The organism is Mesorhizobium kowhaii, from assembly GCF_003253745.1.
Classification (GTDB): Bacteria; Pseudomonadota; Alphaproteobacteria; order Rhizobiales; family Rhizobiaceae; genus Mesorhizobium; species Mesorhizobium kowhaii.
Window position 1 is genome coordinate 1 of sequence record NZ_MZXV01000027.1, and the last position, 55,216, is coordinate 55,216.

Here is a 55,216-nt window from a genome sequence, read left to right on the forward strand (position 1 = left end):
AGATCGGCAATGCCGGGCGCAGAAGTAAAGTCGACGCATCGCGCAGTACATTCAACCGCACACTACCGGCGGTCCCTTCGTGGTGCCCGTGCAGTTCTTCCAAGCCGGAATTGATAAGATCGAGGCCCGCACTCACTTTTTCGGCAAGCGCGCTTCCTGCCACTGTTGGAGCAACACTTCGGCTTGTACGGTTTAGCAACCTTACACCAAGTCGCTCTTCAAGCGCTTTCACCCGGTGGCTGAGTGCTGATGCGGTTACGCCTAGATTGTCCGCAGCCTTTCTAAAACTGCGATGCTGTACGATGAGCAGGAATATCGAAAGGTCGTACACTTCAGCGCGACTGAGTGACATAAAAACTCCCAATATAGGTCGCCACGGTGCAGAGATAAAAACTCACAGATATGGCATTAAGCAGTCGAGATCGAAATCCTCACGATTGCTCCACAATGTTTTGTGACGCACAGCTCGTCCGCCATCGATTTTGCCTTCCACAAAGGCAGGCAATCGCTGTCGTCGGATCGGCGGACTAGGCATTCGATGTGGCCGGAGCAGCCCTTGAAGGCCGGGGTGATGCGTAGCAGCATCGCCGGCGTGCCGATCGCATTCGCGGCTACGCCAACCTGCGACATGACTCGAAGGAATGTCCGTTCTTTCAAAACCGGCTGAAAAACCGGCTGAATTCTCAAAAATTAAGCCGGTGCCGCGGCCGGTTGATCGCGAAAAATGTTAGCGATTTCAATCGTTTGGAATGGCGCGCCCGAAGAGATTCGAACTCCTGCCCCCCAGATTCATAGTCTAAAGGTGAGTGGTGCGGGTGGCCGGGGTCGAACCGGCACTCCTCTCGGAACTGGATTTTGAATCCAGCGCGTCTACCAGTTTCACCACACCCGCAAAGCATCAAGTCATTGACCTCTCAACGCTCTCATGCTGCACCTAGGTCGAAGGTGACAGATTGAGAATTGAACGGCCCTTAGCTCCTAACCTATTGAACTCCACTCCTATTGCCCTGAGTACTGAAGGTAGACGCAACCTGATTTTGAGTCGAGCGCGTCTACCAATTCCGCCATAGGGGCTCAGGCCGGGAGGCCTGGATGGGCGCGGACTATACGGTTGGAGGCCTGTTCGTCAACTGGCCAATTGTCGACGGCCCGGATGCGACCATACTGCGCCTTTCGATTTCGTGACGGGACTGCCATTGTGCAGCGCGGAAAATCTTTCTAGACAGGCGGCGCATCAAAGTGCTGCGCGTCTGACGGGATAGATGGCGCGCTTTGGGTCTTTGTTTCTGCATGCCCCCCAACCGCTGCGCACTTTTGGACGACACGCATTAGGAGTGCCGATGCTTCGCGGACTTTACGACTGGACCTTGTCGCTGGCGGCAAGGAAATCCGCGGAATGGTGGCTTGCCATCATCGCCTTCATTGAAAGCTCGTTCTTCTTCGTGCCGGCCGATGTGCTCTATCTGCCGATGGCGTTGGCACGCCCCGACCGCGCCTACCGCTATGCGCTGACCGCCACGGCCGCCTCGGTGCTGGGCGGCATCGCCGGCTGGATGATCGGCTATTTCGCCTACGACGCCATCGCCCGTCCGATCCTGGAGCATTTCGGCGGCCTGTCGACCTTCGAGCGCTGGCAGAATTCTGGCACCGGCCTGATGCTGGTGCTGCTCGTTACCTCCGGTCTCGCGCACCTGCCGCCGATCAAGGTCGTCACCATCCTTGCCGGCGCCCTGCACGTCAATTTGCTGATCTTCATCATCTCGGCCATCGTGGCGCGCGGCGCCCGCTTCCTGCTGCTGGCATGGCTGCTGCGCCGCTATGGCGAGTCGATCCGCGTGTTCATCGAAAAGCGCCTCGGACTGATCGCGGGCGCCGGAGCGGCTGCCCTGATTTTGCTCTATATCCTCGTCAAATACGCGTTCTAGTCCATGTCGCCCAAAAGTGCCCAGCGGTGTTGGGACGACATGGATAAAGGGCCGGCGGCGAACTCAACGGACGAAAACCCATGACAGCGACCATGAATGTCGACACCGGACGCCAGCGGACGCGCACGGCCTTGTTTCTCGCCATCGCCATGGCCGCCACCGTCGGCTCGGCGCTCGGCTTCCAGTATCTCGGCGGCTACATCCCCTGCCATCTCTGCCTTGAACAGCGCACGCCCTACTACATCGGCGTGCCGCTGATGCTGCTGGCGGTGCTTGCATCCATGCTGCACGCGCCGGCATGGCTGACGCGCGGCCTGCTGGCCGTCGGCGGCCTGCTGATGCTCTACGGCCTCTATCTCGGCGTCTATCACTCAGGCGTCGAATGGCAGTGGTGGGCCGGCCCGACCGATTGCACCGCGGGCGCCGGACCGGTGGACACCGGCGGCAAGGGCGTGCTCGACGCGCTCGACAAATTCGTGCCGCCCTCCTGCGACAAGGCGGCGCTGCGCATCCTCGGCCTGTCGCTGGCCGGCTGGAACGCCATCGCCAGCCTTGTCCTGGCCGCCGTCGCCTTCCGCGGCGCTCTCACCCGCGACTGAGCCAGTTCGACTGAACCAGCGCGACGCGGAGTTCGCGCAAAAATTCGGCAGGCTGAGTCGGATGGCGCAGCTTTCGAGAACCGGAGCGGACCGTACATCCAGCATGTCCCGGAAAAGTGGTTCCGGTTTTCCGACCAGGACATGCGGAAAGGAAGTACGTGAGCACCGGAAGCGCAGAAAGCTGCGTCAGGCGGCCAGCATGGCGGATTTGTGCCGAACTCTAAGGCTCCAGTTCGACATCCCAGTACAGATAATCCATCCAGCTTTCATGCAGATGGTTGGGCGGGAACAGGCGGCCGTTGTTGTGCAGATCATGCACCGTCGGCTGGAACGGCTTCTGCAGCGGCCACATCTTCGCATGCGCCGGCATCATGCCGCCCTTCCTGAGATTGCAGGGCGAACAGGCGGCAACGACATTCTCCCACGTCGTCGCGCCACCGCGATGGCGGGGGATGACGTGATCGAAGGTCAGATCCTCCGGCGTGCCGCAATACTGGCACTGGAAGCGGTCGCGCAGGAAGACGTTGAAGCGGGTGAAGGCCGGATGCCTGGACGGCTTCACATAGGCCTTCAGGCTGACGACGCTCGGTAGCTTCATCGAGAAGGTCGGCGAGGAGACGGCGTGCTCGTATTCGGCGACGATGTTCACCCGGTCGAGGAACACCGCCTTGATGGCATCCTGCCAGGACCAGAGCGACAAGGGGTAATAGCTGAGCGGACGGTAATCCGCATTCAGCACCAGCGCTGGAAGCCCATCCGGAGATACGGCAACCGTCACCTCGTTTACCTCCTAGTTCTCGAACCGATCGGCGCGGATACTGTAAGCCCGACATGACAGGGATGTGAAGCGGATTGTCGCGTCGCTGAAACGCCAAAAAAGCATGATTTTTATGCTTTTTTGCGAATTCAGGCGGGTGGCACGGCATCCCGCCCTCTGGTTTCGCGATAATAGGACCAGAAAAGCCGCGATGCGACACCTCGCCACGGGCTCCATGATTCGGCCAATGCGATCAGTGTTTTCTCCGGCGGACGCGGCTCGATACCGAGCGCATGACCGACCGCGCTCTGCAAGGCGACGTCGCGCGCCGGAAAAATGTCGGGGTGGCCGGCGGCAAACAGAAGATACACTTCCGCCGTCCATGGGCCGATGCCAGACACCGCCGTCATCGCCGCGATCGCCTCCTGGGCATCGAGCGAACAAAGGTGATGAAGGTCGAGGCCGTCGGCCACCGCCTGGGCAATGGCAATGAGCCCACGCTGCTTCGGCCGCGACAGGCCGGCCTCGCGAAACATGTCTTCGCCGGCGGTGAGGATCGCCTGCGGCGTCAGCGGATCGACCAATTTCGTCAGCCGGCCGAAGATCGCATCGGCGCTGGCGCGGGACACCTGCTGCGAGACGATGATCGAGGCAAGGCTTCGAAACCCAGGCTCGGAAAGCCGCAACGGCACCTCGCCAGCCATGCCGCGCACCTTTTCCAGGCGCGGGTCGATCACGCAAAGCGCATCGAGCCCCCGGGCAAGGTCGTCTGATGTGGCGATGCGTTGCATGCTTTCTTGTTCCTTGACCCTCGACAAGGTAGCAATTGGCGAAGCGCCGCAAAACAGGATTGCCGCCGGAGAGATGACACTCCTGACATTCCGCTTCGCCCCCAGCCCCAACGGCGACCTGCATCTCGGCCACGCCTATTCGGCGCTGCTCAATCAGAACTTGGCGCGTGCCGCCGGCGGCCGCCTGCTGCTGCGAATCGAGGATATCGACACGACGCGCTGCACGCCGCAATTCGAGGTGGGCGTGCTTGCCGATCTGAAATGGCTGGGGCTTGGCTGGGAAGAGCCCGTGCGGCGCCAGTCCGAGCATTTCGCCGAGTACCGAGCGATGCTCGAGCGGCTGATCGAGGAAGAGCTCGTCTATCCCGCCTTCATGAGCCGTGGCGAAATCCGGGCCTTCATCACCGACAGCGAGGAGCGCGGGCGCGACTGGCCGCACGACCCCGACGGCGTGCCACTCTACCCCGCCGCCGACAAGGCGCTGCCGGTGAAGGAACGCAAGCGACGGATCGCCGAGAATGCGCCTTTCGCCTGGCGACTGGATGTCGGCGCCGCCACGGCGCGGGTCGGCAAGAACCTCGCATGGGCCGAATTCGCCGATGAGACGCTCGTCGCGTCTCGCTCCGTCGAAGCCCGGCCGCAGGACTGGGGCGACGTGATCGTGGCGCGCCGCGATATCCCGACCAGCTACCACGTCGCCGTCGTCATGGACGATGCGCTGCAAGGCGTCAGCCATGTCGTGCGCGGCCAGGATCTGTTTTCCGCCACCGGCGTCCAGCGCCTGCTGCAGGAACTCCTCGGATTGCCGCAACCGGCCTATTTCCACCATCGTCTCATCCTCGGGCCGGATGGACGAAAGCTGTCGAAGAGCCTCGGCGACACCGGCCTTGCCGCCTTGCGCGATGCCGGCGCATCAGCGGACGACGTCAGGCGGATGGTCGGGCTTTGATCCCGGTGAGGCCAGGAAACCGCCTGCCGAATTCGCCGGCCGTTGAATTCCAGTGATGCATGGATCAATCGTTTCATTTTGCGCGCCGGCTTGAACCGCATTAGAGCAGCGCCACGATCAATTTCTCCCCAGCGTGGCGGTCTCCGGAACATGCACAGCATCAAGCGGTTCATCCCCGCCACCTTCGTTGTCCTGTGGGCGACCGGATTCATCGGCGCGCGCTACGCCATGCCATGGGCCGAGCCGTTCACCTTCCTTGCCGCGCGTTTTGTCCTGGCTGCGATCCTGCTCGGCGTCCTGATGCTCGTGCTGGGTTCGAAAAGAGCCACCCGCACTGAAGCGCTGCACGCCACCGGCGCCGGCATCCTGATGCACGGCGTCTATCTCGGCGCCGTCTTCTGGGCCATCCACCGAGGCATGCCGGCCGGATTTTCGGCCCTCATCGTCGGCCTGCAGCCGCTGATCACGGCCGTGCTTGCCGGCAAGTTTCTCGGCGAGGCGATCCTGCCGCGTCACTGGGCCGGCCTTGGTATCGGTCTCATCGGCATCGTCATCGTGCTGTGGCCCAAGCTGGGCGCACTCGGCGGCGGCGTGACGGCAGCGACGCTGACCGCCTCGCTGGTGTCGGTGCTCGGCATGAGCGCCGGCACCATCTGGCAAAAGCGCTTCGCCTCCGGCGGCGACCTCGTCGCGGCGACCATGTGGCAATATGTCGGCGGCGCCTCGCTGATGATCCTCGCCGCGCTCGCCTTCGAGACCCGCACGGTCGTCATCAACGGCGAATTGATCTTCGCCATGGCCTGGCTGGTGCTGGTGCTGTCGCTCGGCGCCATCTTCCTGCTGATGGTGATGATCCGCGACGGCGAGATGTCGAAAGTGGCCTCGCTGTTCTACCTGGTGCCGGCGGTGACGGCCGTCATCGCCTGGGCCTTGTTCGACGAGCAGCTCAATGCGCTGCAGATTGCCGGCATGGCAATCACGACATTCGGCGTTGGCCTGGCAACGGCTCGGTCGACCAAATCTCAGCCGACCAATCTCAACCGACCCGTGCGCGTGCCTCCAGATAACGGCTGATCGCGGCATTGAGCTCGCCGCCGAGGATGAAGATCGCCGAGACCATGTAGAGGAAGACCACCGCGATCATGATCGACGCCAAGCCAGCATAGGTCGTCACATAAGACGAGAAGTGATCGAGATAGGTGGCGAAGACGGTCGAACCGATAAGCCATGCCGCCAGCGTGAAGATGATGCCCGGCACCAGCGAGACGAAGCGGCGCTTGCCCGCCGGCAGCCAGAAATGCACGGCAAACAATCCGCCGACAATGACCACCGAGGCGATGACATAACGCCATAGCGTGATCGTGCCCATATAGGGCTTGATCCCTTCGATATGGGCTTCGGCCAGCCGCGCCAGCAGCGGCGCGAACACCAGGAGCACGCTGATCGCCAGGAAACCGGCCGTCGCGATCAGCACGAAGATGATGCTCTGCACCCGGCGGTAGACGATGCCGCGCGTTTCCGAGACGCGATAGGCGCGGTTGAGCGAAGTGCGCAGCGCCTCGATGCCATTCGAGGCAAAGTAGGCGGCAAGCAGCACGCCGTAGGTCAACAGGTCGGTACGCCTGACGGTCAGCACATTGAGCACTTCGCGCGCGATAGGCTTGGCGATCTGTTCGGGCCAGGTGTCGAAGACCAGATGCACAGCCGTGTCGGCAAAGGCCTGGGCGCCGAGGAAGCTCGCCAGCGTCGTGGCGAAGATCAGGAATGGAAACAGCGCCATCAACGACGTGATCGCCAGATGGCTGGCCATCGCCCAACCGTCATCGGTGTTGAAATGGCCAAGTGCGTCGTAGAGCACGCGGCGCAGGGCGACAATATTCCGCAGCAAGAACCCGCGCTCCCTTCGATTGTCTCGACGCCGCGAATATGGGAAGTGAATGCGGCAAATGGCAACCCTTCGTCAAACCATGAATTCTCCAGCGGAAGAGTTGCGCTCGATCATTGTCACCGGCGCATCTTCGGGAATAGGCGCCTATTGCGCGCGAGCGTTGAAGGCCGAAGGCTGGCGGGTGTTCGCGACGGCGCGAAAACCCGACGACATCGCCGCACTCGAGGCTGACGGCATCGAGGCTTTCTACCTCGACTATAGCGAACCAGATTCCATCGCCGCCCTGGTGGCAGCCGTGCTCGATCGCTCCGGCGGCCGGCTCGACGCCCTGTTCAACAATGGCGCTTACGCTCAACCCGGCGCCGTCGAGGATCTGCCGGTGGCGGCGCTCAGGGAGCAGTTCGAGGCGAATTTCTTTGGCTGGCATGACCTGACCCACCGTCTGGTGCCGGTAATGCGCCGCCAGGGCCATGGCCGCATCGTCCATTGCTCATCGATCCTCGGTCTCGCGCCGGTGCGCTTTCGCGGCGCCTATTCGGCCTCGAAACACGCGCTGGAGGGTCTGATGCTGTGCCTGCATCAGGAACTTAGGGGCAGCGGCATCCATGTCTCGCTGATCGAGCCCGGGCCGGTAACGTCGAAAATCGCCAGCAATGCGCTTCCCTGGTTCCTGAAGAACATCGATCACGAGAACTCAGTCCACCGCCTCGACTATGAGGCGCAACTGGAAAGGCTGCGGGCCGGCGGCAGCCAATCGAAGCTGAAACCTGGCCCGGAAGTGGTTCATGCGGCGCTTCGCCATGCACTTCTGTCGCGGCGCCCGCGCCCGCACTATGTGGTAACAGTGCCGGCTAAGATCGGCGCGGTGCTCAAACGCATCCTGCCCGCATCGATGCTCTACCGCTTCCTTGCCAAACGCGCCTGAACCAACCGAACTGGGAATACACTATGGCAACCGTCTTCAACATCCTCGCCGTTCTGGTCATGGTCGCCGTGGTGATCGTGCTCGTTCGCGGTCTCATCAACATGATGCGTGGCGGTTCCGGCGTCACCTCGAACAAGCTGATGCAGGCGCGTGTTCTGCTGCAGGCCGTGGCGCTGGTGCTGATCCTGCTGGCGGTGTATTTCACCCGCAAGTGAGGGCCGTTCGGGAGGCGACGTGGTCAAGCTCAACAAGATCTACACCCGCACCGGCGATGATGGCACCACGGGTCTCGGCACCGGCGAACGGCGGCTGAAGTCCGATCTGCGGGTGGACGCCTATGGCACGGTCGACGAAGCCAATGCCTGCATCGGCATGGCCCGGGTCCACACCGCGACAACCCACCCGGCGATCGACGCCATGCTTTCCCGCATCCAGAACGATCTCTTCGACCTCGGCGCCGACCTCGCCGTACCCGATGACGGCAAGCCGCTCGGCTATGAGCCGCTACGCATCATCGCCACGCAGACCGACCGGATCGAAAAGGATATCGACCTGCTCAACAAGGACCTTCAGCCGCTCAGATCCTTCGTGCTGAACGGCGGCACGCCGGCGGCCGCCGCCCTGCATCTCGCCCGCACCGTGGCGCGGCGGGCCGAGCGGCTGATGGTGGCCCTGGCCCAGGACCCGAGCGAGCCCGTCAACCGCGACGGGCTGAAATACATCAACCGCGTCTCGGATTTCCTGTTTGTCGCCGCCCGGGCGGTCAATGACAATGGAAATGCCGACGTGCTATGGGTTCCCGGCAAGAACCGCTGAACTGTCCGAAAGCGCGAGGGGGCCAGGGACCGATGTTCATCCCGCTTTACGATACCAACAGGCTGCGGCACATCCGCCTGCAATATGTGACGATCGGGCTGATCGTGGTCAACGCCCTGGTCTATTGCGCCACCGCGCTCGGCGGCGAGAACTTCACCAATGCCGCCGTTCTTGGCCTGGGCTTCATCCCAGCCGTCGTCCATGACACCGCCGAGCTCGATCCTCGCTTTGTCGTCGTCCCCGAAAGCCTGAGCTACCTCACCTATTCCTTCCTGCACGCCGACATTTTCCACCTCGGCGGCAACATGCTGTTCCTGTGGGTGTTCGGCGACAATGTCGAGGACGCCCTCGGCCACGTCCGCTACCTCATCTTCTACCTCTTGTGCGCGGTCGCCGGAGCCGCCTTCCAGGGCCTCGTCGCCTGGGATTCGCAGGTGCCGCTGATCGGCGCGTCCGGTGCCATCGCCGGCGTGGTCGTCGCCTATCTGATCCTCTATCCCAGGGTAAAAGTTTGGGTGCTCGCCTTTGCCCGCATCCCGCTGCGCATTCCGGCCTTCATCCCGCTTGTCCTGTGGGTGCTGTTCCAGGTGGTGATGTTTGCTGCCGGCGGCGAGGACCAGATCTCCTGGGCCTGCCACATCGGCGGCATCATTGCCGGCGCCGTGCTGGTGCTTGTCTTGCGCAGCCGCGGCGTGCCGCTGTTTGCCGGCGCTGACGACGATGCTGCCGTTGCCGCTCCTCCTGAACAGCCGCCCGTTGCCGCCGACATGGTTACGCCCGACCCATCGGCCAACACGCCGCGCTGGGGGCGAGGAACCGCTTCCAGTTCGGACTGAACCGATTTGAGCGGCTTGCGGCGTATTGACGTGCAGGGTCGTCGCAACTACGGAAACGTCTCCGTCGCAGCCCAAGGCGGTCAAAGACCAGAATTTCCATCCGGAATGTCGGCTTTCGACAACTCAGAAAGGGCGCAGGCTGTTATAGCGCGCCTAATTATCTTGAAGAGGTGACAGGCAATGAAGATCCTTGTGCCCGTAAAGCGGGTTGTGGATGCGAACGTCAAGGTTCGCGTGAAGGCTGACGGTTCGGCGGTGGAACTCGCCAACGTCAAGATGGCGATGAACCCGTTCGACGAGATCGCGGTGGAAGAGGCGATCCGGCTGAAGGAGGCCGGCAAGGCCGAAGAGATCATCGTCGTTTCGATCGGCCCGCAGCAGGCGCAGGAGACCTTGCGCACCGCTCTCGCCATGGGCGCCGACCGCGCCATCCTGGTCAAGACCGACGAACAGACCGAGCCGCTGGGCGTCGCCAAGGTGCTGAAGGGCGTCGTCGACGCCGAACAGCCCGGCCTCGTCATTCTCGGCAAGCAGGCGATCGACGACGACAGCAACCAGACCGGCCAGATGCTGGCGGCACTTCTGGGCTGGGCGCAGGGCACCTTCGCCTCCAAGGTTGTGATCGACGGCGACAAGGCCAAGGTGACGCGCGAGGTCGACGGCGGCCTGCAGACGGTGGAACTGAAGATGCCGGCGATCGTCACCGCCGACCTTCGCCTCAACCAGCCGCGCTATGCCTCGCTGCCCAACATCATGAAGGCCAAGAAGAAGCCGCTCGACGAAAAGAGCCCGGCCGATTACGGCGCCGACGTCAAGCCGCGGCTGAAAGTGATCAAGACCGAGGAGCCGAGCGGCCGCAAGGCGGGCGTCAAGGTCAAGAGCGTCGCCGAACTGGTCGACAAGCTCAAGAACGAAGCCGGCGTTTTGTAAGCGATCGGGAAAGGAACAAGAAAATGGCTATTCTTCTGATTGCTGAACACGACAACGCCACCCTTTCCGACCAGACCGCCAAGGCGCTGTCGGCGGCCCTGCAGATCGGTTCGGACGTGCATGTGCTGGTTGCCGGCAAGGGCGCCAAGCCGGCAGCCGATGCTGCCGCCAAGCTCAAGGGCGTGACCAAGGTGTTGCTGGCCGAGGCCGACGAACTCACCGAGCGTCTCGCCGAACCGATGGCCGCGCTGATCGTTTCGCTCGCCGGTTCCTATGACACGATCATCGCGCCGGCGACCTCGTCGGGCAAGAATGTCGCGCCGCGCGTGGCAGCCCTGCTCGATGTCGCTCAGGTGTCCGAGATCATCGAAGTCGTCTCGCCCGATACGTTCAAGCGGCCGATCTATGCCGGCAACGCCATCCAGACGGTGCAGTCGAGCGACGCCAAGAAGGTGATCACTGTGCGCACAGCCTCCTTCCAGGCGGCGCCCGAGGGCGGCTCGGCTTCGGTCGAGACGATCAAGGCGGCGGCCAATCCCGGCCTGTCCACCTTCGTCGAGAACAGGCTCTCCGAGACCGACCGCCCGGAACTGACCTCGGCCAAGATCATCATCTCGGGTGGTCGTGCGCTGGGTTCGGCGGAAAAGTTCCAGGAAGTCATCCTGCCGGTCGCCGACAAGCTTGGTGCCGCCGTCGGTGCTTCGCGTGCCGCGGTCGACGCCGGTTATGCGCCGAACGACTGGCAGGTCGGCCAGACCGGCAAGGTCGTCGCTCCCGATCTCTACATCGCGGTCGGCATATCCGGCGCCATCCAGCACCTTGCCGGCATGAAGGATTCGAAGGTCATCGTCGCCATCAACAAGGACGAGGAGGCACCGATTTTCCAGGTCGCCGACTACGGTCTTGTCGGCGATCTCTTCGTCATTTTGCCGGAGCTGCAGAAGGCGCTTTGACGCCTTCTGCCAAAGCGTATTAAATAGTGAGGGGCGGGGTAGACGAAGTCGCCCCGCCCTTTTAGTTTGCACCGCACAAAAAGCAGGCCGCAAAGGCCTTTTGACGGGATCGGTGTAATGAGCAAGATCGAGACGATCGGCATCATCGGCGCGGGCCAGATGGGCGGCGGCATCGCCCATGTCTCCGCGCTTTCGGGCTACAAGGTGCTGATCTACGATATATCGCCCGACCGCATCGAGAAGGGCATCGCCACTATCAGCGGCAACATGGCCCGCCAGGTGGGGTCCGGCAAGCTCGACGAGAAGGTGCGCAACGAGGCGATGGCACGCATCGCCTCCGCCCCGACGATGGCCGATCTTGCCGGCGCCGATCTGGTGATCGAGGCGGCGACCGAGGACGAGACGGTCAAGCGCAAGATCTACGCCCAGCTCTGTCCGCAGCTCAATCCCGAAGCCATCCTGGCGACCAACACCTCCTCGATCTCGATCACGCGGCTCGCCGCGCAGACCGACCGTCCGGAGCGCTTCATCGGCATCCATTTCATGAACCCGGTGCCGCTGATGAAGCTGGTCGAGCTGGTGCGCGGCATCGCCACCGAGGACCAGACCTTCGAGGCGGCAAAGACCTATGTGAAGCAGCTCGACAAGACGATCACGGTTTCGGAGGATTTTCCGGCCTTCATCGTCAACCGCATCCTGTTGCCGATGATCAACGAGGCGATCTACACGCTCTATGAGGGTGTCGGCTCGGTCGACGCCATCGACACCGCCATGCGGCTCGGCGCCAACCATCCGATGGGGCCGCTCCAGCTTGCCGATTTCATCGGGCTGGATACCTGCCTGTCGATCATGCAGGTGCTGCATGAAGGCCTGTCGGATTCGAAATACCGCCCCTGCCCGCTGCTGGTCAAATATGTCGAGGCCGGCTGGCTCGGCCGCAAGACCGGGCGCGGTTTCTACGACTATCGCGGCGAGCACCCCGTTCCGACGCGCTAATCAGGTCTGGGGTTGATCGACCGGATCAGGATGCCGCCGCAAGCGGCGTCTCGGTCTTGCCGCTTGAACGGTTGTCGTCCGGCGCCACACAAACGCATCCGCGGCCGGCCGCCTTGGCCGCATAGCAAGCGGCGTCGGCCCTGGCGATGATCTCGTCGACTTCGCCGCAATTGGCGCTGATCGCAGCCAGCCCGATGCTGGCGCCGATGACGTGAGGACGGCCATCCCAGGTGAAGTCCAGGCCGCGTATCGCATCGATGATGGATCGCGCCGCGATCTTGGCGCCGGCTGCCGAACCCGATTTCAGAATGACCGCGAATTCGTCGCCGCCCAGGCGCGCGACGATGTCTTCGGGGCCAAGCACGCCGCGAACCGCCTCCGCAACTCGCTTGAGCAAGGCATCCCCGGCTGCGTGGCCGCCGGTGTCGTTGACCAGTTTGAAGTGGTCGAGGTCGATGAACATGAACTGATGGCCGCTGCCTTTGCCCGAGGTGTCGTCCTTGCGCGCCTGATCGACCAGTTCCTCCATGGCGCGGATGAAGCTCGAACGATTGGCGAGGCCGGTCAGTGCGTCATGCGCGGCCGCGTGGGCGAGCTGGCGCTGCAGTGCGCGCGCATCGGTAAAGTCCTGGAAGACGATGACCAGTCCGCAGAATTCGTTCCGCTCGTTGATGATTGGCGACACCACCTGACGGATGCTGCAGCGCGTGTCGTCGCGCCGGACGAGAACGGCGCGGCTGTTCTGGTCGGCGGGCGCCCGGCCACCGATCGCGGGTCGGGTGACGCCGATCCTGTGCCCCGTCTCCTCGTCGACAGCCCAGTAGACATGCCCAAGCATCTTGCCGAGGGCCTCGCCGCCGGCAACCCCGGTGAGCTTTTCGGCGACCGGGTTCATGAAGGTGACGCGGTTTGCGGCATCGGTGCAGATGACCGCATCGCCGATCGACTGCAACGTCACCCTCAGCCGCTCCTTTTCATCGGCCAGCATCGCCGCCGATACGGTGAGGCGTGCTTCGGCCTCCTTGCGGCGGGTGATGTCGGTCAGGCTGCCGATGGCCCTGATCAGCCGCCCCTCCTCGTCACGCTCGATGGCCTTGCCGCGGTCGAGGATCCACATCCAGTGGCCATCCTTGTGACGCATCCTGAATTCGGCTTCGAAGTAGGGCGTATTGCCGTCAAGATGGGCGCGGTCCGCCTCGGCGACGGTCTCGCGATCGTCGGGATGGATCATCGTCAGCCAGTGGTTGGGATCGCTGTCGAGTTCGCCATCCGCATAGCCCAGCATCTTGACCCAGGTCGAGGAATAGGTCGTGCCACCCTTGCGCATGTCGAGATCCCAGACGCCTTGACCGGCGCCGGCCAGCGCGAAATTCCAGCGCGTTTCCGCTTCGGCAATGCGCGCCTCGGCCTGCTTGCGCGCGTCGATGTTCTCGATCTGCGAGACGAGATAGAGCGGATGGCCGCTGTTTTCGTCGCGAATGACGGAACCGGCAAGATGGGCCCAGATCGGGGTGCCGTCCTTCCTGAGGTAGCGCTTCTCGAAGTGGAAGGAATTGACCGTGCCCGCTCTCAGAGCGTCCATCGTTTCCCGGCCGATCTGGACATCGTCGGGATGCGTGATCTGGAAGAAGGTCTGCGCCTCGATCTCCTCGCGGCTGTAGCCGAGCATGGCGGCGAAGGCCGGATTGGCCTCGAGAATGCGCCCGTCGAGGCCGACAACGACGATACCGATCGCCGAGTCCTCCATGGCGCGGCGGAAGCGCTGCTCGCTCTCCGCGATCTGCCGGCGATCCTCACTGACCCGGCGGTTGAACAGGACGGCGAGGAACAATGCACCCACCGCCACCCCCACCGAGATCTGCAGGCAGAGTTTCAGCGCCTCGGTGCCGAGATCCAGGCGCGACAGCAGGATCGAGGCCGTCACGACACAGAGGCCGGCCACGAGCACCGCGAACCCTGCGTGCCCAAGAGATTTTCGGCCGGTCAAGCCTCGCCACATCACGATACGTGCCACCCCCGTGCGCAAACGCATGTTGTCGCGACAACCCTGGCGGATCGATTTTAAGGAATGGTTGCGTCCGGCATGCCGGCGCGGTTGGTAACCGACAAACAATTGTCGGCATGATTAAGGATCGGTGTGCATGGGGTTGTGATTGCGGCGTGACGCTACCAGCGCACGAAAAACCGCCCGCCGAGCGCGCCAAGCAGCGCGAGGACCGCGATCGCTATCGTGTACCAGGTGGCGACGAAAAGCGGCGAATCGTCGAAGCAATGCGCGGCGTAGAACGTCGCCGCAAGCCCGCCGGCAAGCAGGCCCGCAACCGCACCGGCAAGCACCGGCCGCGTCGGCGCGCCGTAGCGCAGCATCCACAGGAAGATGGCAAGCGGACCAATTCCGATCAGCGGAATGAACCCCATGCAGATCATCATGTTTGAGCCGACCATCCTTGTGCCCCAGTCGGCCTGGGGCACGACCAACAGCTCAAGAACCACGGCCACGGCTACCAACAGCGGCGCGGCGATCATCCCAGCCATTGCCCGGCCTGTCGGGGCGCCGGGTGTCGACAGGGCGCGGATCAGGGCAAAGGCGCTGACGGCAAGCACGATGGTGAAGACGAATTTGGAGAGAAAGCGCATCGTGTGCGCGGCCGCCATGAAGTCCGGACGCGGGCCGATCGTCAGCAGGAAAACGATGGCCGCGGTGATGGCAGCCGCACCGGCGGCCATCCACCAGGCCGAGCGCAGCGGCATCGCCTTGCTGCGGGCATCGGCGTCCAGCGCCTTGATGAGATCGTCCGTCCTCATGTCATTCCCGCCCGAATCGCCCCTGCCCGAATCGCTTGGCTATCGCGGCAAGTCCCCGATGCAGCGACACCCGCACCGCCGTCTCGCTGATGCCGAACTTTGCCGCCGTCTCGCCGATTGACCGCCCCTCGACTGATACGGCCGAGACCACGGAACGCTGTGCCGGCGACAGGCCGTCCAATGCCCGGTTGATGTCGCGTTCGCTGACGGTCTCCGGTTCCGGCTCGGCGAAGGTCTCGGCAATGTCGTCGACATCGATCTCGATGCGCCGTCCTCGCCGCCGGAACGCGTCGATCAGCTTGAAGCGGGCGATCGCATAGACCCACGGCAACACCGACGCATCCTGGCGCCAGGTATGTCGTTTCACATGAATGGCCAGCAAGGTTTCCTGCACGACATCCTCGGGATCGACCCCGCCCTGCACGATCTTGCGCCTGACAAAACCGCGAACCAGCGCGGCAATCCGGTGCAGAAAATCGGCGTAGGCCTTTTCATCTCCCGCGATCGCGGCCCGCATCAGCCGGGAAAGCTCGGCCTCATCCTTGCCGGTCACAAGAGTTACTCCCCGATTTTCGCGTCTCGGCGCTGATTTGTTACGTGGCCGGCGAAATAATGTCCAAGCCAAATTACCGGCAAATCACGAAAGTTTGCGTCTCGGCGCTTGATCAAAATCGGTAAGACAATGTTGACTATCCCTGTCATGTATCGATAGGTGCAGCCGTGACAGACGTAAGACCCCCGAGATCGAGGACAATGCCATGAAATATGCTCTTTCCACCCTCGTCGGCGCCACCGCGCTGGCAATCAGCCTGATCGCCGGGCCGGCGATGGCGGCAGATGATGGCATCATTGTCTACAACGCTCAGCACGAAAACCTGACCAAGGCATGGGCCGAAGGCTTCACCAAGGAAACCGGCATCAAGGTCACTGTCCGCAATGGCGGCGACAGCGACTTCTCCAACCAGATCGTCGCCGAAGGTGCTGCCTCGCCGGCCGACGTGTTCCTGACCGAGAACTCGCCAGCCATGGTGCTGGTCGAAAGTGCCGGCCTGTTCGCCCCGGTCGACGCCGACACGCTGGCGCAGGTTCCCAACGACTATCAGCCGGCCAGCGGCAAATGGGTCGGCGTCGCCGCACGCAGCACCGTCTTTGCCTACAATAAGACCAAGCTGACGGCCGATCAGCTGCCCAAGTCGATGCTCGATCTCGCCGACCCGAGCTGGAAGGGCCGTTGGGCCGCCTCGCCGTCGGGCGCCGATTTCCAGGCCATCGTCAGCGCGCTGCTGCAGCTCAGGGGCGAAGCCGCCACGGCGGACTGGCTGAAGGCGATGAAGACGAATTTCACCGCCTACAAGGGCAACAGCACGGTGATGAAGGCGGTCAATGCCGGCGAGATCGAAGGCGGTGTGATCTACCACTATTACTATTTCGGCGATCAGGCCAAGACCGGCGAAAACAGCAAGAATGTCGACCTTTACTATTTCAAGAACCAGGATCCGGGCGCGTTCGTTTCGATCTCCGGCGGCGGCGTGCTGGCCTCGAGCAAACACCCGAAGGAAGCCCAGGCATTCCTCAAGTGGGTGACCGGCAAGGGCGGCCAGGAGATCTTGAAGACTGGCGATTCCTTCGAATACGCGGTCGGCAAGGGTGCCCAGTCCAATCCGAAGCTGGTGCCGTTGGCCGATCTGCAGGCACCCAAGGTCGATGCCACTACACTGAACTCCAAGAAAGTCACCGACCTGATGACCGCAGCCGGCTTGCTTTAGTTGTCATTCCTCCTAAAAGGACACCGACCACGCTCCCGCGGGAATTCGCCTTCCGCGGGAGTGATTTTGTTTTTCGAGATGGCATTCGTCGATGACGACACGCTGTGTTCCCGACCGCAATTGCGGTCCTTCAATTGCTGCCGCTGGACGGCACCGGCACGGCGTCTGACCTGATGCAGTCTGCGGTCGATCTCGCGCGCTCGGGCCTGCCTGTGGGCACAGGCCGAAGGGCTCGGCGACGCGCTGCACCCTGGCTGGTCATCGCCGCCATCTTCGTTTCGCTGCTGGCGCTGCTGCCGCTTGCCTTCATCATCTGGGTCGCGGTGCAGACCGGCTGGGAAACCGTCTCGGCACTGGTCTTCCGGCCGCGTGTCGGCGAGCTTCTGGTCAACACTGTCCTGCTGGTGTTGCTGACCGTGCCGATCGCCATCGTGCTGTCGGTGGCGCTGGCCTGGCTGAGCGAGCGCAGCGATCTGCCTGGCGCCAGGCTCTGGGCCTGGCTGTGTGTGGCGCCGCTCGCCATTCCGGCTTTCGTGCACAGCTACGCCTGGATCACCATGGTGCCCAGGCTCCACGGCCTGTGGGCCGGCGTGCTGGTTTCCGTCATTGCCTATTTCCCGTTCCTCTATCTGCCGGTGTCGGCGGCCCTGCGCCGTCTCGATCCCGCCCTCGAGGACGCCGCGGCAGCACTCGGCCTTGGGCCATGGCGCGTGTTCTGGCGCGTGGTGCTGCCGCAATTGCGGCTTGCCATCTGCGGTGGCTCGCTGCTGGTCGGGCTGCATCTGCTGGCCGAGTATGGCCTCTATGTCTTCATCCGCTTCGACACCTTCACCACGGCGATTGTCGACCAGTTCCAGTCGACCTTCAACGGCCCGGCCGCCAACATGCTGGCCGGCGTGCTGGTGAGCTGCTGTTTCGTGCTGCTCGGCCTCGAAGTGCTGGTGCGCGGCGAGGAGCGCTATGCGCGCGTTGGCTCCGGTGCCGCACGGTATCAGCAGCGCACGCGCCTTGGACGCGCCACCATTCCGAGCCTGGCCTTGTTTGTCGTCACCACGCTGCTGGCGCTTGGCGTGCCGTTCGTCACCATCGGCGGCTGGCTTGCCGCCGGCGGCGCCGCTGTCTGGCGCTTCGACGAGATCGGCCTGGCGCTCGGCCAGACGCTGTTCCTGGCGATTGCCGGCGCGCTGCTCGCCACTGTCGCCGCCATGCCGATGGCCTGGATCTCGATCCGCGCACCGGGGCCGCTGCAGCGCCTGCTGGAGGGCTGCAACTACATCGTCGGCTCGTTGCCGGGGGTCGTCATTGCCCTGGCGCTGGTCACCATCACCGTGCGCATCGCCCTGCCCCTCTACCAGACGCTGTTCACCATCCTGGTTGCCTATGCGCTGATGTTCCTGCCGCGCGCGCTGGTCAGCCTGCGCGCATCGATCGCGCAGGCGCCGGTCGAACTCGAACGCGCTGCTTCCAGTCTCGGCCGGCCGCCGCTGCAGGCGCTGTGGTCGACGACGATCCGCCTGTCGGCGCCAGGTGCCGCGGCCGGCATGGCGCTGGTGGCGCTCGGCATCATGAACGAACTGACCGCCACCCAGATGCTGGCGCCGAACGGCACCCGCACGCTGGCGATGGCGTTCTGGTCCTACAGCGGCGAGATTGATTATGCCTCGGCGGCACCTTACGCCTTCATCATGGTGGCGATGTCGCTGCCCTTGACCTGGCTGCTCTATGTCCAGTCGAAACGGATGGCCGGACGATGAGCTTTCTCGAAATCAGCGGCCTGCACAAGCATTACGGCCCGGTGGCGGCACTTGCCGGCGTCGATCTGAGCGTCATCAGCGGCAGCCGCACGGCGATCGTCGGTCCGTCCGGCTGTGGCAAGACGACCTTGCTGCGGCTGATCGCCGGCTTCGAGGCGCCGGACCAGGGCCGCATCACGCTCGACGGCGAGGTGCTGGCCAAGGACGGCAGTGCGGTGCCGGCGCATCGACGAGGCATCGGCGTGGTGGCGCAGGACGGCGCCCTGTTCCCGCATCTGACCATTGGCGACAATATCGGTTTCGGCATGGGTCGCGGCGAGGACAAGCGCGCCGAGCGCATCGTCGAACTCGCCTATATCGTCGGGCTCGACAAGGCGATCCTCAAACGCCGCCCGCACGAGCTCTCCGGCGGCCAGCAGCAGCGCGTGGCGCTGGCCCGCGCCATGGCGATGAAGCCGCGGCTGATGCTTCTCGACGAGCCGTTCTCGGCCTTGGATACCGGCCTGCGCGCCTCGATGCGCAAGGCCGTGGCCGAGCTTCTGGAGGCGGCCGGCATCACCACCATCCTGGTGACGCACGACCAGGCCGAAGCGCTGTCCTTCGCCAGCCAGGTGGCGGTGATGCGCGACGGCAAGTTCTCGCAGGTCGGTACGCCGCGCGAGCTCTATCTCAAGCCGAAGGACAGGATGATCGCCGAGTTCCTCGGCGACGCCATAATCCTGCCGGCAAAGATATCGGGCGGCTTCGCCAATTCTCCGCTCGGCCGCATCGCCGTCGATACATCAGACAGCCGCGATGTTGCTCGCATCATGCTGCGGCCCGAGCAGATTGCCTTGAAGAGAACATCGCGCGAAGGCATGTCGGGCACCCCTGATATGCTGTTCGGCGAAGTGACGGAGTCCGAATTCGCCGGCTCGATGTGCACGGTCGCGGTGCGGCTGTTGAACAGTGCCGATCCGCCCGACGCAGCCGCGATCGGCAACACGCCCCTGATCCTGCGCAAACCGGGCATGGACGCGCCTGCCGTCGGCGAGATCGTCAGGCTCACCGTATCGGGAAAGGCACATGTCTTCGCCTGAACGGCCGAAGGCTTTGCGACACTGCGCCTCAACGCGGCGTAGCCAGTTCACGCCGTGATGCGTTCGCCGGTTTCGCCGCAATAGATCGGCCATTGCTCGAGAAAATCGCAGCCATGCACGACCACGCGCCCGTTGGCGCTGTCGACGAGGATGACCGCGTAGGAGGGTGGCGCCTGCTCGACGATCTCGCTCGATCTGTCGAGGGCGAGCTCGAACCTTCCGTGCAGGCCGCGCTGCGCCGAGAACGGAATGCCGGCGACCGTGCCGGCAATGTCGCGATGGACGTGACCGAAGAAGATGTGGCGGACGTTGCCATGGCGCCGCAGCAGCCCAAGGAACCGTTCGGGCTGCTCAAGCGCCAGCGGATCGAGCTGCGGCAGGCCGAGCGCGACCGGCGGATGGTGCATGAAGACATAGGCGGGCCTGCCGGCTATCTCTTCGAGCCGAGCGTCGAGCCAGGCAAGCCGCCTTTCGCACAATTCGCCTTCGATGCGTCCTTCCGCCAGGCTGTCGAGGAACAGCAGCACCTCGTCGGCCATTTGATGAGCCGACTGCACGAAGCCGTTCTCATCGACCGGAATTTCAGGAAACGCCGCGGCAAGATTGGCTCGCCGGTCGTGATTGCCCGGTAGCAACCGCCAGGGCACCGACAGCGCGTTCAGGGCTGTCCTGAGATCGGCATAGCTCTCGGGCGCTCCGGTCTCGGTCAGGTCGCCGGTGAAGACGCAAAGCGCCGCGTCGGCGTGATGCGCATTGATGTGCGCGATGCAGGAAGCCAATCGCTGGTGCAGGTCGACGCCATAGCGGCGCTCGCCTTGCCGGCCAAGATGGACATCGGTGACCTGGATAATTTTCATCGCACGACCGTTTCTTCGGGTTGCCGGTGGCGCCTGCTCCATCATCGGCGATAGCGGCTGCCTTCAGAAATCAGAGTGCCGGCTCCGGCACGGAAGCCTTGAAGACCTCGAGACGGGTCCCCGTCTGTGACGAGAAGAAATGCATATCATCGAGCAAAAACCGCAGACCGACGGTGCTGCCCGGATCGGGGTGGACGGCCTCCGAGGTCATGACGGAGAACGACGCGCCGTCGAGATCGACATAGATGACCCGTCCAGCGCCCAGTTCCTCGACGAGGTCGACGGTTGCGTCGAGCGCGCCTGCCGTGCCAGGCGCCACCAGGCGGACGGCTTCCGGCCGGATGCCGACGGCCACCTGCGCACCGACCGCCAGACCGGCGCGTTGAACGGCAAGGCGCCGGCTGCCGCCAAGCAGCGAAATCCCATCGAGTTCGACCGTGCCTTCAAGAATATTCATCGCCGGCGCGCCGACGAAAGTGGCGACGAAGCGGCTGGCCGGACGGTTGTAGATTTCACCCGGCGTGCCGACCTGTTCGACACGTCCGCCATTCATCACCACCAGCCGGTCGGCCAGCGTCATCGCCTCGACCTGATCATGCGTGACGAACACCGAGGTCGCGTTCAGGCGGCGATGCAGCTTGCGGATTTCCGAGCGCATCTGGACGCGGAGCTTGGCATCGAGATTGGACAGCGGTTCGTCGAACAGGAACACCTTGGGTTCGCGGATCATGGCGCGGCCCATGGCGACGCGCTGCCTCTGTCCGCCGGAGAGCGCCATCGGCTTGCGGTCGAGCAGATGTTCGAGCTCCAGCGTGCGGGCAACCGCCTGGATGCGCCGCGTGCGCTCGGCGGCCGGAACACCGGCCACCTTGAGCGAATAGCCGATGTTCTGCGCCACGCTCATATGCGGATAGAGCGCATAATTCTGGAACACCATGGCGCAGCCGCGCTCGCGTGGCTCCAGCTTGTTGACGACGGTGCCATCGATCGCGATCTCGCCGCCGGAAATCTCTTCCAGCCCAGCGATCATCCTGAGTAGCGTGGACTTGCCGCAGCCGGAAGGCCCGAGAATGACGACAAATTCGCCCGAGGCGATGTCGAGGTCGACGCCGTGCACGACCTGCGACTTGGCATAGCTCTTCTTGACGTCGCGAATGGTGATGGAGGCCATCGGCCGTCTCCTTGTTATTTCTCGGTGGCGATCAGGCCACGCACGAACCAGCGCTGCATGGCCACGATGACGATCAGTGGCGGCAGCATGACGATAAGTGTGCCGGCCATGGCGATGTTCCATTCGGGAATACCGCCGACATTGGGGATGAGCTGCTTCAACTCGGTGACCGCCGTTGCATGCGACTGATCGGTGGTGATGAGCAGCGGCCACAGATACTGGTTCCATGCATACAAAAACATGATGGTTCCAAGCGCCGCCATGTTGGTGCGCGACAGCGGCAAAAGGACGTCGATGAAGAAGCGCAGTGCACCGGCGCCGTCCATCCGCGCTGCCTCGGTCAGTTCGTCCGGGACCGTCAGGAAGAACTGCCGGTAGAGGAAGGTGCCGGTTGCCGTCGCAATCAGCGGCAGGATCAGTCCGGAATAGGAGTTGAGCAGCCCAAGGCTGAGCGAGACCTGGACGCCCGAGACTTTCTCGATGAGCCAGCTCAGACCGGTCAAATCCAGGATCGTCTGATAGGGCGACAGCACGTTGGCGACGACCGCGTAGGTCGGCACGATGCGCACTTCCAGCGGCAGCATCAGCGTGATGAAGATCAGCCAGAAGATGAAGGTGCGGCCGGGATAGCGGAAATAGACGATCGAGAAGGCGGTGAGCGCCGAAATGATCACTTTGCCGGCGGCGACGCCGGTCGCCATGATGAAGCTGTTCAAAAGCTTGGGGCCGAGATCGGCCGTCGTCCACGCCGTCTTGATGTTGAGCCAGAAGTCGCTGCCCGGCAGCAGCGACATCGGCACGTCGTTGACGTCCTTCAGATTATGCGACGAGGCGATGGCGACGATCACGAAGGGCGCGACGGCCATCAGGAAGCCGAGAAACAGGATCACATGCGTGACGAAATTGAGGATCGGGGTCCGCTCTACCATGCCAGCCTCACCGATAGTGCACGCGCCGCTCGATGAAGCGGAACTGGAAGATTGTCAGCACGACGATGAGCACCATCAGGATGATGCTCTGCGCGGCGGCGCCGGAGTAGTCGAGGCCTTTGAAGCCGTCGGAATAGATCTTGTAGACCATCAGGTTGGTGGCGTTGGCCGGCCCGCCGGAGGTCATGATGTCAACGATGCCGAAGGAATCCTGGAAGCTCTCGGTGATGTTGATGACCAGCAGGAAGAAAATCGTCGGCGTGATCAACGGGAACTGGATATCCCAGAAGCGTCTGACGACGCCCGACCCGTCCATGGCCGCCGCCTCGATCAGCGAGCGTGGAATGGCCTGGAACGCGGCGAGGAAGAAGATGAAGTTGTAGCCGATATATTTCCACGAGAAGGCGGCGATGATCGACGCCATGGCGTCGGCACCGTTGAGGCCCGGATCCCAGAAGCCGGGCCAGACTTGGTTGACGACCGCCATGAAGCCGGCTTCGGGCGCCAGGATGAAGCGGAACGCCATTGCCAGCGCCGGCGCGGCGATGCCGTAAGGCCAGATCAGCACCACACGATAGAAGCGCGAGCCGGCAAGCTGCCGGTCGGTCAGCGCCGCGAGCACGAGTGCGATGAACATCGCAAGCCCGGTGCTGATCCCGGCAAAGACGAGGCTGGCGGTGATCGAGTTCCAGTAGTCGGCGTTGGACAGGATCGAGCGGAAATTGTCGAGCCCGACCCAGATGTTGCCGCCGCCCCAGGGCTGCTGCAGCGTCAACGACCAGTACACGGCCTGACCGGCCGGCCAGTAGAAGAACGTGAAGATCAAGAGGAGCTGCGGCACCGCGAAAAGGATGCCGATCGTCCAACTGCTGAAGGTAACGCGTTTTTCCATCGGTCCGCCGACGCCGCTCAACGGCCACTTAGAGCAAGGTGAGACTAGTAACGAAATGGCCGCCCGTCGACCCAAGCATGATCCCGAAAAGTGGAAGAGATCATGCTCGGACAAGACCGGCGGGCGGCCGCGTAGATCCGAGATCAGGGCAGGGCCTTGCCCGGATAGGTTTGCTGGAAGCGGTCGAGGATGGCATCGCCATTCTTGACCAGCGTATCGAGGCCTTCCTGAACGCTGACCTTGTTGGCGAAGATCGCCTGCATCTGCGTGCCGAACTCGGCGCGGATCTGGGTGAAGTTGCCCAGCCGGATACCGCGGGTGATTTCGGTCGGCTCGGACGCGGTCAGGCTGGCGATCGCGGTTTCACGGCCCTTGAAGGGCGCCTTGTCGTAGAAGCCAGTGGACTTCATGTAGTCGAAGCCCGACTTGGTCACCGGGATGTAGCCGGTGTTGGTCGACCAGAACAGGGCAGTCTTGGGGTCGTGGATGAAGTTGAGGAACGCAGCCGCGCCCTTGTATTCCGCGTCCGACTTGCCCGCGAGCACCCAGAGCGAAGCGCCGCCGACGAGCGAATTCTTGCGCTCGGTGCCGGCATAGGCCGGCAGTTCGGCGACATCCCAGTTCATGCCTTCCTTCTGGGTCTTGCCGACAGTGCCGTGGTCGCCGACCGAGGTCATGATGACCTGGCAGGTGCCCGAGGCGAAAGCCTGGACCATGTCCTGGCCGAGATCCTTCGACTTGATCTTGATCAGGCCGGCGTCATACCACTTCTTGAGGTCGGTGACGTACTGGACGAACTTGGTCTTGTTGACTTCCAGACGCGCGTCGAGGCCGTCATAGCCATTGTTCTTGGTGGCGATCGGCTGGTTGTGGATGGCCGAGAACTGCTCCATCAGCTGCCAGCTTTCATTGGCCGAGATGTTGATCGCCATCGGGCATTCGTAGCCGGCGTCCTTCATCGCCTGGAGGTCGGCGCCGACATCTTCCCAGGTCTTCGGGGCTTCGGTCTTGCCGATCTTGGCGAAGGCGTCCTTGTTCCAGTACATCAGCGCCGTCGAGGAATTGAACGGGAACGACAGCATCTCGCCCTTGGAGGTCGCGTAGTAGCGCGCGATGCCGGGGAAATAGTCGGCGTAGTCGATCTTGTAGCCGTTTTCTTCCATCAGCTTGTCGGCCGGCTTGTAGGCGCCCGAAAGCATCATCGTGGCGGTGCCGACATCATAGACCTGGACGACGGCGGGCTGCTTGCCGGCGCGGAAGGCGGCGATCGTGTTCTGCAGCGTGGCGTCGTAATTGCCCTGGCTGGTGCAGACGACTTCATAGTCGGACTGCGAGGCGTTGAAGTTCTTGCACAGCGTATCGACGACACGTGCGAGGTCGCCCGAAAGGCCGAACCAGAAATCGAATTTGGTGGGCGCGGCAGCCGCTGGCAGCGCCATGGAAACGCTGATTGCGCCGGCGGCAAGAGCCGCCAGGCCATTTTTGATCATCGACATGAATCTCATTCCCTGTTGAGTGGCGTTTCAAGGATCGTTGCGCAGGTCCCCGGGGCCGTCTCATAGAGAAAGTATGTGACAGTTCTGTTGTGCCTTTTCAGGCCTGTGGACAGCCAATCTCTCCTCCCTCGACGGCTTGCGCCGGCATGAAATGAAACCGTCATATCGGCGCCCTAGGTACCTAGGGCGCCGAAAAGTGGCGTAAAGACCCGCGTAGTTAACCGGCTAAAAATGGATAAACGAAATGCTTGTCTCGCAGCTGACACATGTGCCGATCGCCGACCGCGAGGCCATGCGCGACGGTCCGCGCGATAGCGCCACTCATCTGCGCCTCGCCGCCGCCATTCCCGCGCTCGGTCAGGTCGAGATCGGCGGCAAGGCCTCACGCGAAAGCGTCGGCGAGACGCTCACCGTCGTGGCCTGGAACGTCGAGCGGCTGCGTCACGGCGACGCCATCGCGGCCACGCTTGCCGGCCAGGGTCCCGACGTCGTGCTGCTATCAGAGGTCGACGAAGGCATGGCGCGCTCCGGCAACGGCCATCCGCTGCGCGTGCTCGCCGACCGGCTCGGCCATGCCTTCGCCTATGGCGTCGAGTTCGTCGAGCTCGGCGGCGGCAACGAGGCGGAACGGTTGGCAACCGGCGGCGCATCCAATGCCGAAGGCTTCCACGGCAATGCGGTCACCAGCGCGGTTCCTTTGCTTCGCCCTTTCCTGGTGCGGCTCGACGCGGCCGGCGGCTGGTTCCGGCCGGAGCGCGGCCAGCCGCGCATCGGCGGACGCATGGCGATCGGTGGCCAGGTGCAGATCGGCAATCGCAGGGTGACGGTGGTCTCGGTGCATCTCGAAAACCGTACCGATCCCGCCGGCCGTGCCGTCCAGACCCGCCATCTCCTTGATGCCATCGACAAATATGATCCGCAGGCACCGGTGCTGCTTGGCGGCGACTTCAACACGCTGACCGCCAGTCATGAGGACCGCTACGACAATCCCCAGGCCTGGGCGGCGCGCATCGCGGCCGAGCCCGACCGACTGATCGATGTCGAGCCACACGAACCGCTGCTCGCGATCCTCGCCGGGCGTGGCTACGACTGGAAGGCCGCCAACACCCTCGACCTGCCCACCCAGCGACGCGAGGCCGGCGATCCCACTCCTATCGGCCACATCGACTGGTTCTTCACCCGCGGCCTCGTCGCGAGCGCTCCTGCCGTTCTTCCGGCCGTGCTGCCGGATGGCAGACCGAGTTCCGATCACGAGGCACTCGTTGTGACGGTTTGCATCGCGTGACGGGCCAGAGCCTCTAAGATTCATGGATCTCAATCTGCGGCCCGGTAACTGGTCTCTGAACCACATCCGGCCCATTCAAACCGCGTCCGCCCCGGCGACGGCCTGATCCCGCAGCCGCCCTGCCCCCGAAAGGCACGCCAGGGTTGCAGGCTCACTTAATCGATCCTTCAACGGCCAAGGGCTAATCAATCATATTGCCTTGTTTTATTTCCGATAGATCAGGTGAAATAAGATGCTGACGGTCTACAATTGTATCGTCAACGAACACGATCTGAGACTGGTCGCACTCGCCGCGCTGATCTGCGGGATATCCTCTTTTTCTGCCGTCAACCTGCTTCACCATGTCGGCAGGTCGACAAACCGAAACCGGCTTGCCTGGTTGATGATCGCGGCGACATCGACCGGCTTCGGTATCTGGGCAACGCATTTCATCGCCATGCTGGCGTTCACGCCGGGCATACCAAACGCATACAATCCGGAACTCTCGGCGCTCTCGCTTGCCGCCGCCGTTGTCCTGACAGCCGCCGGCATGTGGGTCGCCACGTTGCGCAACGGGCTCGACCATCATCTCGTCGGTGGCGCCATTCTGGGCGGTGGCATTGCCACCATGCACTACATCGGGATGGCGGCATTCGAGGTGCAGGGCCGGATCGAATGGAACCTGCTGCTCGTGGCGGCCTCCTTGCTGGCGGGAGTAACGCTCGCCGCGCTGGCGCTTGTGGTTGTCCTGCGTCGCCCATCGCTGTCTGCGACACTGGGCGGCGCGGTGCTGTTGACGCTGGCGATCTGCACCTTGCATTTCATCGCGATGGGCGCGGTGTCGATCGTCCCGGATTCCTCGATCGAGATATCGCAATACACGATCCAGCCCACTTCGCAGGCCTTTGCCGTGGCCGCTGCCAGCCTGGTGATCCTTGTTCTTTCGGGCACGGCACTTTGGATCGATCTGCGCTTCCGCCGCCAGAAGCTCGAGGCCGACCGCATGCACGGTTTGGCCAATGCTGCCGTGGAGGGTCTGATCGTCTGCGACGGCAACCGCATCATCAGCGCCAACGACAGCATGGCGAAGCTGACGGGCATGGCAACCGCGACGCTGAACGGGATGCAGCTTGGCGACCTCTTCGGGTCCGATATGTCCGGCTTCGGCGAGCAGCCGCAGGAGGTCGAATTGAGGGGCAGCGACGACACGGGCATTCCCGTCGAGTTGATCGCCAGGAGCATCGACTACTGTGGCAAGCCTCACAACGTGATTGCAGTCCGCGACATTCGCGAGCGCAAGAAGGCGGAACAGGAAATCCTGCGCCTTGCGCATTTCGATCCATTGACCGGACTTGCCAATCGCCGCAGCTTTTCCGGCCGGCTCGAGATGGAAATCGCTGCGATGGGCCGGGCCAGGAAAAGCGGCCACCTGGCGCTTCTGCTGCTCGATCTCGACCGCTTCAAGGAGGTCAACGACCTGTACGGGCACGGCGCTGGCGACGCCATGCTGCAGAAGGTTGCGCATTGCGTTACCGGCATCCTTCGTCAAGGACAGATGGTTGCGCGGCTGGGCGGCGACGAATTCGCCATCATCGCCCCAAACCTGACCGACCCGTTGGAGGCCGGCCGCATCGCCAACGCCGTGCTGAACGCGATGCGCGAGGAAAACAGGCTCTCGGTCGGCGGTGGTCTCGTGTCGGCCAGCATCGGCATTGCGCTTTATCCATCGGATGCCGAAAACCAGGCCAGCCTGATAACCCACGCCGATACGGCACTCTACCGGGCCAAGACCGAGGGCAAGGACACATACCGCTATTTCGAGGCCTCGATGGGGGCCGAGGCCCGCGACAAGCGCGTGATGGAGCACGAACTGCGCCAGGCTGTCGCGCGCAAGGAGTTCTATCTCGTCTACCAGCCGCAGAAGGAGATCAGCAGCGGAAAGATGGTCGGCTTCGAAGCCCTGATCCGTTGGCGGCATCCGACGCGCGGCGACGTGCCCCCGACCATATTCATCCCGGTGGCCGAAGACAGTGGAGCCATTGGCCAGATTGGTGAATGGGTGCTGACGGCGGCCTGCGAGGAAGCCGCCCGCTGGGAAAATCCGCTGACGGTGGCCGTCAATGTTTCGGCGGTGCAGCTTCACAATCCGAATTTCAGCCGCAAGGTCCACGAAACATTGCTGAATTCCGGTCTTGCACCGGGCAGACTGGAACTTGAGATCACCGAGACGGCGCTTGTGAAGGACATGCCGCGCGCGCTGGCGACCTTGCGGCAGGTCAAGGCACTGGGCGTGCGCGTGGCCATGGACGATTTCGGAACCGGCTATTCCTCGCTCTCCAACCTTCGCGCCTTTCCCTTCGACAAGATCAAGATCGATGGCTCGTTCATCAAATCCGTCGACAAGAACGGTCAGGTCGCGGCAATCGTGCGCGCCGTCCTGGGGCTTGGTCGCGGCCTCGGGCTGCCGGTTTTGGCGGAGGGTGTCGAGACGCTTGGCGAACTGAAATTCCTGGACGCCGAAGCCTGCGAGATAGGCCAGGGCTACTATATTGGCAGGCCTGGCCTCATCGAGGAGTTCAGCGAGCTGACCGGTGTCGACGCCCCCACGGTCACCAATGACGCTGCTGGCCAGCGCAACAGAAGCGTCCTGGCCTTCGCACCCGCGCCTGCACTGAGTGTGAACAGAGCCTAGAGGCTTTCGGGCTTAAGCGCGGCCTCGATCAGCCGCTTGGCGTCCGGCCCCGACCATTCGGCAGGGCCGTTCATATGGGCGATCAGGCAGCCTCCGCCGTCGATCAGCATGGTGGCGGGAAGGCCAAGCGCCAGGCCGCGCGTCTTGAGGTCGTTGAACACCGCCATCGTCGAATCCCGGTAGTAGCCGAGCGTCTCGACGCCTGTCTCGCTGAGGAACTTCTTCGGCTTCACATCATCGCCGGCATCGACGTTGACGGCGACCACCTGAAAGGCGTCGCTGCCCATTTCCTTCTGCAGCGCATCGAGCGCCGGCATTTCGGCGCGGCACGGCGCGCACCACGTCGCCCAGAGATTGAGCAGCACCGTCTTGCCGGCATGGTCGGCGAGCGTCATCGGCTTGCCGTCCGGCCCATTGAAGGCAAGGCGCTTCAACGATTGCGGCGGATCGGCCGGCAACAGTGCCGCGACTTCGCCGGTGGCTGCGGCCGCGACCTTCTTGGCGCGGTCGCCCTTGGCGGCGCAGGCGACGTCGTCCTTGCTGTCGTCGATGGCCGTTTGGCGCTCGGCGTTGTTGCCAGACCGGCTCTCGCTGACATATACCGCGACCGCGCCGGCCAGCACGCCCGCCACCAAAGCGGCGAGGATCAGGCGCGGGGCCGGGAAGAATCTATTACCGTCTGCCATTTTCTCAAAACTGCTCCGAAGCACGGGTTATAGCGATGAGCGACAAGAAGACCAGCAACCAGATGTGGGGCGGACGTTTTGCCTCGGGGCCGGCCGCGATCATGGAAGCGATCAACGCGTCGATCTCGTTCGACCGCAAACTCTATGCGCAAGACATCCGAGGCTCGATCGCCCATAGCGAGATGCTGGCGCAGACGGGCATTGTTTCGGCGGCCGATCAAGAAAAAATCGCTCACGGGCTGAACACGATTCTGAAAGAGATCGAAGCCGGCACATTCGAGTTCTCGACCCGGCTGGAAGACATCCACATGAATATCGAGGCTCGCCTCGCCGACCTGATCGGACCGGCGGCGGGTCGACTGCATACCGCCCGCTCGCGCAACGACCAGGTCGCGGTCGACCTGAGACTGTGGGTCAAGGACGAGTGCTTTCGCGTCGCCGAGGCGTTGAAAGGGCTGATCGAGGCGCTGCTGGCACGGGCCGATGAGCATGCGGCGACGGTGATGCCGGGCTTCACCCATATGCAGGCGGCGCAACCGGTGACCTTCGGCCATCACTGCATGGCCTATGTCGAGATGTTTGCGCGTGACCTGTCGCGGGTCCGCGACGCAATCGAACGGATGGACGAAAGCCCGCTCGGTGCCGCGGCCCTTGCCGGCACCAGCTTCCCGATCGACCGTCATGCAACCGCCAAGGCGCTCGGCTTCCGCGAGCCGACGCGCAATTCGCTGGACAGCGTTTCGGATCGCGATTTCGCGCTGGAGTTCCTCGCTGTTGCCGCGATCTGCGCCACGCATTTGTCGCGGCTCGCCGAGGAGATCATCATCTGGTCGACGCCGCAATTCGGCTTCATCAGGCTGTCGGACAGCTTCTCCACCGGCTCATCGATCATGCCGCAGAAGAAGAACCCGGACGCCGCCGAACTGGTGCGCGGCAAAACCGGCCGCGTCACCGGCCACCTGGTTGGCCTGCTGACGGTGATGAAGGGCATGCCGCTGACCTATGGCAAGGACATGCAGGAAGACAAGGAATCAGTGTTCGATGCCGCCGAGACGCTCGACCTGATGCTGGCGGCGATGACCGGCATGGTCTCGGACATGACGGTCAACGCAGCGGCGATGAAAAAGGCCGCCGGCTCGGGTCACGCGACCGCCACCGACCTTGCCGACTGGCTGGTGCGCACGCTCGGCCTGCCGTTCCGCGAGGCGCATCATGTCACCGGCCGGGCGGTGGCGCTGGCCGAGGAGAAGAAGGTGGGGCTGGAGAAGCTTTCGCTGGAAGACCTGCAGGCGATCAATCCCGGCATCACGGCGGATATATTTTCGGTGCTGGCGGTGCAGAACTCGGTCAAGAGCCGCACCAGCTTCGGCGGCACGGCGCCGTCGGAAGTCAGAAGGCAGATTCGCAGCTGGAAAAGGCGCATCGCAAAGGCGTGATCCCGGATATTGCGACCAGCAATATCCGGGGTGCAATGCACTGAGAACTCGGCTAAAAGCGGCGGCTGGCAAAAGTTTCGGACGGATGGATCGATGACCGGAAGCAGGATTTTGGTGACGCTGACGCTGCTGGTGGCGATTGCGGCCGTCTCGGCTTGCGGCAGGAGGGGCGCTCTCGACTCGCCCTATGAGGCAGCTGTCCAGGCGCGCAAGGATGCCTCAAAGGCGCACCAGCCTGTGCCGCCGGAGCCGGAAAAACCGGTCAAGGACAAGAAGTTCTTCCTCGACCCGCTGATCTAGAGCCAATGACACCGGGGTTCGTCTTTCTAAACCCGGTCTCATCGTGCTCCAACTGTCCGGAACCACTCTCGTGAACCATTTCGACTACCGCGACGGCGTGCTGCATGCCGAGGACGTGGCGATCCCTGATATCGCCGCACAGGTCGGCACGCCGTTCTACTGCTATTCGACGGCCACGCTGGCCAGGCACTACCGGGTGTTTGCCCAGGCCTTCGCCGGGCTCGACGCGCTGGTCTGCTACGCCATGAAGGCCAATTCCAACCAGGCGGTGCTGCGGACGCTTGCCAGGCTCGGCGCCGGCGCCGACGTGGTGTCGGAAGGCGAATTGCGCCGGGCGCTGGCCGCCGGCATCCCGGCAAGCAAGATCCTGTTTTCTGGCGTCGGCAAGACGGCGCGCGAAATGGACTTTGCTCTTGCCGCCGGCATCCTTTGCTTCAATGTCGAATCCGAGCCGGAACTCGAGCTGCTGTCGGCGCGTGCCACCACCCTGGGCAAGGTCGCGCCGATCTCGCTGCGCATCAATCCGGATGTCGACGCCAAGACTCACAAGAAGATCTCCACCGGCAAGGCCGAAAACAAGTTCGGCATCCCGTGGCAGCGGGCGCGTCAGGTCTATGCCCGTGCAGCACAGCTTCCAGGCATTAAGATCACCGGCATCGACACCCATATCGGCAGCCAGATCACCGAACTGCAGCCTTTCGACGACGCCTTCGCCCTGCTTGTCGATCTGGTCGGCGCGCTACGCGCCGACGGCCATGCCATCGAGCATGTCGATCTCGGTGGCGGCCTCGGCATTCCCTACCGCGTCGACAACAATCCGCCGCCCTTGCCCGATGCCTATGCCCAGATCGTCAGGAAGCATGTCACCAAGCTTGGGCTGAAGGTGATGTTCGAGCCCGGCCGGCTGATCGTCGGCAATGCCGGCATCCTCGTCTCCGAAGTGATCTTCGTAAAAGAGGGCGACGCCAAGAATTTCCTCGTCGTCGACGCCGCCATGAACGATCTGATCCGGCCGACGCTCTACGATGCTTTCCACGACATAAGGCCGGTGGTGCAGCCGCCGGCCGACACGCCGCGCATGATGGTCGATGTGGTCGGCCCGGTCTGCGAGACCGGCGATTATCTCGGCCTCGACCGCGACCTGCCCAGGCTGAAGGCCGGCGCCCTGATTGCCGTTTCCACCGCCGGCGCCTATGGCGCTGTGCAGGCCGGCACCTACAACACCCGCCTGCTGGTGCCGGAAGTGCTGGTCGACGGCGACCGGTTCCACATCGTGCGCCCGCGCCTGACCTATGACGACCTGATCGGCCTGGATTCGGTACCCGAATGGCTTGCATAGGCGCTGCCCGATTCGGAACGCCCGGACTGCGGCGCTACAGCCTGTTCTGGATGAGCGCCCTGGTGGCGGCGATCCTGTCCTCGTCGCGGCGATAGAACGTCCATTGCTTGATGCGCTTGGCCCGCAGCAGGCCGGCCTGGGTGAGCACGCGCATGTGCTCGCTGAGCGTCGCCTGCGTGATGCCGAGCTTTTCGGCGATCAGCAGCGCGCAAACGCCGTCCTCGACCAGATCGCCATCGGCTTGGCGTGGGAAATGCGCGCGCGGATCCTTCAGCCAGTCGAGAATCTGCAGCCTGCGTTCGTTGGCGATCGCCTTGAAGACATCAACCTCTTGCATTTAGCCATTTTGCCAAGTTACTAATTACTGTCAATCCCAAGGAGACGTCCATGACCAACGGCAACACCGTCACACGCGAACGCATTGCCGCGATGGAACCGCGCATTCGGCCCTATGTGCGGCACACGCCGGTGCTGCGCGTCGACATGGCCGACTTCGACCGGCCGCCGCTGACCGTCGACCTGAAGCTCGAATGCCTGCAGCATTCCGGCTCGTTCAAGGCGCGCGGCGCCTTCACCAACCTCCTGGAGCGGACGGTTCCCAAGGCCGGCGTCGTCGCCGCATCGGGTGGCAACCATGGCGCCGCGGTCGCCTACGCCGCCATGCGGCTCGGCCACAAGGCGACCATCTTCGTTCCCGAAGTGAGCCCGCCGGCCAAGCTGGAGCGGATCCGCAGCTACGGCGCCGAACTGATCGTCGGCGGCGCCCGCTACGCCGAGGCGCTGGAGGCCAGCGAACGTTTCGCCGAGGAAACCGGCGCCTTGCAGATCCATGCCTTCAACCAGGAGGAGACGCTGGTCGGCCAGGGCACGCTCGGGCTCGAAATAGAGAGCGACCTGCCTCAGATCGACACGCTGCTGGTCGCCGTTGGCGGCGGCGGCCTGATTGGCGGCATCGCCGCCTGGTTTGCCGGCCGCATCCGCATCATCGCCATCGAGCCGGAGGGGGCGCCGACGCTTTACCGCGCTTTCGAGGCCGGCCGCCCCGTCGACGCGCCAACTGAGGGCATCGCCGCCGATTCGCTGGCGCCCAAGCGCGTCGGCGAAATAATGTTCCCGATCGCCGAGGCTTTCGTCGAGCGTTCGATCCTGGTCAGCGACGACGACATCATCGCTGCCCAGAAGGCACTGTGGAACCGGGTGCGCATCATCTCCGAACCGGGCGGCGCGGCCGCCTTCGCGGCCGTGCTATCCGGGCGCTATGCGCCGACGCCCGGTGAAAGGGTCGCCGTACTGGTCTGTGGTGCCAACGCGAACCCCGCCACGTTCTGACGGCAATCATTCCGGCAGCTTCACGTTTTCTCAAACTGCCTCGCCTTTGCCGTGTTTGCTGGTATTCTTCGAGTCGTGAGGATCGGGCTATCCTGCCCGCCCCATGGAAGGGCCGATGACGCAACGACCCACCTTCAGCAGCCATCGCGGCCTGGCCGGGCGCCTAGCCTTGAGCCGTCTGGCGACGCGGATCTCGATGATGGTCGAGCGTGGCTGGCCGTTGCTGCTTCCGCTCGTCATCGTCGCCAGCCTGTTCCTCAGCGTCTCTTGGCTCGGCATCTTCTCGCGCCTGCAGGACATGGCGCGCATCGGTTTTGTCGCCGCATTCGGCGTGGCGGCGCTGGCCGCGCTCTATCCGCTGCGCTTCTTCCGCATGCCAGGCGCCGCCGAGGTCGACCGCCGGATCGAGGCGGCCAATCACTTGCTGCACAGCCCCGTGCTGGTGCAGACTGACCGGCCAAGCGGCCGGGAAAGCAGCTTCTCGCAGGCGCTGTGGCGCGAACACCAGAAGCGCATGGCCGGAAAGCTCGACAGCCTTGGCGCCGACCTGCCGCGCACGCGCGTGCCGGAGCGCGACCGCTGGGGCCTGCGCGCGGTGGCCGCACTTCTGCTGGTGACCGCCTTTGCCTTCTCCTACGGACCGACGGGCGGCAGGATTGGCGACGGGTTCAGCGCCCGCGGCGTGCACGATGCCGTACCGCCGCGCATCGATGCCTGGGTGACGCCGCCGGCCTATACCGGCAAGCCGCCGATCTTCCTGACCGCCGACGCCAACCAGACGACGCCGACCTTCACCATTCCCGAAGGCAGCGACATCTCGCTGCGCGTCACCGGCGGCTCGGGCGAGGAAACGCTCGCCTATGCCGACAAGAACGGCAATACCCGCTCCATCGACCCGGCCGGCCCGCAGGCCGCCGCCACGGCCGAGCCGATAGCAAGCCCGGCGAAGCCGTCCAAAGTGCGCCAGTTCACCGGCAAGCTGACCGGCGACGGCACCCTGACACTGACGTCGGGCCAGGACCAGCTCGGCCGCTGGGCCTTCGCGGTCATGCCGGACAAGCCGCCGCAAATCCGCTTCGTCGGCGAGCCGAAGCGCGCCGCCAACGGCGCCTTCGAGCTGAACTACCAGATCGACGACGACTATGGCGCCGCCAATGCCAAGGCGGTTTTCGCGCTCGCCGATCCGCAGGCGCCCGATGCGCATCTGCTCTATGGTCCGCCTGAAATGCCGCTGTCGCTGCCCCGCCGCGGCGGCAAGTCGAATGCCGCCAGGACGTCGAAGGACCTGACCGAACATGTCTGGGCCGGCAGCAGCATCAAGCTGACGCTGGTTGCCACCGACGATGCCGGACACACCGCATCGAGCGAGACCAAGACGCTGGTTATGCCGCAGCGGCCATTCGCCAATCCGCTGGCGCGGGCGGTGATCGAGCAGCGCCGCCTGCTGGCGCTCGATGCCAACGCCAGGCCGCGCGTGCTCGACCTGATGGACGCGATCACGCTGCGGCCCGAGGACACGTTCGACAACATGTCCCACTACCTCGCCATCATGAGTGCTCGCAGCCGGCTAAAGATGGCCGTCAATGACGACCAACTGCGCAGCGAAGTGTCCTATCTCTGGGAAATCGCGCTCGGCATCGAGGAAGGCAATCTCTCGGCCGCGGAAAAGCGCCTGCGCCAGGCGCAGCAGGCACTGCAGGACGCCATCAAGAACGGCGCCAGCGACGCGGAAATCGAAAAGGCGATGAAGGAACTGCGCGAGGCGATGAACCAGTTCCTGCAGGAATTCGCCGAACGCGCCAAGCAGAATCCCAACGCACCGCAGATGCAGCAGAACGGCCAGGAACTGCGCCAGAGCGATATCGACCGAATGATGGACCAGATCGAGAACCTGGCGAAGTCGGGCGATCGCGACAAGGCGCAGCAATTGCTGTCGCAACTGCAGGACATGATGAACAACCTCCAGGCCGGCCGTCAGCAGCAAGGCGGCCAGCAGGACAGCGAGATGCGCCAGCAGATGGACAAGCTCGGCGAGATCCTGCGGCGCCAGCAGGAGATGATGAACGACACCTTCCGCATGGACCAGATGCAGCGCGGCGAGCGCCAGCGCGGACAGAACCGCGACGAGCAGCTTGGCGGCGGCCAGGACGAGGACAAGCCGGGTGTCGGCGAGGACCGCGATCCGCTCGCGCAGCCGAAGGCGATGACACCGCAGGAATTCGCAGATGCGCTGAAGCAGCTGCAGCAAGGCCAGGGCCAGCTGAAAAACGACCTCGAGCAGCTGAAGAAGGGGCTGGAAGGCATGGGCATGGAGCCCAATGAGGGATTTGGCGAGGCCGGCAAGTCCATGGGCAATGCCGAACAGGCGCTCGGCGAAGGCGAAGGCGATCAGGCGGTCGGCCACCAGGGCCGGGCGCTGGAAGCGCTGCGCAAAGGCGCCAAGGACATGATGAAGCAGATGCAGGCCATGCAGGGCGATCAGGGCGGCAGCGAGGAAGGCGGCCGCCAGCAGAACGCCGACCGTGACCCGCTCGGCCGGCCACGCGCCAGCCAGGGACCCGATTTCGGCGATTCGGTGAAGGTGCCCGACGAGATCGACGTGCAGCGCGCCCGCCAGATTCTGGAAGCGATCCGCAAGCGGCTCGGCAATGCGCTCAGCCCCGACATCGAACGCAGCTATCTGGAACGGCTGCTCGAGCTGAAATAGGGATCGCCACTCCGCATCCAACCCCACCCGAAGACACTCGAACGGTTGCACCATGCCGAAACTTGGCGCTGTCACGCCCATCCTGCGCATCTTCGACATTGCCAAGGCGCGTGAATTCTATGTCGGCTTCCTCAGCTTCGAGGTGCAATGGGAGCATCGCTTCGACGACAACGCGCCGCTCTACATGGCGGTTGGCCGCGACGGCTGCGTGCTGCATCTCAGCGAACATCACGGCGACGGCGCACCTGGCATTGCCGTGCGCATCAAGGTCGAGGACATCGCAGCATTTCATCGCGAGCTGATCGGCAAAAACTACCGCTTCGCCAGGCCGGGCCTGGAAGAGACACCGTGGAAGTCCCACGAAATATCGGTCGCCGATCCGTTCGGCAACCGGCTGCATTTCTACGAGGAAGCGGCCGCTTAAGTCTTTGTTTTGTGCATGTCGTCATACCAAAACCGCTGCATACTTTTGGGCGACATGCACTAAATCTGCCTGTTGACGAACGCCTCGCGGATTGCCTCCTGCATGCCGTCGATCGCCTCACCGGAGGCATTCGGGTTGCGGTGCATCACCACATTCGAGGAATCGATATCGCCGAACCCGTCCGCGGACGTCAGTTCGCGACAGCCGGCCGGAATGTTGCTGCGTGAGATCGGCGCGATCGCCAGCCCGGAGGTGACGGCGAGCTTCAAGCCGCCAGTGGTGTCGCTCGTATAGGCGACGCGATAGGCAAGACCGCGCTGTTCCAGCGATTTGACGGCGAAGTCCTTGCACCAGCCGGCCCGGTTGTAGAGCGCGATCGGCACCGGCCGCTCCTCGTGCATGTGATGCAGGGTCGATGTCACCCACACCGTCGGATCGTGCATCAGCACTTCGCCGCCGGCAGGATCCTGCCATTCGAAAACCACGCACAGATCGAGTTCGCCGGCGGCGAGCGCCGCCACCTGCGCCCCCGAATGCGCATAGCGCACGGTGACCTCGACCTGCGTGTGGCGCTTCGAAAAAGCGCCGAGCGCGCGCGACAGGATGGCGTGGCCATATTCCTCCGGAATGCCGATGCGCACCGGCCCGCCAAGCGGCGCCGCTGCCATCGACGCCGCCGTCTCGTCGAGCAGCGAAACGATGCGGCGAGCGTTGATGATGAGTTCGCCGCCGCGCCGCGTCAGCGCGACACCGCGCGAACCGCGCTCGAACAGGCTGTCGCCGATCAGGTCCTCGAGCTTCTTCATCTGCATCGACACCGCCGACTGGGTGCGGCCGGCCTGCTCCGCCGCCCTGGTGAAATTGCCGGCTTCGGCAACGGCCACGAAGGTGCGCAGGAGGTCGCTGTCGAGGTTCGGTCGCATGAAATCCGCCATAAGGGAATTTGATTGCTGATATCATTCCAATTCGTTTGCAACATGTCAAACGCCGGACGATAGTCGCCTCTCCCATTGGATATGCGGCTGCGAAATCGGCCGCGGACCAATTCGAAGAGTCCTCACTCATGCCCGCTGCCCGAAACGGTGGCGGGTTCTTTTTCGCTTGCAGGGAGCCCGGACGGCACATGCAGAACCGGATGGTGCTTGGCATCCTGAGCCTGTGCCTGGGCGTGCTGGTTTTTTCGCTGCAGGATCCGCTCGTCAAGGCCGTGTCGAGCGGCTATCCGGTGACCGAGGTGATGGCGATCCGCTCGATCGTCGCCTTGCCGATCCTGATTGCTCTCGTCCACGCCGATGTCGGCTTGCCAGCGATCCTGTCGAAGCGATTCGGCATGCTGACGATGCGCGCCTTCATCCAGTTCACCTCCTATACGGTGTATTATCTGGCCATCGCCGCATTGCCGCTGGCCGACGCCGTGGCGCTCTATTTCATGGCGCCGCTGTTTATCATGGTGCTGGCCGGGCCGTATCTTGGCGAGCGCGTCTCCTGGCAGACGCTGGCGACCGTGCTGATCGGGCTGTTCGGCGTTCTCGTGATGCTGCGCCCCGGCGCCGGGCTGTTCGACTGGGCGGCGCTGCTGTCACTGGGCTCGGCGGCGCTCTACGGCTTTTCGCAGCTGATGGCCCGCAAGATCGGCGATACCGAATCGTCCACCGTCATGGCCTTCTATCAGAACGGCGCCTATCTGGTTGGCGCGGCCGTGGTTGCCGGCACGTTTCACCTGGCCGGCATCACCCACGCCGTCCATCCGAGCCTGGAATTCCTGGTGCGGCCCTGGCTCTCGCCGACGTTGCCCGATTTTCTCAAGATGGCGGCCTGCGGTTTCGTCGCCTCCGCCGGCATGATCCTGCTGTCGCAGGCCTACCGGATGGCACCGGCCAACCGCGTTGCCACCTTCGAATACACCGGCATCCTGTGGTCGCCGCTGTGGGGTTTCCTATTCTTCGCCGAGGTGCCCAGGTCGACGACCGTGATCGGCGCGGCCCTGATCATCGGCGCCGGCCTGCTCGCCCTCAACTCCGAACGCCGCAGGAGCGCTCCGCCCGTGCTCGCTGCAACCGATCCGGCCTGATCAGGCGAAGCAGATCAGCGCCCTTTCGACGCGTGAGCGGATTTCGGCCAACGTAAAGGGTTTCTGCACGACATCGAGGATAACGCCGTTCAATTCCTCGGCGCGCTCGCGCTGGTCGGCGTAGCCGGTCATCAGCATGATCTTCATCGACGGGAAAAGGGCTGCCGCCGCAATCGCCATCTCGATGCCGTCCATCTCCGGCATGCGGATGTCGGAGACGACGAGATCATAGCCGCCACGCGCGGCCTGGATCAGCGAAAGCCCTTGCGCGCCGTCCGCGGCGATATCGATTGTGTGCCCGGCGCGTTCAAGCGCGCGGGCGGCCAGGGTGCGGACGGACTCATCGTCCTCGACGATCAGAAGCTTTGCCATGGTCGGCATATTTGGCTGCGAAAAGTTGACTTTTCCTGAAGGCGCAGGGGCCAACAAGCCTTTTTGGAAGTCGCTCACACGTCGCCTTTGACGACGCCGACAAACGGCAATTCGCGAAACGCATGGGCGACATCCATGCCGTAGCCGACAACGAAATAATCAGGGCAGTCGAAGCCGACATAGTCGGCGTTGAGCGCGGTCTGGCGACGCATGCGCTTGTCGAGCAGCACGGCGATGGCGCAGCTCTTGGCGCCGCGCGACAGCATCAGGTCACGGGTGAAGCTCAGCGTCTTGCCCGATTCGAGAATGTCATCGATCAGCAGCACGTCGCGCCCGGCGACCTCATTGTCGATGTCGCGCAGCACCCTGACCTCGCCGCTGGTGGTGCCGGCGCCATAACTGGAAATGAAGATGAATTCGACCTCCGGCGACAGGCCGACATCATGCATGGCGCGGATGAGATCGGCGGCGAAGATGAACGAGCCCTTCAGCACCGAAATCACCAGCAAATCGTGATAATCGTGGCCGGCGATCTCCTTGGCGAGTTCGAGATTACGCCGTGCGATCGCCGATGCCGAAAACAGGACTTCGATGTCCTTGCCGCGTACGATGGGCATTGGTGGTTCTTCCCTGGTGGATCGCCTACTGCGCGAAAGTGACCGATACGGTCCTTACGCCGTTCATAGGCACGTCGAGCCGGCTGGCAAAGCCGAATCTTTCGCCCGAAGCCAGCGAACGACCGGATGTCCCCAACGTATAGCGGGTCGTGCGCCCGTCATTGCCGGTCACCCGGATTTCGAGCGGCGGCAGCGGCGCCGGTTTCGCTCCATCATTGGCGGCCTCGCCATCGACGAACAGCACTGGGTTCGGCCCAGAGGCATCGACGCGTGACGTGACGCCGGAAATGCTCAGCGCCGACGCCTGCGCGCTGGACAGGAACGGCGCCTGGCGCACCAGCGCATGCCCGCCGGAGACCCAGAAGGCGGCCAACGCGGCGCCAATGCCGGCGATCCAGAAGATCGGCCCGCCGCGCGAGGCCGGCATCCGCTCCGCCGGGGCTTCGGGCTTGCGCAGCATGTCCATGCCCTCGATAGACGGCGTGACGATTGCACGCGGCAGCGGCGAAACGCGTTCTGCGGCAGGAACAAGGCGCGGCATCACCACATAGTCTGCATCGACGATATCGGCCGCTGGCGCGCGCATGAACCGGTCCGCTGCGGCAATTGCCGCCGGATCGGTCATGATTTCGCCGGAAACCGGGCGCGCGGTTCGATCCTCAGCCATCATGGCCCCAGCATTGCAGCACGTGTTCGCTTTTCGTTTCTTTTTCGTAAACACAAATGGTTAACGCTTCCCCACCGGAGCCCTCGTGAAGAGCCGAAAGAGCCCAGCAATTAACCGCCGGTTAACCATGCCGGCCGATGGTCTTTTCCCAGAACAGGCTGGCTCGCTGCCGCCGCGAATTTCAGGTCGTCGAAATTGATTCGCTTCGAAAATGTCGGCCTCCGCTATGGCATGGGTCCGGAAATCCTCCGCGACATTTCCCTGCACATCCCGGAGCGCTCCTTCCAGTTCCTGAGCGGGCCTTCGGGCGCCGGCAAGACGACGTTGCTGCGCCTGCTGTTCATGTCGCTGAAACCGACGCGCGGGCTGATCACCATCTTCGGCAAGGACCGTTCGCGCATCTCGCGCGCCGAACTGCCGCATCTGAGGCGCCGCATCGGCGTGGTGTTCCAGGATTTTCGCTTGCTCGACCATATGACCACCTACGAGAACGTGGCCTTGCCGCTGCGCGTGCGCGGGCGCGAGGAGGCGAGCTACCGCACCGATGTCACCGAGCTGTTGAAATGGGTCGGGCTGGGCGAGCGCATGCATGTGCTGCCGCCGGTGCTGTCGGGCGGCGAGAAGCAGCGCGCCGCGATCGCCCGTGCGTTGATCGAGCAGCCGGAAATCCTGCTGGCCGACGAGCCGACCGGCAATGTCGATCCACCACTGGCGCGACGCCTGCTGCGGCTGTTCATCGAACTCAACCGACTGGGCACCGCCGTGGTGATCGCGACCCACGACCTTGGCCTGATGGAACAGGTCGACGCGCGCCGCATGATCCTGGCCGGCGGAAGGCTGGACATCTATGACTGAGCTGTCCGCCGAACATCTTGAACACCAGGGGCAGGACGCCGAGGCGGCCGAGGCAAGGCCGCGTGCCCAGCGCAGGATGGCGCCGATCGTGCCGGCGCAGAACATTGCCGGCCGGGCACTGGTGCTGGTCATCGCCATCATGACCTTCCTGTCCTGCCTGACCTTCGGCGCGGTGACGCTGGTGCGTGACACCGCCTCGGTCTGGGAGAACCAGATCTCACGCGAGGCGACGATCCAGATCAAGCCTGTCGACGGCCTCGACATGGAGGCCGCCCTTGCCCAGGCCTCGCAGATGGCCAGCGAGTTCCCCGGCGTGAAGGCGACCCGGATCATCGATCGCGAGGCGACCGCAAGGCTCTTGGAGCCGTGGCTGGGTTCCGGCCTCAACATCGACGAGCTGCCCGTGCCGCGCCTGATCATCGTCACCATCGACGAGAACAGCCCGCCCGATTTCGCCGCCATGCGCGCCGCGATCACGCCGAAATTGCCGAGCGCATCGCTCGACGATCACCGCACCTGGGTCGACCGGCTGGTGGCCATGGCCCGCACGACGGTGACCATCGGCATCGCCGTGCTGGCGCTGATGCTGTCGGCGACCGTGCTGACCGTGGTGTTCGCGACGCGTGGTGCCATGGCTGGCAATGGCCACATCATCGAGGTGCTGCATTTCGTCGGCGCCGAGGCGCGCTTCATCGCGCGCGAATTCCGCCGGCATTTCCTGGTCACCGGCATGAAGGGTGCTGCCGCCGGCGGAGCCGCGGCAGTGCTCGTGTTCATCGTCTTTTCCTGGTGGTCGTCGCGCAACATGGCGACGCCGCAGGCCGACCAGGCGACCGCGCTGTTCGGCAATTTCGCCATCGGTTCGGCGGGCTATCTCGGTGTCGTGCTGATGGTGCTGGTGATCGGCGGACTGACGGCGGCAACCTCGCACGCCACCGTCGTCGCCTATCTCAGCGACATCGAGGTCCGCCAGCCGGATGCCGGCTAATCAACATCGCTTAGAGGCAGAGACCAGTTCGGGCAATGACATCGGTAAAGACAGGGTGATCACGGATGGAGAATTGGCGTAACGCAAAGTGCGTCTTTCAACTACCCAAAGCCGCATTTCAGGATTAACCATATGGCGATGGACGCGCGGGAATCGACCGGAACGGCTGGGCAGATGCCAGTGGTGGTTGCCCGTTCGCTCGGCCATGGCAAGCTCAGCCGCCTGAAAGCTGCGCTGCGCGTGTCCGCTCTCTCTCTGCTCATACTCGCAACATTGTTTGCTGGCGGCTTTGGCTGGTTCGCCAACAAGGTCAGCCATCTGACGACGCCCGCCGATCCGGCCAAGGCCGACGCGATCATCGTTTTGACCGGCGGCCAGTCCCGCCTTGACGCCGCGATGGATCTGCTGGCGTCCGGCAAGGGCGAGCGGCTGTTGATCAGCGGCGTGCATCCTTCCGCCAGCCGTCGCCAGTTGCAAGCGGCAATCGGTGGCGACAAGCGCTTGTTCTCTTGCTGCGTCGACATCGACCGCGCCGCGCTGGACACTGTCGGCAATGCCGAGGAGAGCGCCAAATGGGTGGAGAGCCATGCCTACGGCACGGTGATCCTCGTCACCAACAACTATCATATGCCGCGCAGCCTGTTGGAAATGGGCCGGCTGCTGCATGGCGCCAAGCTCGAGCCCTATCCGGTGGTCAACACCAACCTCGACAATGGCAGCTGGCTGACCAAGCCGCGGGCATTGCGCGTGCTGTTCACCGAATACAACAAATATCTGCTGGCGCTGGCGCGCGGCATCGTGCCGATGAAGCCGACATCAGACGGCATCGCGCTGGCCGAAACCGCGGCCGGCGGCTGAACCATCATCCCCCGGCGGCAGCGCCTGAAATCCCTTTGAGGCGCGCGATCTCCTGTTCAAGGCGCTCGATACGCCTGTCCCGTTCACCGAGCGCCGCTGCCACGTCAGCCGCCTCGAACCGCTGCGGGATATGTTGCGGGCAGTTGGAGTCCCAGGCCGAGACCGTGAACAGGATGACCTGCTCGGGGCGGGCCTTGTAGTCCTGCGGCATAAGCCTTGCCATCAGCTCGGCATCGTTCTCGACGACGCGGGCCGTGCCCCAGATCTTGATGCGCTGTCGGTGGGCATAGTCGATCAGGAACAGGAATGCCTGCGGATTGTCGGCCAGATTGCCCTGCGTGATGAACTGCCTGTTGCCGGAGAAATCCGCGAAGCCGATCGTGTGTTGATCCAGCACCTTGAGAAAGCCGGCGGGTCCACCGCGATGCTGGATGTAAGGCTGGCCATCGCCATTGGCCGTCGACAGGAAGACGCTGGTCTGCATCTCGATGAAGGCGGCAAGGTCGGGCGTGATATCAGCTTGCCAGCCGCCACGCTCCTCGACGCGGGCATAGGACTGGCGTGACCCCTTGCGGGCCTGGATCGCCTTGACGGTCGGCGTGAAGGCGACGTCGCTGGTGAAAGCGTGAGCATTCATTAAAGCCTCCTTGCCCGGACAATCCTAAAGCCCAAGCTCCGACAATGACGGGTGGTCGTCCGGGCGCCGGCCGAGCGGCCAGTGATATTTGCGATCGGCCGCGCCGATCGGCAGGTCGTTGATGCTGGCGATGCGCAGGCGCATCAGCCCGTGTTCGTCGAATTCCCAGTTTTCGTTGCCATAGCTGCGGAACCATGAGCCGCTGTCGTCGTGCCATTCATAGGCGAAGCGCACGGCAATGCGGTTGCCGTGGAAGGCCCAGACCTCCTTGATCAGCCGGTAGTCGAGCTCGCGGCTCCACTTGCGCGTCAGGAAAGCCTGGATGGCATCACGGCCTTGCAGGAACTCGGCGCGGTTGCGCCAGCGGCTATCCGTTGTGTAGGCAAGCGCGACCCGGGCCGGATCGCGCGAATTCCAGGCATCCTCGGCCATGCGCGCCTTCTGCGCGGCAGTCTCGGCTGTGAATGGCGGCAGCGGTGGGCGGCTTTCAGACATGGTAACTCCTTGCTCGTCGAGGCCATGCTGCAGACAGGCCAAGAATCCCCATATAAAGCCTTCCATCCTTCAAATGCAGATGACATATTCGCAATCCGTCCTTCCATTTTCTGGAAGAAGCTATGGATCGTCTCGAAGCCATGTCGCTCTTTGTCGCCGCGGTGGAGGCAGGCAGCCTTTCCGCCGCGGCCCGCCGTTTCGGCATTCCGCTGGCCACGGTCAGCCGCAAGGTTTCCGATCTCGAACGACATCTGAACACACGCCTGTTGAACCGTTCGACGCGCCGGCTGACGCCGACGGATGCCGGCCAGGCCTATCTTGCCGCCTGCCGCCGCATCCTCGACGACGTCGGCGAAGCCGAACGCACGGCAGCCGGCGAGTACAGCGCGCCGACTGGCGAACTGGCCATCACCGCCCCGGTCGTCTTTGGTCGCCTGCACGTGCTGCCGGTCGTCACCGGCTTTCTCGCGGCCTATCCCGACGTGAACATCCGCCTGACGCTCGCAGATCGCATAACCCAGCTGGTCGAGGACCATTTCGATCTCGCCATTCGCATCGGCCAGTTGCCCGATTCGAGCCTGGTCGCCATTGCTGTTGGCTCGATCCGCCGCGTCGCTTGTGCGAGCCCGGCCTATCTGGCCGAACATGGCACGCCGATGACCCCGCAGGATCTGGAAACACACAGTTGCATCACGTTCGAGCGACTTGCTTCCGCCGCCACCTGGAGCTTCACCCAGGACAGGATGGAAGTCCCGGTTCAGGTCCGCTCGCGGCTTCAGGTCAACACCGCCGAGGCGGCCATCGATGCGGCGATTGCCGGCGTCGGGCTGACAAAAGTGCTTTCCTATCAGATCGAAGCCGCACTGCGGTCAGGCACGCTGCGCATCCTGCTTCAGGAGTTCGAGCCTGAACCATGGCCGGTAAGCCTGGTGCATGCCGGCCACGGCCTGCTGCCAGTCAAGTTGCGCGCATTTCTCGATTTCGCGGCGCCGCGTCTGAAGGAGCGTCTGGCGCGATTGATGTAGCTGAACCGGACCGATCGACGATCGTTCTTCTTCGCCGGTCAGAGCGGCTTGCGGCCATTTCCTTTTTCCCCGCGCTTGGTGTAACCAACGCACACCTCCTCACCGGGCCTCCCCCATGCTCTATGTCCGATCGCTGGCGTTCAATTTCGTCTTCTACGTCAATCTGATCGTCCAGATGATCCTCTGGACCCCCTATTATTTCCTGTCGCCTCGCCACCGCGCCTGGTTCGTGCCGAAGTTCTGGTCGCGCACCTCGATGTGGCTCTATGACAAGATCGCCGGCACCAGCAACGACATCACCGGCCAGGAAAACCTGCCGGAAGGCTCCTTCATCCTGGCGCCCAAGCACCAGTCGTTCTGGGACGCGATCGCCTTCTTCCCCTTCCTCCAGGACCCGCTCTATATCCTCAAGCGCGAGCTGACCTGGATCCCGTTCTTCGGCTGGTACATCATGAAGATGCGCATGATCCCGGTCGACCGCGGCAGCCGCTCCAAGGCGCTGAAGGCAGTGGTCGCCGCGACCAGGCAGGAAATGGCGCGCAACCCACGCCAGCTGATCATTTATCCGGAGGGGACGCGCCGCGCGCCGGGCGACGAGCCGGCCTACAAATACGGCATCGTCGAAATCTATTCGCAGCTTGGCGTTCCAGTGGTGCCGGTCGCCCATGTCGCCGGTCTCTACTGGCCCCGCCGCAAATTCCTGCGCTACCCCGGCACGATCAAGGCCCGGTTCCTGCCGCCGATCCCGCCCGGCTTGAGCAAGGAGGAATTCATGGAGCGGCTGATCGGTGAAACCGAGGCTGCCTGTGACCAGCTCCTCATCGAGGCATCCCGCGCGCCCAACCCGCCGGCCTTTCCGCCGACGGCAATGAAGCGGTTGCGGGAACTCGGCGCGAAAGCCTGAAAGGCTCCTGACCCGACACTCAGCCGAACACGGCCAGCGCGGTGGTCAACACCAGCGTCGCGGCAAAGACCAGATTGATGATCCGCGAGGCCGCGGGCTGGCGCAGGAAGCGGGCGAACGCTGCGCCTGCGACAAGCCACAGAGCGTGGATGGCGACGATCATCAGCGCGAGAACGGTGAGCTTGAGCCATAGGCCGATATCGCGGGCGCCTTGGCTCGACGAGGCGCCGGCGAACACCGCGGCGATCGCCACATAGGCTTTTGGGTTGGCGACAGCCAGCAGAAACCCGGCCAGCCATGTCGGGCGCGAAGCCTCGGCCACGCGCGCCGCCAACGGCGGGGCCGCGGCGATCTTGAACGCGAGATAGAGGATGTAGGCGGCGGAGGCGAAAGCCAGCAGCGGCGCCAGCCTCGGCATCGACGTGAGCACCGCCATGACCCCGGTCGCCACAACCAGCAGCACGGCGATCGTACCCAGGACGATCCCGCAGGTATAGCGCAGCGAGTGGCGCATCCCGAAGGCGGCTCCGACGGCGGTGACGCTTATCGTTGCCGGCCCCGGGCTGCCCATGACGACGGCGGCGGCAAGCAGCAGCGCGAGCAGCTGGTGCCAAAAATCCTGCTGCGAAAGAAGCGGTTCGGCCATCTCACCCTCTGCCTTGCTCCGTGCGACGGACGGTATGGCAAGACAAGCGGGTGGTCTTGGACGTTCGTGCGTGCAGCGGCTGCCGGAAGGTTCAGCCGCTCGCTCTGTCGAGCTCGGCCATGTCGTCGGCGGTCAATTTCAGCGATGCCGCCTTGATCAGGCTGTCCATCTGCTCAGGCTTGGTGGCACTGGCGATCGGCGCGGTGACGCCTGGCCGCGCGATAACCCAGGCAAGCGCAACCTCCGCCTGCTTGGCCGAATGCCTGGCCGACACCGCATCGAGCGCCGCGAGGATGCGCGTGCCGCGCGCGTTGAGGTAGTCTTTCACCCCGCCGCCACGCGGGCTTTGGCCAAGATCGGCCTCGCCGCGGTATTTGCCGCTGAGGAAGCCCTTGGCCAGGCTGAAATAGGTGATGACGCCTATATCCTCGGCCACGCACAGATCGCGCAACGGCCCGTCGAAGGAGGAGCGATCGTAGAGATTGTATTCCGGCTGCAGCACCTCGTAACGCGGCAGGCTGCGCAGGCTTGCCACATCGAGTGCGGCGCGCAACTGGCCGGCGTCGAGGTTCGAGCAGCCGGCATAGCGTATCTTGCCCTTGGCGAGCAGCTTCTCGTAAGCGCCAAGGGTTTCCTCATAGGGCGTGGTCGGATCCGGCCAGTGCGACAGATAGAGGTCGATGACGTCCGTCTGCAGCCGCTTCAGCGACGCGTCGACGGCCTTTTCGATATAGGCCGCGGACAGGTCCTTGTGGCCCTGCCCCATATCCGAACCGACCTTGGTGACCACCACGACGTGATCGCGATTGCCACGGTCCTTCATCCACTTGCCGATGATGGTTTCCGATTCGCCGCCCTTGTGGCCGGGCACCCAGCGCGAATAGGCGTCCGCGGTATCGACGGCGTTGAGACCGGCCCCGACGAAGCGGTCGAGCAGGTCGAACGAGGTCTTCTCGTCAGCGGTCCAGCCGAAGACATTGCCACCCAGAACCAGCGGCGCGATGGAAAGGTCGGTGCGACCGAGACGGCGTTTCTGCAAGGCGTATCTCCGGGATATTGGGGGCGGGCGAATGCAGCCCTGGCTGAGGCTCGGAACCTAACCTAGGTCTTGCCTCATCGAGGTCAAAGGCCTGGCCGCTTTTTCCGCAGAGCCAGCGCTTCACAAAGGCGCGACCAGGCGCGCCACACCCTCCAGCCAATGGTCGCTTATCCCCAGCGCTTCAAGGTGTTCCAGCGTGCTGATCACATAGTCCTCATTGTTGCCGGACTGGCCGACCGCGCCACGCACCACCGCCGCTGCATCCGCCGCGTCGAGCGCGCCGGCATATTGCTCATGTTGGCGGTCGACGATGTAGGCCACCGCCTCGACCGTGCCGCCGCCGTCGAGGCGAACCTTGAGCGTGCGTTCGAGATAGACGTTGGTGACCAGTTCGCGCTCGCGCAGATAGGCAATGACCTCGTCGCGCAATTCGCCGGGCACGCGGAACGCCAGGCCGACGCAGGAGCCGCCACGGTCGAGACCGAGCACCAGCCCCGGCCGCTGACGCGTGCCGCGATGCACGAAGGAGTAGACGCACAGCGAGCGCCGGTAGCCGTGCAGGCGGGCACGTTGCGTTTCGACATGCGCGAAACCCGGCCGCCAGATCAGCGACCCATAGCCAAACACCCAAAAATCGCCCATATCGCCGCGCCTGATTGCAAAAGAGTGGCAGCACCGCACCGGAATCGGTGTTTTTTCCGTCCGCCTCTGTCTACCTATCGTTGTCGGAATCGCGAGTCCGCCTACAACACCCATGCGTTAACGAGAGCCAAAGCATGACGTCAAGTGACGAACGCCAACCGAAGCGCCGACGCCGCCTGTTGTGGCTTGCCGCGTTCATCGTCGTGTTGTTCGCCATCTACAGCACTGGCTGGTTCTATCTGGCTGACCGGGTCAGAAGCGAAGCCGACAAGGCGGTTGCCACGCTCAACAAGAGTGGCGTCCAGGCCGGCTGCGCCAATCTCCAGGTCAGCGGCTATCCCCTGAGCTTTGCCATCTCCTGTGACAATCTCGCTTATGAGGACGATGCCAAGAACGTCGCGGCCTCGGCCGGCAGCTTCAATGCCGTCGCCCAGATCACCCAGCCTCTGTCGCCGGTTGCCGATCTGCGCGGTCCGCTCAGGACCTCCGTTCCGGGCATGGTGCCGCTGTGGATCGACTGGGACAATCTGCAGGCCAACGTCAAACTGTCATGGCCGCTACCACGGCGGATTTCGCTGCAGGCCGAGGGCCTCTCCGGCCAGACTGATCCGGCCGACGACACCGATCCGGTCGAACTGTTCAGCGCCGGCAAGGCGGACGGCCAATTGCAGCCGAACGGTAGGGATATCGACTATCTCGGCAACTTCAGCGATCTCGAGATCGATTCCGACGCGATCGGCGGGCGCGTGCTGCCGGCGCTCGATGCCAGCGGCGACGTGACGCTGAAGAACGGAGTGGCGCTGATCGGCACGCAAATGAAGAGCCTGCGCGGCCAGGCGATCGAGATCCGCAACCTCGACCTGTCGTCGGGCACGGCGCGCGTCACCGTTTCCGGACCGCTGTCGGTCGATGCCGAAGGCCTGATCGACGCCGACCTGATGATCAAGCTGAAGGACCCGAAGGCCGTGGCGGCCATCCTCGGCGGTGCCATCCCCGAGCAGAAAAGCCAGATCGAGCAGGGCTTTGCTGCCTTGGCGCTGCTCGGCAACGAACCGTCGATGCCGCTCAAGGTGGTCAAGGGCAAGGCCTCGCTCGGCTTCATCCCGCTGGGCAAGATCAAGCCGTTGGAATAAGTGCATGTCGCCCAAAGGTGCGCAGCGGTTTTGGGACAACGACATGCATCAGGCAAAGACTTGAAGTGCGCCGCATGAATCCCCTGAAATGAACCGGCCCGTGAAACTGCTGAGTGTCGGCGCCCTGACGCTGGATACGATCCTGCGTGTCGAGACGCTGCCCGACCATCAGGGCAAGTTCATCGCCTCCGACGGCGTCCAGATCGCCGCGGGCATGGCGACGAGCGCGGCCTGCGCCGCGCATCGCCTGGGCGCCGACGTATCGCTGTGGGCGAGCGCGGGTGACGATTCTGTCGGCGATCAGCTGATCGCCGGGATCGAGGCGGAAGGCGTCGATTGCAGCTTCGTGCGCCGCGTCAGTGGCGCGCGCTCGGCGCTGGCCGCGATCCTGGTCGACGCGCATGGCGAGCGCATCATCGTGCCTTTCTATGACAGCCAAGCCCAGGTCGATCCCGAGGCACTACCGGCGGCCGACCTCTCCGCATTCGATGCCGTGCTGGTCGACGTCCGCTGGCCCTGTGCCGCAGCCCTTGCCCTGGAGGCGGCGCGCGCCATCGGCCGGCCGGCTATCCTCGATGCCGATACCGCGCCGAGGGACGTGCTGGAGCTGCTGCTGCCGCTCGCATCCCATGTCGTCGCTTCTGAGCCGGCGGCGCGCATTCTGTGCGGCGCGGAACTGGATTCGCGCCAGGCCTGTGAGGCACTTGCCCGGCGCGGCGATGCATTTGTCGCGGTTACGGGCGGCGCGGCTGGAACCTGGTGGTTCGATCGCGCGACGGGATCATCGCGCCATGTCGCGGCGCCAAAAATCAAGGCGGTCGACACGCTGGCCGCCGGCGATGTCTTTCACGGCGCCTTTGCCGTCGGGCTGGCGGAAGCCATGCCGGTCGAGCAGGCCTTGCGCTTCGCCAGTGCGGCCGCCGCGCTCAAATGCCTGCGCTTCGGCGGCAGATTGGGCGCGCCCGGCCGCGCCGAGACGCTGGCTATGGTTGCTGTGACCTGGCCTGTCTGAATCAGACTTAGCTCTTGGCCGGGTGCTCGACCGCCTGACGGCCGAAATCGGGCACGTCGATGTCCTGGCCGGCCTCGATGATCGAGCGGCGCACGGCACGGGTGCGGGTGAACAGGTCGAACAGCTTTTCGCCATCGCCCCAGCGGATCGCCCGCTGCAGCGACGCCAGATCTTCGGAGAACCGCGACAGCATTTCGAGGATGGCGTCCTTGTTGTGCAGGCAGACGTCACGCCACATGGTCGGATCGGAGGCGGCGAGACGGGTGAAATCGCGAAAACCCGAAGCTGAATATTTGATCACTTCAGACTTGGTCACCGACTGCAGATCGTCGGCGGTGCCGACGATGTTGTAGGCGATGATGTGCGGCAGGTGGGAGACGATGGCCAGCGTCATGTCGTGATGCTGGGGGTCCATCGTGTCGATGTTGGCGCCGCAACGGCGCCAGAATTCCGACAATCTCTCCAGCGCCTCCGGGTCGGTGTCGGGCAGCGGGGTGAAGATGCACCAGCGATTGTCGAACAGGTCGGCAAACCCGGCATCCGGGCCGGATTTTTCGGTGCCCGCCAGCGGGTGGCCGGGAATGAAGTGCACGCCATCAGGCACATAGGGCTGCATCTGCGCGATGACCGATGCCTTGGTCGAGCCGACATCGGTGAGGATCGCACCCTTCTTCAGTGCCGGCGCGATTTCCTCGGCCACCGCGCCGGACGAGCCGACCGGCACCGAGACGATGACCAGATCGGCATCGCGGACCGCTTCTTTCGCATCGGTGGTGTAGGAGGAGCCGAGCCCAAGCTCTTGCGCTCGCGCCAGCGTCGCTGCACTGCGGGTCGAGATGGCGACGTGGCGGGCGAGGCCCTCGCGGCGGATGACGCGGGCCAGCGACGAGCCGATCAGGCCGATGCCGACCAGCGCGATCTTTTCAAACATCGGTGATGTCATGGTGTTCTAGCTTTTCAGGAATGTCGTGAGAGCGGCGACAACGCCGCGATTGGCCTCTTCGGTGCCGACGGTCATGCGCAGCGCGTTGGGAAAGCCGTAGCCGGAAACGCGCCGCAGGATATAGCCGCGCGCCGTCAGATAATCGTCCGCCGCAGCTGCCGAATGTTTCTGGTCGTCGGGAAAATGGATGAGGATGAAATTGCCGACGCTTGGCGTCACCCGCAGCCCAAGCTTGCCAAACTCCTCGCTCAACCATGTGAGCCAGGTTTCGTTATGCATCACGCTGCGTTGGACGTGGTCGCGGTCACGGATCGCGGCGATGCCCGCCTCGATCGCCGTCGCATTGACGTTGAAAGGGCCACGCACACGGTTGATGGCGTCGACGATGTGCATCGGCGCATACATCCAGCCGATCCGCGCCCCGCCCAGGCCGATCTTGGAGAAGGTGCGGGTCATCACCACGTTCTCGGCGCCGCCGACCAGCTCGATGCCGGCTTCATAATCGTTGCGGCGGACATATTCGGCGTAAGCGGCGTCGAGCACCAGAAGCACATTTTTGGGCAGGCCGGCATGCAGGCGGCGCACCTCCTGGAACGGCACATAGGTGCCGGTCGGATTGTTGGGATTGGCAAGGAACACGATTTTCGTCCGCGGCGTAACGGCGGCCAGGATCGCATCGATGTCGGCACGCTCGTCGGTCTCCTTGACCGCGACTGGAATGGCGCCGGCCGACTGGATGTAGATCTTGTAGACCATGAAGGCGTGTTCGGTGAAAATCGCCTCGTCGCCGGGCGCCAGATAGGTCTGCGCCAAAAGCCCGAGAATTTCGTCGGAGCCGTTGGAGCAGATGATGTTCTGCGCGTTGAGACCATGCACCTCGGCGATCGCTTCACGCAGCCGTCTGGCGGTGCCGTCGGGATAGACGTCGAGCTTTCCAGCAATCTCCCGTGCCGCCTCGATCGCCTTCGGCGACGGACCGAGCGGATTCTCGTTCGACGACAGCTTGTAGACCTTGGCGACGCCGGCGGGCGCCGTGCTCTTGCCCGGCACATAGGCGTCGATGTCCATGATGCCCGCGCGCGGGGTTGGACGTGCCTTGTCCGGTGTCTGGCTCATGTCATAAAAATCCGTCGAGAACGCTTCCGCCTGGAAGCCGCAGCGGAAATACAAGCCACGGCCCGCAATGTCGAGAGGTGGCAGCTTCTGGACTGCGCTGGCCGTTGACGCCGGCGTGCCGCAGCCCTAGAAGAGGTGCGAACTTCGTGGTGATTTGGCCGGTCGGCTTGCAGCCACGTTAAACAACTTGCTAAAGGGCCGTTTGCATCCTGTAACCGGCTTTGCGACTGCAATGCCGGTTTTTTGTTGTCCGCGCCGGCCGGGCACCGCATCGGCATCGATTTTCGAAAGCACGGTGCGTGGATTCAAAGTGTGAGATGGATGCAATGGCCGCTCTGCGCGTTCGAAAACCCAACAACGAGGCTGACCAGCCGTCGAGCCCGGTGTTGCGTTTTGGGCCTGACAAACCGCTCAAGCTCGATGCCGGCACGCTGCTGTCGCCGTTCCAGATCGCCTACCAGACTTACGGCACGCTGAACGATGCCCGTTCCAACGCCATCCTCGTCTGCCATGCGCTGACCGGCGACCAGCACGTCGCCAGCACCAATCCGGTGACCGGCAAGCCGGGCTGGTGGGAAGTGCTGATCGGCCCCGGCAAGATCATCGATACCAACCGTTTCTTCGTCATCTGCTCCAACGTCATTGGCGGCTGCCTGGGCTCGACCGGCCCGGCCTCGACCAATCCCGCCACCGGCAAGCCGTACGGGCTCGACCTGCCGATCATCACCATCCGCGACATGGTGCGCGCGCAGCAGATGCTGATCGACCATTTCGGCATCGAAAAACTGTTTTGCGTGCTCGGCGGCTCGATGGGCGGCATGCAGGTGCTGGAATGGGCGTCGAGCTATCCGGAGCGCGTCTTCTCGGCGCTGCCGATCGCCACCGGTGCGCGCCATTCGTCGCAGAACATCGCCTTCCACGAGGTCGGCCGGCAAGCCGTGATGGCCGATCCGGACTGGCATGGCGGCAAATATTTCGAGCACGGCGGACGCCCGGAAAAGGGCTTGGCGGTGGCGCGCATGGCCGCCCATATCACCTATCTGTCGGAAGCCGCCCTGCACCGGAAGTTCGGCCGCAATCTGCAGGATCGCGAGGCGCTCACCTTCGGCTTCGACGCCGACTTCCAGATCGAGAGCTATCTGCGCCACCAGGGTATGACCTTCGTCGATCGCTTCGACGCCAATTCCTATCTCTACATGACGCGGTCGATGGACTATTTCGACCTCGCCGCCGATCATGGCGGCCGGCTGGCGGATGCGTTCGCCGGCACGAAAACCCGCTTCTGCCTGGTGTCCTTCACCTCGGATTGGCTGTTTCCGACCGAAGAGAGCCGCTCGATCGTGCATGCGCTCAACGCCGCCGGTGCGTCGGTGTCCTTCGTCGAGATCGAGACCGACCGCGGCCACGATGCCTTCCTGCTCGACGAGCCGGAACTGTTTGCCGCCATCAACGGCTTCATCGGCTCTGCGGCACGGGCGAGAGGGCTCAGCACATGACCCCGGAAAGTTGCAGACTTGTCCGTCCAGGATCATGCGCCAAGCGGGAGGCGAAGCCATGAACGTCAGCCGCAACCAGCGCGTCGACCTCGAAGTCGTCGCCAACCTCATCCCGCCACAGTCGCGCGTGCTCGACGTCGGTTCGGGCGATGGCTCGCTGCTCGAATTGCTGCAGGACACCAAGCAGGTCGACGGCCGCGGCCTTGAGCTGTCGCAGCGTGGCGTCAACGAATGCGTGGCGCGCGGCTTGAGCGTCATCCAGGGCGATGCCGACAAGGATCTGGAATTCTATCCCGACAAGGGCTTTGACTTCGTCGTCCTGTCGCAGACCCTGCAGGCCACTCGCAACCCGAAGCTGGTTCTCGACGAACTGCTCAGGATCGGCAATCGCGCCATCGTGTCCTTCCCC

General features: G+C 63.8%; 57 protein-coding genes, 1 tRNA gene and 1 riboswitch (1 of these 59 cut by a window edge). Of the genes, 32 read left to right on the forward strand and 26 right to left on the reverse strand.

What is annotated here, in order from left to right; translation table 11 throughout:
* Both B5V02_RS10995 and B5V02_RS11005 read right to left on the reverse strand, forming a co-directional pair.
* On the reverse strand, window positions 1–352 hold a 352-nt coding region (locus B5V02_RS10995), incomplete at its 3' end, for a LysR family transcriptional regulator (protein ID WP_146606054.1).
* Between the two features lie 455 nt (window positions 353–807).
* Window positions 808–892: transfer RNA gene (locus B5V02_RS11005), tRNA-Leu, on the reverse strand.
* A 448-nt stretch (window positions 893–1,340) separates the two neighbouring features.
* On the opposite strand from B5V02_RS11005, the gene B5V02_RS11010 reads away from it, so the two are divergent.
* On the forward strand, window positions 1,341–1,925 hold the full coding sequence (locus tag B5V02_RS11010) for a YqaA family protein (RefSeq protein ID WP_111544241.1): 585 nt from the start codon (window positions 1,341–1,343) through the stop codon (window positions 1,923–1,925).
* 80 nt (window positions 1,926–2,005) lie between these two features.
* On the forward strand, window positions 2,006–2,524 hold the full coding sequence (locus B5V02_RS11015; protein ID WP_111544242.1) for a disulfide bond formation protein B: 519 nt from the start codon (window positions 2,006–2,008) through the stop codon (window positions 2,522–2,524).
* 220 nt (window positions 2,525–2,744) lie between these two features.
* Here B5V02_RS11015 and B5V02_RS11020 read toward each other — a convergent pair whose 3' ends face one another.
* Window positions 2,745–3,302: an HNH endonuclease gene (locus tag B5V02_RS11020; protein WP_006328497.1), complete on the reverse strand. Its 558-nt coding sequence runs from the start codon at window positions 3,300–3,302 to the stop codon at window positions 2,745–2,747.
* A 128-nt stretch (window positions 3,303–3,430) separates the two neighbouring features.
* Entirely contained in the window at window positions 3,431–4,072 is a 642-nt protein-coding gene (locus tag B5V02_RS11025; RefSeq protein WP_111544243.1) for a DNA-3-methyladenine glycosylase family protein, read from the reverse strand.
* A 73-nt stretch (window positions 4,073–4,145) separates the two neighbouring features.
* Between B5V02_RS11025 and gluQRS the strand changes: the two genes are divergently transcribed.
* Together gluQRS and B5V02_RS11035 are read left to right on the forward strand one after the other, a co-directional pair.
* Window positions 4,146–5,021: a tRNA glutamyl-Q(34) synthetase GluQRS gene (gene gluQRS, locus B5V02_RS11030; RefSeq protein ID WP_111544244.1), complete on the forward strand. Its 876-nt coding sequence runs from the start codon at window positions 4,146–4,148 to the stop codon at window positions 5,019–5,021.
* 150 nt (window positions 5,022–5,171) lie between these two features.
* A complete protein-coding gene (locus B5V02_RS11035) occupies window positions 5,172–6,095 on the forward strand; it encodes a DMT family transporter (protein ID WP_111544245.1) in 924 nt (307 codons plus the stop codon).
* Here B5V02_RS11035 and B5V02_RS11040 read toward each other — a convergent pair.
* Entirely contained in the window at window positions 6,058–6,909 is an 852-nt protein-coding gene (locus B5V02_RS11040; RefSeq protein ID WP_111544246.1) for a YihY/virulence factor BrkB family protein, read from the reverse strand. The genes B5V02_RS11035 and B5V02_RS11040 overlap by 38 nt on opposite strands.
* Window positions 6,910–6,967: 58 nt before the next feature.
* Between B5V02_RS11040 and B5V02_RS11045 the strand changes: the two genes are divergently transcribed.
* From B5V02_RS11045 to B5V02_RS11075, 7 genes are all read left to right on the forward strand, one after another.
* Entirely contained in the window at window positions 6,968–7,834 is an 867-nt protein-coding gene (locus tag B5V02_RS11045) for an SDR family oxidoreductase (protein WP_111544247.1), read from the forward strand.
* Between the two features lie 23 nt (window positions 7,835–7,857).
* Window positions 7,858–8,049: a twin transmembrane helix small protein gene (locus B5V02_RS11050; protein ID WP_111544248.1), complete on the forward strand. Its 192-nt coding sequence runs from the start codon at window positions 7,858–7,860 to the stop codon at window positions 8,047–8,049.
* Window positions 8,050–8,068: 19 nt separating this feature from the next.
* Window positions 8,069–8,650 carry a cob(I)yrinic acid a,c-diamide adenosyltransferase gene (locus B5V02_RS11055; RefSeq protein WP_111544249.1) on the forward strand — a complete coding sequence of 194 codons (582 nt, stop codon included), beginning with the start codon at window positions 8,069–8,071 and terminating at the stop codon, window positions 8,648–8,650.
* A gap of 32 nt (window positions 8,651–8,682) precedes the next feature.
* A complete protein-coding gene (locus B5V02_RS11060) occupies window positions 8,683–9,486 on the forward strand; it encodes a rhomboid family intramembrane serine protease (protein WP_111544250.1) in 804 nt (267 codons plus the stop codon).
* A 180-nt stretch (window positions 9,487–9,666) separates the two neighbouring features.
* On the forward strand, window positions 9,667–10,416 hold the full coding sequence (locus B5V02_RS11065; RefSeq protein WP_111544251.1) for an electron transfer flavoprotein subunit beta/FixA family protein: 750 nt from the start codon (window positions 9,667–9,669) through the stop codon (window positions 10,414–10,416).
* Between the two features lie 23 nt (window positions 10,417–10,439).
* Window positions 10,440–11,369: an electron transfer flavoprotein subunit alpha/FixB family protein gene (locus B5V02_RS11070; protein WP_111544252.1), complete on the forward strand. Its 930-nt coding sequence runs from the start codon at window positions 10,440–10,442 to the stop codon at window positions 11,367–11,369.
* A 117-nt stretch (window positions 11,370–11,486) separates the two neighbouring features.
* The gene (locus B5V02_RS11075) at window positions 11,487–12,365 is read left to right on the forward strand and encodes a 3-hydroxybutyryl-CoA dehydrogenase (protein WP_111544253.1); all 879 of its coding nucleotides are present in this window, start codon (window positions 11,487–11,489) and stop codon (window positions 12,363–12,365) included.
* Window positions 12,366–12,390: 25 nt separating this feature from the next.
* Here the strand turns inward: B5V02_RS11075 and B5V02_RS11080 are convergent, their stop codons facing one another.
* The 3 genes from B5V02_RS11080 to B5V02_RS11090 form a co-directional block, all read right to left on the reverse strand.
* Window positions 12,391–14,307, reverse strand: coding sequence for a PAS domain S-box protein (locus B5V02_RS11080; protein ID WP_245445856.1), 1,917 nt, complete (start codon window positions 14,305–14,307; stop codon window positions 12,391–12,393).
* A 224-nt stretch (window positions 14,308–14,531) separates the two neighbouring features.
* Window positions 14,532–15,170 (reverse strand): NrsF family protein, encoded by a 639-nt coding sequence (locus B5V02_RS11085; RefSeq protein ID WP_111544255.1) that lies wholly within the window; start codon window positions 15,168–15,170, stop codon window positions 14,532–14,534.
* A gap of 1 nt (window position 15,171) precedes the next feature.
* Window positions 15,172–15,723 (reverse strand): sigma-70 family RNA polymerase sigma factor, encoded by a 552-nt coding sequence (locus B5V02_RS11090; protein ID WP_111544256.1) that lies wholly within the window; start codon window positions 15,721–15,723, stop codon window positions 15,172–15,174.
* Between the two features lie 205 nt (window positions 15,724–15,928).
* Between B5V02_RS11090 and B5V02_RS11095 the strand changes: the two genes are divergently transcribed.
* The 3 genes from B5V02_RS11095 (at window position 15,929) to B5V02_RS11105 (ending at window position 19,769) form a co-directional block, all read left to right on the forward strand.
* Entirely contained in the window at window positions 15,929–16,936 is a 1,008-nt protein-coding gene (locus B5V02_RS11095; RefSeq protein WP_111544257.1) for an iron ABC transporter substrate-binding protein, read from the forward strand.
* A 173-nt stretch (window positions 16,937–17,109) separates the two neighbouring features.
* The gene (locus tag B5V02_RS11100; protein ID WP_167458471.1) at window positions 17,110–18,690 is read left to right on the forward strand and encodes an ABC transporter permease; all 1,581 of its coding nucleotides are present in this window, start codon (window positions 17,110–17,112) and stop codon (window positions 18,688–18,690) included.
* The gene (locus B5V02_RS11105; protein ID WP_111544259.1) at window positions 18,687–19,769 is read left to right on the forward strand and encodes an ABC transporter ATP-binding protein; all 1,083 of its coding nucleotides are present in this window, start codon (window positions 18,687–18,689) and stop codon (window positions 19,767–19,769) included. Before B5V02_RS11100 ends, B5V02_RS11105 begins: the two co-directional genes overlap by 4 nt.
* 47 nt (window positions 19,770–19,816) lie before the next feature.
* On the opposite strand, the gene B5V02_RS11110 is transcribed toward B5V02_RS11105, so the two are convergent.
* From B5V02_RS11110 to B5V02_RS11130, 5 genes are all read right to left on the reverse strand, one after another.
* On the reverse strand, window positions 19,817–20,626 hold the full coding sequence (locus B5V02_RS11110; RefSeq protein ID WP_111544516.1) for a phosphodiesterase: 810 nt from the start codon (window positions 20,624–20,626) through the stop codon (window positions 19,817–19,819).
* 70 nt (window positions 20,627–20,696) lie between these two features.
* A complete protein-coding gene (locus B5V02_RS11115) occupies window positions 20,697–21,797 on the reverse strand; it encodes a sn-glycerol-3-phosphate import ATP-binding protein UgpC (protein WP_111544260.1) in 1,101 nt (366 codons plus the stop codon).
* 14 nt (window positions 21,798–21,811) lie between these two features.
* Window positions 21,812–22,726: an ABC transporter permease subunit gene (locus B5V02_RS11120; RefSeq protein ID WP_111544261.1), complete on the reverse strand. Its 915-nt coding sequence runs from the start codon at window positions 22,724–22,726 to the stop codon at window positions 21,812–21,814.
* Between the two features lie 7 nt (window positions 22,727–22,733).
* A complete protein-coding gene (locus B5V02_RS11125; RefSeq protein WP_111544517.1) occupies window positions 22,734–23,618 on the reverse strand; it encodes a carbohydrate ABC transporter permease in 885 nt (294 codons plus the stop codon).
* 143 nt (window positions 23,619–23,761) lie between these two features.
* A complete protein-coding gene (locus B5V02_RS11130; RefSeq protein WP_111544518.1) occupies window positions 23,762–25,114 on the reverse strand; it encodes an extracellular solute-binding protein in 1,353 nt (450 codons plus the stop codon).
* A 244-nt stretch (window positions 25,115–25,358) separates the two neighbouring features.
* On the opposite strand from B5V02_RS11130, the gene B5V02_RS11135 reads away from it, so the two are divergent.
* Both B5V02_RS11135 and B5V02_RS11140 read left to right on the forward strand, forming a co-directional pair.
* Complete coding sequence (locus B5V02_RS11135; protein WP_111544262.1) at window positions 25,359–26,399, forward strand: endonuclease/exonuclease/phosphatase family protein; 1,041 nt, start codon at window positions 25,359–25,361, stop codon at window positions 26,397–26,399.
* A gap of 232 nt (window positions 26,400–26,631) precedes the next feature.
* Window positions 26,632–29,070: a sensor domain-containing diguanylate cyclase gene (locus tag B5V02_RS11140; protein WP_111544263.1), complete on the forward strand. Its 2,439-nt coding sequence runs from the start codon at window positions 26,632–26,634 to the stop codon at window positions 29,068–29,070.
* Here the strand turns inward: B5V02_RS11140 and tlpA are convergent.
* Complete coding sequence (gene tlpA, locus B5V02_RS11145; RefSeq protein ID WP_111544264.1) at window positions 29,067–29,756, reverse strand: thiol:disulfide interchange protein TlpA; 690 nt, start codon at window positions 29,754–29,756, stop codon at window positions 29,067–29,069. The two genes, B5V02_RS11140 and tlpA, sit on opposite strands and share 4 nt — an antisense overlap.
* Window positions 29,757–29,791: 35 nt before the next feature.
* Between tlpA and argH the strand changes: the two genes are divergently transcribed.
* From argH to lysA, 3 genes are all read left to right on the forward strand, one after another.
* Entirely contained in the window at window positions 29,792–31,192 is a 1,401-nt protein-coding gene (gene argH / locus B5V02_RS11150; protein WP_111544265.1) for an argininosuccinate lyase, read from the forward strand.
* 93 nt (window positions 31,193–31,285) lie between these two features.
* On the forward strand, window positions 31,286–31,492 hold the full coding sequence (locus tag B5V02_RS11155; RefSeq protein WP_111544266.1) for a lipoprotein: 207 nt from the start codon (window positions 31,286–31,288) through the stop codon (window positions 31,490–31,492).
* A gap of 70 nt (window positions 31,493–31,562) precedes the next feature.
* Window positions 31,563–32,831 (forward strand): diaminopimelate decarboxylase, encoded by a 1,269-nt coding sequence (lysA, locus tag B5V02_RS11160; RefSeq protein ID WP_111544267.1) that lies wholly within the window; start codon window positions 31,563–31,565, stop codon window positions 32,829–32,831.
* A gap of 34 nt (window positions 32,832–32,865) precedes the next feature.
* Here the strand turns inward: lysA and B5V02_RS11165 are convergent, their stop codons facing one another.
* Window positions 32,866–33,168: an ArsR/SmtB family transcription factor gene (locus tag B5V02_RS11165; RefSeq protein ID WP_111544268.1), complete on the reverse strand. Its 303-nt coding sequence runs from the start codon at window positions 33,166–33,168 to the stop codon at window positions 32,866–32,868.
* 50 nt (window positions 33,169–33,218) lie between these two features.
* Between B5V02_RS11165 and B5V02_RS11170 the strand changes: the two genes are divergently transcribed.
* The 3 genes from B5V02_RS11170 to B5V02_RS11180 all read left to right on the forward strand — a co-directional run bounded on the left by B5V02_RS11170 (window position 33,219) and on the right by B5V02_RS11180 (window position 37,291).
* Complete coding sequence (locus tag B5V02_RS11170) at window positions 33,219–34,160, forward strand: threonine/serine dehydratase (protein WP_111544269.1); 942 nt, start codon at window positions 33,219–33,221, stop codon at window positions 34,158–34,160.
* 115 nt (window positions 34,161–34,275) lie between these two features.
* Window positions 34,276–36,867: a TIGR02302 family protein gene (locus B5V02_RS11175; protein WP_111544519.1), complete on the forward strand. Its 2,592-nt coding sequence runs from the start codon at window positions 34,276–34,278 to the stop codon at window positions 36,865–36,867.
* Window positions 36,868–36,919: 52 nt separating this feature from the next.
* Window positions 36,920–37,291: a glyoxalase superfamily protein gene (locus B5V02_RS11180; RefSeq protein WP_111544270.1), complete on the forward strand. Its 372-nt coding sequence runs from the start codon at window positions 36,920–36,922 to the stop codon at window positions 37,289–37,291.
* Window positions 37,292–37,350: 59 nt separating this feature from the next.
* Here B5V02_RS11180 and B5V02_RS11185 read toward each other — a convergent pair whose 3' ends face one another.
* Window positions 37,351–38,214 carry a LysR family transcriptional regulator gene (locus tag B5V02_RS11185; protein WP_111544520.1) on the reverse strand — a complete coding sequence of 288 codons (864 nt, stop codon included), beginning with the start codon at window positions 38,212–38,214 and terminating at the stop codon, window positions 37,351–37,353.
* Window positions 38,215–38,414: 200 nt separating this feature from the next.
* On the opposite strand from B5V02_RS11185, the gene B5V02_RS11190 reads away from it, so the two are divergent.
* Window positions 38,415–39,362 (forward strand): DMT family transporter, encoded by a 948-nt coding sequence (locus B5V02_RS11190; protein ID WP_111544271.1) that lies wholly within the window; start codon window positions 38,415–38,417, stop codon window positions 39,360–39,362.
* Here the strand turns inward: B5V02_RS11190 and B5V02_RS11195 are convergent, their stop codons facing one another.
* The 3 genes from B5V02_RS11195 to B5V02_RS11205 form a co-directional block, all read right to left on the reverse strand.
* Window positions 39,363–39,734, reverse strand: coding sequence for a response regulator (locus tag B5V02_RS11195; protein WP_167458462.1), 372 nt, complete (start codon window positions 39,732–39,734; stop codon window positions 39,363–39,365).
* 74 nt (window positions 39,735–39,808) lie between these two features.
* Window positions 39,809–40,351 (reverse strand): hypoxanthine phosphoribosyltransferase, encoded by a 543-nt coding sequence (gene hpt / locus B5V02_RS11200; RefSeq protein WP_111544273.1) that lies wholly within the window; start codon window positions 40,349–40,351, stop codon window positions 39,809–39,811.
* 25 nt (window positions 40,352–40,376) lie between these two features.
* The gene (locus B5V02_RS11205; protein ID WP_111544274.1) at window positions 40,377–41,021 is read right to left on the reverse strand and encodes a hypothetical protein; all 645 of its coding nucleotides are present in this window, start codon (window positions 41,019–41,021) and stop codon (window positions 40,377–40,379) included.
* Window positions 41,022–41,213: 192 nt separating this feature from the next.
* On the opposite strand from B5V02_RS11205, the gene ftsE reads away from it, so the two are divergent.
* The 3 genes from ftsE (at window position 41,214) to B5V02_RS11220 (ending at window position 43,719) form a co-directional block, all read left to right on the forward strand.
* Window positions 41,214–41,873 (forward strand): cell division ATP-binding protein FtsE, encoded by a 660-nt coding sequence (ftsE, locus tag B5V02_RS11210; protein ID WP_027023302.1) that lies wholly within the window; start codon window positions 41,214–41,216, stop codon window positions 41,871–41,873.
* Complete coding sequence (locus B5V02_RS11215) at window positions 41,866–42,861, forward strand: cell division protein FtsX (RefSeq protein ID WP_111544275.1); 996 nt, start codon at window positions 41,866–41,868, stop codon at window positions 42,859–42,861. The genes ftsE and B5V02_RS11215 overlap by 8 nt, the downstream gene beginning before the upstream one ends.
* Before the next feature lie 132 nt (window positions 42,862–42,993).
* Window positions 42,994–43,719 (forward strand): YdcF family protein, encoded by a 726-nt coding sequence (locus B5V02_RS11220; protein ID WP_111544276.1) that lies wholly within the window; start codon window positions 42,994–42,996, stop codon window positions 43,717–43,719.
* 4 nt (window positions 43,720–43,723) lie between these two features.
* Here B5V02_RS11220 and B5V02_RS11225 read toward each other — a convergent pair whose 3' ends face one another.
* Together B5V02_RS11225 and B5V02_RS11230 are read right to left on the reverse strand one after the other, a co-directional pair.
* Complete coding sequence (locus tag B5V02_RS11225) at window positions 43,724–44,356, reverse strand: pyridoxamine 5'-phosphate oxidase family protein (RefSeq protein ID WP_111544277.1); 633 nt, start codon at window positions 44,354–44,356, stop codon at window positions 43,724–43,726.
* A 24-nt stretch (window positions 44,357–44,380) separates the two neighbouring features.
* On the reverse strand, window positions 44,381–44,851 hold the full coding sequence (locus B5V02_RS11230; RefSeq protein WP_111544521.1) for a nuclear transport factor 2 family protein: 471 nt from the start codon (window positions 44,849–44,851) through the stop codon (window positions 44,381–44,383).
* Between the two features lie 122 nt (window positions 44,852–44,973).
* Here B5V02_RS11230 and B5V02_RS11235 point away from each other — a divergent pair, with 122 nt between their 5' ends.
* Window positions 44,974–45,876 (forward strand): LysR family transcriptional regulator, encoded by a 903-nt coding sequence (locus B5V02_RS11235; protein WP_111544278.1) that lies wholly within the window; start codon window positions 44,974–44,976, stop codon window positions 45,874–45,876.
* Between the two features lie 115 nt (window positions 45,877–45,991).
* Window positions 45,992–46,780: a lysophospholipid acyltransferase family protein gene (locus B5V02_RS11240; protein ID WP_111544279.1), complete on the forward strand. Its 789-nt coding sequence runs from the start codon at window positions 45,992–45,994 to the stop codon at window positions 46,778–46,780.
* Between the two features lie 19 nt (window positions 46,781–46,799).
* On the opposite strand, the gene B5V02_RS11245 is transcribed toward B5V02_RS11240, so the two are convergent.
* From B5V02_RS11245 to B5V02_RS11255, 3 genes are all read right to left on the reverse strand, one after another.
* Window positions 46,800–47,426 (reverse strand): LysE family translocator, encoded by a 627-nt coding sequence (locus B5V02_RS11245; RefSeq protein ID WP_111544280.1) that lies wholly within the window; start codon window positions 47,424–47,426, stop codon window positions 46,800–46,802.
* 91 nt (window positions 47,427–47,517) lie between these two features.
* The gene (locus tag B5V02_RS11250) at window positions 47,518–48,465 is read right to left on the reverse strand and encodes an aldo/keto reductase (RefSeq protein WP_111544281.1); all 948 of its coding nucleotides are present in this window, start codon (window positions 48,463–48,465) and stop codon (window positions 47,518–47,520) included.
* Window positions 48,466–48,585: 120 nt separating this feature from the next.
* Window positions 48,586–49,107 (reverse strand): gamma-glutamylcyclotransferase, encoded by a 522-nt coding sequence (locus B5V02_RS11255; RefSeq protein WP_111544282.1) that lies wholly within the window; start codon window positions 49,105–49,107, stop codon window positions 48,586–48,588.
* 134 nt (window positions 49,108–49,241) lie between these two features.
* Between B5V02_RS11255 and B5V02_RS11260 the strand changes: the two genes are divergently transcribed.
* Both B5V02_RS11260 and B5V02_RS11265 read left to right on the forward strand, forming a co-directional pair.
* Window positions 49,242–50,240: a DUF2125 domain-containing protein gene (locus B5V02_RS11260; RefSeq protein ID WP_111544283.1), complete on the forward strand. Its 999-nt coding sequence runs from the start codon at window positions 49,242–49,244 to the stop codon at window positions 50,238–50,240.
* An 88-nt stretch (window positions 50,241–50,328) separates the two neighbouring features.
* Window positions 50,329–51,252: a sugar kinase gene (locus tag B5V02_RS11265; protein WP_111544284.1), complete on the forward strand. Its 924-nt coding sequence runs from the start codon at window positions 50,329–50,331 to the stop codon at window positions 51,250–51,252.
* Window positions 51,253–51,259: 7 nt separating this feature from the next.
* On the opposite strand, the gene B5V02_RS11270 is transcribed toward B5V02_RS11265, so the two are convergent.
* Together B5V02_RS11270 and hisC are read right to left on the reverse strand one after the other, a co-directional pair.
* Window positions 51,260–52,195, reverse strand: a complete 936-nt coding sequence (locus tag B5V02_RS11270) for a prephenate/arogenate dehydrogenase family protein (protein WP_208647070.1) — start codon at window positions 52,193–52,195, stop codon at window positions 51,260–51,262.
* 6 nt (window positions 52,196–52,201) lie between these two features.
* The gene (gene hisC / locus B5V02_RS11275) at window positions 52,202–53,311 is read right to left on the reverse strand and encodes a histidinol-phosphate transaminase (protein ID WP_111544522.1); all 1,110 of its coding nucleotides are present in this window, start codon (window positions 53,309–53,311) and stop codon (window positions 52,202–52,204) included.
* A 136-nt stretch (window positions 53,312–53,447) separates the two neighbouring features.
* Window positions 53,448–53,525, forward strand: a riboswitch (SAM riboswitch).
* Between the two features lie 112 nt (window positions 53,526–53,637).
* On the opposite strand from hisC, the gene metX reads away from it, so the two are divergent.
* Together metX and metW are read left to right on the forward strand one after the other, a co-directional pair.
* Complete coding sequence (gene metX, locus B5V02_RS11280; protein ID WP_111544523.1) at window positions 53,638–54,807, forward strand: homoserine O-acetyltransferase MetX; 1,170 nt, start codon at window positions 53,638–53,640, stop codon at window positions 54,805–54,807.
* 58 nt (window positions 54,808–54,865) lie between these two features.
* Window positions 54,866–55,216: the 5' portion of a methionine biosynthesis protein MetW gene (gene metW, locus B5V02_RS11285; protein WP_111544524.1), read on the forward strand. The gene runs 264 nt beyond the window's last position; the window shows 351 of its 615 coding nt (coding positions 1–351); the start codon lies at window positions 54,866–54,868; its stop codon lies off the right edge, out of view.

Bases quoted from the DNA above. Each gene is read 5' to 3' on its own strand.
- B5V02_RS11135 (WP_111544262.1), top strand. From the start codon at position 25,359: ATGCTTGTCTCGCAGCTGACACATGTGCCGATCGCCGACCGCGAGGCC.
- B5V02_RS11110 (WP_111544516.1), bottom strand. From the start codon at position 20,626: ATGAAAATTATCCAGGTCACCGATGTCCATCTTGGCCGGCAAGGCGAG.
- B5V02_RS11095 (WP_111544257.1), top strand. From the start codon at position 15,929: ATGAAATATGCTCTTTCCACCCTCGTCGGCGCCACCGCGCTGGCAATC.
- B5V02_RS11185 (WP_111544520.1), bottom strand. From the start codon at position 38,214: ATGCGACCGAACCTCGACAGCGACCTCCTGCGCACCTTCGTGGCCGTT.
- B5V02_RS11190 (WP_111544271.1), top strand. From the start codon at position 38,415: ATGCAGAACCGGATGGTGCTTGGCATCCTGAGCCTGTGCCTGGGCGTG.
- B5V02_RS11045 (WP_111544247.1), top strand. From the start codon at position 6,968: ATGGCAACCCTTCGTCAAACCATGAATTCTCCAGCGGAAGAGTTGCGC.
- gluQRS (WP_111544244.1), top strand. From the start codon at position 4,146: ATGACACTCCTGACATTCCGCTTCGCCCCCAGCCCCAACGGCGACCTG.
- B5V02_RS11070 (WP_111544252.1), top strand. From the start codon at position 10,440: ATGGCTATTCTTCTGATTGCTGAACACGACAACGCCACCCTTTCCGAC.
- B5V02_RS11180 (WP_111544270.1), top strand. From the start codon at position 36,920: ATGCCGAAACTTGGCGCTGTCACGCCCATCCTGCGCATCTTCGACATT.
- B5V02_RS11240 (WP_111544279.1), top strand. From the start codon at position 45,992: ATGCTCTATGTCCGATCGCTGGCGTTCAATTTCGTCTTCTACGTCAAT.
- B5V02_RS11115 (WP_111544260.1), bottom strand. From the start codon at position 21,797: ATGGCCTCCATCACCATTCGCGACGTCAAGAAGAGCTATGCCAAGTCG.
- tlpA (WP_111544264.1), bottom strand. From the start codon at position 29,756: ATGGCAGACGGTAATAGATTCTTCCCGGCCCCGCGCCTGATCCTCGCC.
- B5V02_RS11015 (WP_111544242.1), top strand. From the start codon at position 2,006: ATGACAGCGACCATGAATGTCGACACCGGACGCCAGCGGACGCGCACG.
- B5V02_RS11165 (WP_111544268.1), bottom strand. From the start codon at position 33,168: ATGCAAGAGGTTGATGTCTTCAAGGCGATCGCCAACGAACGCAGGCTG.
- B5V02_RS11065 (WP_111544251.1), top strand. From the start codon at position 9,667: ATGAAGATCCTTGTGCCCGTAAAGCGGGTTGTGGATGCGAACGTCAAG.
- B5V02_RS11125 (WP_111544517.1), bottom strand. From the start codon at position 23,618: ATGGAAAAACGCGTTACCTTCAGCAGTTGGACGATCGGCATCCTTTTC.
- B5V02_RS11105 (WP_111544259.1), top strand. From the start codon at position 18,687: ATGAGCTTTCTCGAAATCAGCGGCCTGCACAAGCATTACGGCCCGGTG.
- B5V02_RS11120 (WP_111544261.1), bottom strand. From the start codon at position 22,726: ATGGTAGAGCGGACCCCGATCCTCAATTTCGTCACGCATGTGATCCTG.
- hpt (WP_111544273.1), bottom strand. From the start codon at position 40,351: ATGCCCATCGTACGCGGCAAGGACATCGAAGTCCTGTTTTCGGCATCG.
- B5V02_RS11205 (WP_111544274.1), bottom strand. From the start codon at position 41,021: ATGATGGCTGAGGATCGAACCGCGCGCCCGGTTTCCGGCGAAATCATG.
- B5V02_RS11170 (WP_111544269.1), top strand. From the start codon at position 33,219: ATGACCAACGGCAACACCGTCACACGCGAACGCATTGCCGCGATGGAA.
- B5V02_RS11130 (WP_111544518.1), bottom strand. From the start codon at position 25,114: ATGTCGATGATCAAAAATGGCCTGGCGGCTCTTGCCGCCGGCGCAATC.
- B5V02_RS11050 (WP_111544248.1), top strand. From the start codon at position 7,858: ATGGCAACCGTCTTCAACATCCTCGCCGTTCTGGTCATGGTCGCCGTG.
- B5V02_RS11265 (WP_111544284.1), top strand. From the start codon at position 50,329: ATGAACCGGCCCGTGAAACTGCTGAGTGTCGGCGCCCTGACGCTGGAT.
- B5V02_RS11245 (WP_111544280.1), bottom strand. From the start codon at position 47,426: ATGGCCGAACCGCTTCTTTCGCAGCAGGATTTTTGGCACCAGCTGCTC.
- B5V02_RS11010 (WP_111544241.1), top strand. From the start codon at position 1,341: ATGCTTCGCGGACTTTACGACTGGACCTTGTCGCTGGCGGCAAGGAAA.
- B5V02_RS11260 (WP_111544283.1), top strand. From the start codon at position 49,242: ATGACGTCAAGTGACGAACGCCAACCGAAGCGCCGACGCCGCCTGTTG.
- B5V02_RS11155 (WP_111544266.1), top strand. From the start codon at position 31,286: ATGACCGGAAGCAGGATTTTGGTGACGCTGACGCTGCTGGTGGCGATT.
- B5V02_RS11060 (WP_111544250.1), top strand. From the start codon at position 8,683: ATGTTCATCCCGCTTTACGATACCAACAGGCTGCGGCACATCCGCCTG.
- B5V02_RS11195 (WP_167458462.1), bottom strand. From the start codon at position 39,734: ATGGCAAAGCTTCTGATCGTCGAGGACGATGAGTCCGTCCGCACCCTG.
- B5V02_RS11035 (WP_111544245.1), top strand. From the start codon at position 5,172: ATGCACAGCATCAAGCGGTTCATCCCCGCCACCTTCGTTGTCCTGTGG.
- B5V02_RS11220 (WP_111544276.1), top strand. From the start codon at position 42,994: ATGGCGATGGACGCGCGGGAATCGACCGGAACGGCTGGGCAGATGCCA.
- B5V02_RS11230 (WP_111544521.1), bottom strand. From the start codon at position 44,851: ATGTCTGAAAGCCGCCCACCGCTGCCGCCATTCACAGCCGAGACTGCC.
- B5V02_RS11215 (WP_111544275.1), top strand. From the start codon at position 41,866: ATGACTGAGCTGTCCGCCGAACATCTTGAACACCAGGGGCAGGACGCC.
- B5V02_RS11140 (WP_111544263.1), top strand. From the start codon at position 26,632: ATGCTGACGGTCTACAATTGTATCGTCAACGAACACGATCTGAGACTG.
- argH (WP_111544265.1), top strand. From the start codon at position 29,792: ATGAGCGACAAGAAGACCAGCAACCAGATGTGGGGCGGACGTTTTGCC.
- B5V02_RS11025 (WP_111544243.1), bottom strand. From the start codon at position 4,072: ATGCAACGCATCGCCACATCAGACGACCTTGCCCGGGGGCTCGATGCG.
- B5V02_RS11225 (WP_111544277.1), bottom strand. From the start codon at position 44,356: ATGAATGCTCACGCTTTCACCAGCGACGTCGCCTTCACGCCGACCGTC.
- metX (WP_111544523.1), top strand. From the start codon at position 53,638: ATGGCCGCTCTGCGCGTTCGAAAACCCAACAACGAGGCTGACCAGCCG.
- B5V02_RS11235 (WP_111544278.1), top strand. From the start codon at position 44,974: ATGGATCGTCTCGAAGCCATGTCGCTCTTTGTCGCCGCGGTGGAGGCA.
- B5V02_RS11085 (WP_111544255.1), bottom strand. From the start codon at position 15,170: ATGAGGACGGACGATCTCATCAAGGCGCTGGACGCCGATGCCCGCAGC.
- B5V02_RS11175 (WP_111544519.1), top strand. From the start codon at position 34,276: ATGACGCAACGACCCACCTTCAGCAGCCATCGCGGCCTGGCCGGGCGC.
- B5V02_RS11270 (WP_208647070.1), bottom strand. From the start codon at position 52,195: ATGACATCACCGATGTTTGAAAAGATCGCGCTGGTCGGCATCGGCCTG.
- hisC (WP_111544522.1), bottom strand. From the start codon at position 53,311: ATGAGCCAGACACCGGACAAGGCACGTCCAACCCCGCGCGCGGGCATC.
- B5V02_RS11075 (WP_111544253.1), top strand. From the start codon at position 11,487: ATGAGCAAGATCGAGACGATCGGCATCATCGGCGCGGGCCAGATGGGC.
- B5V02_RS11255 (WP_111544282.1), bottom strand. From the start codon at position 49,107: ATGGGCGATTTTTGGGTGTTTGGCTATGGGTCGCTGATCTGGCGGCCG.
- B5V02_RS11100 (WP_167458471.1), top strand. From the start codon at position 17,110: ATGCAGTCTGCGGTCGATCTCGCGCGCTCGGGCCTGCCTGTGGGCACA.